At 36.2% G+C, this 57,671-nt stretch carries 57 protein-coding genes and 2 pseudogenes (2 of these 59 cut by a window edge); 40 read left to right on the top strand and 19 right to left on the bottom strand.

Features of this window, described 5'->3' with window-relative positions:
• From MHB75_RS01040 to MHB75_RS01060, 6 genes are all read left to right on the top strand, one after another.
• Positions 1-56, top strand: partial view of a phosphatidylglycerophosphatase A family protein gene (locus tag MHB75_RS01040; RefSeq protein WP_141274432.1) — the 3' portion only. The gene continues 475 nt to the left of window position 1, outside the view; the window shows 56 of its 531 coding nt (coding positions 476-531); its start codon lies off the left edge, out of view; its stop codon occupies positions 54-56.
• A 123-nt stretch (positions 57-179) separates the two neighbouring features.
• Positions 180-398 (top strand): thermonuclease family protein, encoded by a 219-nt coding sequence (locus MHB75_RS01045; RefSeq protein ID WP_141274431.1) that lies wholly within the window; start codon positions 180-182, stop codon positions 396-398.
• 12 nt (positions 399-410) lie between these two features.
• A complete protein-coding gene (locus MHB75_RS15055; RefSeq protein ID WP_445667014.1) occupies positions 411-542 on the top strand; it encodes a sunset domain-containing protein in 132 nt (43 codons plus the stop codon).
• Between the two features lie 28 nt (positions 543-570).
• Positions 571-1,152, top strand: a complete 582-nt coding sequence (locus MHB75_RS01050; protein ID WP_340995335.1) for a histidine phosphatase family protein — start codon at positions 571-573, stop codon at positions 1,150-1,152.
• Between the two features lie 299 nt (positions 1,153-1,451).
• On the top strand, positions 1,452-2,072 hold the full coding sequence (locus MHB75_RS01055; protein WP_141274429.1) for a DUF47 domain-containing protein: 621 nt from the start codon (positions 1,452-1,454) through the stop codon (positions 2,070-2,072).
• Positions 2,073-2,087: 15 nt separating this feature from the next.
• Positions 2,088-3,086, top strand: a complete 999-nt coding sequence (locus MHB75_RS01060; protein WP_141274428.1) for an inorganic phosphate transporter — start codon at positions 2,088-2,090, stop codon at positions 3,084-3,086.
• 294 nt (positions 3,087-3,380) lie between these two features.
• On the opposite strand, the gene MHB75_RS01065 is transcribed toward MHB75_RS01060, so the two are convergent.
• Positions 3,381-5,549, bottom strand: coding sequence for a YhgE/Pip domain-containing protein (locus tag MHB75_RS01065; protein ID WP_340995338.1), 2,169 nt, complete (start codon positions 5,547-5,549; stop codon positions 3,381-3,383).
• A 110-nt stretch (positions 5,550-5,659) separates the two neighbouring features.
• On the opposite strand from MHB75_RS01065, the gene MHB75_RS01070 reads away from it, so the two are divergent.
• Complete coding sequence (locus tag MHB75_RS01070) at positions 5,660-7,051, top strand: aldehyde dehydrogenase (protein ID WP_340995340.1); 1,392 nt, start codon at positions 5,660-5,662, stop codon at positions 7,049-7,051.
• Between the two features lie 42 nt (positions 7,052-7,093).
• Here MHB75_RS01070 and MHB75_RS01075 read toward each other — a convergent pair whose 3' ends face one another.
• The gene (locus tag MHB75_RS01075; protein WP_340995343.1) at positions 7,094-8,476 is read right to left on the bottom strand and encodes a two-component system sensor histidine kinase NtrB; all 1,383 of its coding nucleotides are present in this window, start codon (positions 8,474-8,476) and stop codon (positions 7,094-7,096) included.
• Positions 8,477-8,796: 320 nt separating this feature from the next.
• Here MHB75_RS01075 and MHB75_RS01080 point away from each other — a divergent pair, with 320 nt between their 5' ends.
• From MHB75_RS01080 to MHB75_RS01120, 9 genes and pseudogenes are all read left to right on the top strand, one after another.
• On the top strand, positions 8,797-9,861 hold the full coding sequence (locus tag MHB75_RS01080) for a M42 family metallopeptidase (RefSeq protein ID WP_141274424.1): 1,065 nt from the start codon (positions 8,797-8,799) through the stop codon (positions 9,859-9,861).
• Between the two features lies 1 nt (position 9,862).
• Complete coding sequence (locus MHB75_RS01085; protein WP_141274423.1) at positions 9,863-11,335, top strand: UDP-N-acetylmuramoyl-L-alanyl-D-glutamate--2,6-diaminopimelate ligase; 1,473 nt, start codon at positions 9,863-9,865, stop codon at positions 11,333-11,335.
• Positions 11,336-11,496: 161 nt separating this feature from the next.
• A complete protein-coding gene (gene tnpA / locus MHB75_RS01090; protein WP_141274422.1) occupies positions 11,497-11,895 on the top strand; it encodes an IS200/IS605 family transposase in 399 nt (132 codons plus the stop codon).
• The gene (gene tnpB, locus MHB75_RS01095) at positions 11,895-12,983 is read left to right on the top strand and encodes an IS200/IS605 family element RNA-guided endonuclease TnpB (RefSeq protein WP_141274421.1); all 1,089 of its coding nucleotides are present in this window, start codon (positions 11,895-11,897) and stop codon (positions 12,981-12,983) included. The genes tnpA and tnpB overlap by 1 nt, the downstream gene beginning before the upstream one ends.
• A 291-nt stretch (positions 12,984-13,274) precedes the next feature.
• Positions 13,275-14,849, top strand: coding sequence for a peptide chain release factor 3 (locus MHB75_RS01100; RefSeq protein ID WP_141274420.1), 1,575 nt, complete (start codon positions 13,275-13,277; stop codon positions 14,847-14,849).
• Positions 14,850-14,962: 113 nt separating this feature from the next.
• Complete coding sequence (locus MHB75_RS01105) at positions 14,963-15,259, top strand: ArsR/SmtB family transcription factor (RefSeq protein WP_340995348.1); 297 nt, start codon at positions 14,963-14,965, stop codon at positions 15,257-15,259.
• A 13-nt stretch (positions 15,260-15,272) separates the two neighbouring features.
• Positions 15,273-16,568 carry an arsenic transporter gene (locus MHB75_RS01110; protein WP_340995351.1) on the top strand — a complete coding sequence of 432 codons (1,296 nt, stop codon included), beginning with the start codon at positions 15,273-15,275 and terminating at the stop codon, positions 16,566-16,568.
• 317 nt (positions 16,569-16,885) lie between these two features.
• On the top strand, positions 16,886-17,134 hold the full coding sequence (locus MHB75_RS01115) for a hypothetical protein (RefSeq protein WP_340995353.1): 249 nt from the start codon (positions 16,886-16,888) through the stop codon (positions 17,132-17,134).
• A gap of 20 nt (positions 17,135-17,154) precedes the next feature.
• Positions 17,155-17,571: pseudogene (locus MHB75_RS01120) on the top strand (GGDEF domain-containing protein).
• A 60-nt stretch (positions 17,572-17,631) separates the two neighbouring features.
• Here MHB75_RS01120 and MHB75_RS01125 read toward each other — a convergent pair.
• The 4 genes from MHB75_RS01125 to MHB75_RS01140 are packed head-to-tail and all read right to left on the bottom strand — an operon-like array spanning position 17,632 to position 21,435.
• Entirely contained in the window at positions 17,632-18,702 is a 1,071-nt protein-coding gene (locus MHB75_RS01125) for a sulfate/molybdate ABC transporter ATP-binding protein (protein ID WP_340995355.1), read from the bottom strand.
• Positions 18,699-19,571 (bottom strand): sulfate ABC transporter permease subunit CysW, encoded by an 873-nt coding sequence (gene cysW / locus MHB75_RS01130; protein ID WP_340995358.1) that lies wholly within the window; start codon positions 19,569-19,571, stop codon positions 18,699-18,701. Before cysW ends, MHB75_RS01125 begins: the two co-directional genes overlap by 4 nt.
• A 1-nt stretch (position 19,572) precedes the next feature.
• The gene (gene cysT / locus MHB75_RS01135; RefSeq protein WP_121175787.1) at positions 19,573-20,418 is read right to left on the bottom strand and encodes a sulfate ABC transporter permease subunit CysT; all 846 of its coding nucleotides are present in this window, start codon (positions 20,416-20,418) and stop codon (positions 19,573-19,575) included.
• 15 nt (positions 20,419-20,433) lie between these two features.
• Positions 20,434-21,435 (bottom strand): sulfate ABC transporter substrate-binding protein, encoded by a 1,002-nt coding sequence (locus MHB75_RS01140; RefSeq protein ID WP_340995361.1) that lies wholly within the window; start codon positions 21,433-21,435, stop codon positions 20,434-20,436.
• A gap of 275 nt (positions 21,436-21,710) precedes the next feature.
• Between MHB75_RS01140 and MHB75_RS01145 the strand changes: the two genes are divergently transcribed.
• From MHB75_RS01145 to MHB75_RS01165, 5 genes are all read left to right on the top strand, one after another.
• Positions 21,711-22,403, top strand: coding sequence for a phosphoadenylyl-sulfate reductase (locus MHB75_RS01145; protein WP_340995364.1), 693 nt, complete (start codon positions 21,711-21,713; stop codon positions 22,401-22,403).
• A 12-nt stretch (positions 22,404-22,415) separates the two neighbouring features.
• A complete protein-coding gene (gene sat / locus MHB75_RS01150) occupies positions 22,416-23,534 on the top strand; it encodes a sulfate adenylyltransferase (RefSeq protein ID WP_141274509.1) in 1,119 nt (372 codons plus the stop codon).
• Positions 23,531-24,115: an adenylyl-sulfate kinase gene (gene cysC, locus MHB75_RS01155; protein ID WP_340995366.1), complete on the top strand. Its 585-nt coding sequence runs from the start codon at positions 23,531-23,533 to the stop codon at positions 24,113-24,115. Before sat ends, cysC begins: the two co-directional genes overlap by 4 nt.
• A 239-nt stretch (positions 24,116-24,354) precedes the next feature.
• Positions 24,355-25,122 carry a TerC family protein gene (locus MHB75_RS01160; protein ID WP_141274511.1) on the top strand — a complete coding sequence of 256 codons (768 nt, stop codon included), beginning with the start codon at positions 24,355-24,357 and terminating at the stop codon, positions 25,120-25,122.
• A 210-nt stretch (positions 25,123-25,332) separates the two neighbouring features.
• Positions 25,333-26,685: a TrkH family potassium uptake protein gene (locus MHB75_RS01165; RefSeq protein ID WP_087682385.1), complete on the top strand. Its 1,353-nt coding sequence runs from the start codon at positions 25,333-25,335 to the stop codon at positions 26,683-26,685.
• 56 nt (positions 26,686-26,741) lie between these two features.
• Here MHB75_RS01165 and MHB75_RS01170 read toward each other — a convergent pair whose 3' ends face one another.
• A complete protein-coding gene (locus MHB75_RS01170) occupies positions 26,742-28,499 on the bottom strand; it encodes a B12-binding domain-containing radical SAM protein (RefSeq protein ID WP_340995369.1) in 1,758 nt (585 codons plus the stop codon).
• 166 nt (positions 28,500-28,665) lie between these two features.
• Here MHB75_RS01170 and MHB75_RS01175 point away from each other — a divergent pair, with 166 nt between their 5' ends.
• Positions 28,666-29,112 carry a MarR family winged helix-turn-helix transcriptional regulator gene (locus MHB75_RS01175; RefSeq protein ID WP_141274513.1) on the top strand — a complete coding sequence of 149 codons (447 nt, stop codon included), beginning with the start codon at positions 28,666-28,668 and terminating at the stop codon, positions 29,110-29,112.
• A gap of 67 nt (positions 29,113-29,179) precedes the next feature.
• Here MHB75_RS01175 and MHB75_RS01180 read toward each other — a convergent pair whose 3' ends face one another.
• Together MHB75_RS01180 and MHB75_RS01185 are read right to left on the bottom strand one after the other, a co-directional pair.
• Positions 29,180-29,791, bottom strand: a complete 612-nt coding sequence (locus tag MHB75_RS01180; protein WP_141274514.1) for a CPBP family intramembrane glutamic endopeptidase — start codon at positions 29,789-29,791, stop codon at positions 29,180-29,182.
• Between the two features lie 70 nt (positions 29,792-29,861).
• Entirely contained in the window at positions 29,862-30,053 is a 192-nt protein-coding gene (locus MHB75_RS01185) for a YkvS family protein (RefSeq protein ID WP_068455291.1), read from the bottom strand.
• A gap of 108 nt (positions 30,054-30,161) precedes the next feature.
• Here MHB75_RS01185 and MHB75_RS01190 point away from each other — a divergent pair, with 108 nt between their 5' ends.
• The 5 genes from MHB75_RS01190 to MHB75_RS01210 all read left to right on the top strand — a co-directional run bounded on the left by MHB75_RS01190 (position 30,162) and on the right by MHB75_RS01210 (position 34,333).
• Positions 30,162-30,350: a hypothetical protein gene (locus MHB75_RS01190; protein WP_087682387.1), complete on the top strand. Its 189-nt coding sequence runs from the start codon at positions 30,162-30,164 to the stop codon at positions 30,348-30,350.
• A 90-nt stretch (positions 30,351-30,440) separates the two neighbouring features.
• Positions 30,441-30,638 carry an aspartyl-phosphate phosphatase Spo0E family protein gene (locus tag MHB75_RS01195; protein ID WP_068455285.1) on the top strand — a complete coding sequence of 66 codons (198 nt, stop codon included), beginning with the start codon at positions 30,441-30,443 and terminating at the stop codon, positions 30,636-30,638.
• Positions 30,639-30,808: 170 nt separating this feature from the next.
• On the top strand, positions 30,809-31,678 hold the full coding sequence (locus MHB75_RS01200; RefSeq protein WP_340995376.1) for an NAD(P)-dependent oxidoreductase: 870 nt from the start codon (positions 30,809-30,811) through the stop codon (positions 31,676-31,678).
• 359 nt (positions 31,679-32,037) lie between these two features.
• Positions 32,038-33,360 carry an MFS transporter gene (locus MHB75_RS01205; RefSeq protein ID WP_340995378.1) on the top strand — a complete coding sequence of 441 codons (1,323 nt, stop codon included), beginning with the start codon at positions 32,038-32,040 and terminating at the stop codon, positions 33,358-33,360.
• Positions 33,361-33,433: 73 nt separating this feature from the next.
• Entirely contained in the window at positions 33,434-34,333 is a 900-nt protein-coding gene (locus MHB75_RS01210) for a chemotaxis protein (protein WP_141274517.1), read from the top strand.
• A 73-nt stretch (positions 34,334-34,406) separates the two neighbouring features.
• On the opposite strand, the gene MHB75_RS01215 is transcribed toward MHB75_RS01210, so the two are convergent.
• A complete protein-coding gene (locus MHB75_RS01215) occupies positions 34,407-34,853 on the bottom strand; it encodes a YkyB family protein (RefSeq protein WP_340995381.1) in 447 nt (148 codons plus the stop codon).
• A 150-nt stretch (positions 34,854-35,003) separates the two neighbouring features.
• On the opposite strand from MHB75_RS01215, the gene MHB75_RS01220 reads away from it, so the two are divergent.
• The 8 genes from MHB75_RS01220 (at position 35,004) to MHB75_RS01255 (ending at position 43,637) form a co-directional block, all read left to right on the top strand.
• A complete protein-coding gene (locus tag MHB75_RS01220; RefSeq protein ID WP_340995383.1) occupies positions 35,004-36,539 on the top strand; it encodes a Ppx/GppA phosphatase family protein in 1,536 nt (511 codons plus the stop codon).
• A gap of 12 nt (positions 36,540-36,551) precedes the next feature.
• Complete coding sequence (locus tag MHB75_RS01225) at positions 36,552-38,657, top strand: RNA degradosome polyphosphate kinase (protein WP_340995385.1); 2,106 nt, start codon at positions 36,552-36,554, stop codon at positions 38,655-38,657.
• A gap of 127 nt (positions 38,658-38,784) precedes the next feature.
• Positions 38,785-39,555 carry a 2,4-dienoyl-CoA reductase gene (gene fadH, locus MHB75_RS01230; RefSeq protein WP_068455264.1) on the top strand — a complete coding sequence of 257 codons (771 nt, stop codon included), beginning with the start codon at positions 38,785-38,787 and terminating at the stop codon, positions 39,553-39,555.
• Between the two features lie 132 nt (positions 39,556-39,687).
• Positions 39,688-40,131, top strand: coding sequence for a cyclic-di-AMP-binding protein CbpB (gene cbpB / locus MHB75_RS01235; RefSeq protein ID WP_068455261.1), 444 nt, complete (start codon positions 39,688-39,690; stop codon positions 40,129-40,131).
• A 106-nt stretch (positions 40,132-40,237) separates the two neighbouring features.
• Positions 40,238-41,134 (top strand): LysR family transcriptional regulator, encoded by an 897-nt coding sequence (locus MHB75_RS01240; protein WP_340995389.1) that lies wholly within the window; start codon positions 40,238-40,240, stop codon positions 41,132-41,134.
• A 60-nt stretch (positions 41,135-41,194) separates the two neighbouring features.
• On the top strand, positions 41,195-41,908 hold the full coding sequence (dapD, locus tag MHB75_RS01245; protein ID WP_068455255.1) for a 2,3,4,5-tetrahydropyridine-2,6-dicarboxylate N-acetyltransferase: 714 nt from the start codon (positions 41,195-41,197) through the stop codon (positions 41,906-41,908).
• Positions 41,909-41,920: 12 nt separating this feature from the next.
• A complete protein-coding gene (locus MHB75_RS01250) occupies positions 41,921-43,048 on the top strand; it encodes an N-acetyldiaminopimelate deacetylase (protein ID WP_340995392.1) in 1,128 nt (375 codons plus the stop codon).
• Between the two features lie 70 nt (positions 43,049-43,118).
• The gene (locus tag MHB75_RS01255) at positions 43,119-43,637 is read left to right on the top strand and encodes a restriction endonuclease (RefSeq protein WP_340995394.1); all 519 of its coding nucleotides are present in this window, start codon (positions 43,119-43,121) and stop codon (positions 43,635-43,637) included.
• A 66-nt stretch (positions 43,638-43,703) separates the two neighbouring features.
• Here the strand turns inward: MHB75_RS01255 and MHB75_RS01260 are convergent, their stop codons facing one another.
• From MHB75_RS01260 to MHB75_RS01290, 7 genes are all read right to left on the bottom strand, one after another.
• On the bottom strand, positions 43,704-44,924 hold the full coding sequence (locus tag MHB75_RS01260; protein ID WP_340995396.1) for an MFS transporter: 1,221 nt from the start codon (positions 44,922-44,924) through the stop codon (positions 43,704-43,706).
• A gap of 187 nt (positions 44,925-45,111) precedes the next feature.
• Positions 45,112-46,191: an ABC transporter substrate-binding protein gene (locus tag MHB75_RS01265; protein WP_340995397.1), complete on the bottom strand. Its 1,080-nt coding sequence runs from the start codon at positions 46,189-46,191 to the stop codon at positions 45,112-45,114.
• Positions 46,191-46,982: an ABC transporter permease gene (locus MHB75_RS01270; RefSeq protein WP_340995399.1), complete on the bottom strand. Its 792-nt coding sequence runs from the start codon at positions 46,980-46,982 to the stop codon at positions 46,191-46,193. Before MHB75_RS01270 ends, MHB75_RS01265 begins: the two co-directional genes overlap by 1 nt.
• Positions 46,966-47,787 (bottom strand): ABC transporter permease, encoded by an 822-nt coding sequence (locus tag MHB75_RS01275; RefSeq protein WP_340998524.1) that lies wholly within the window; start codon positions 47,785-47,787, stop codon positions 46,966-46,968. Before MHB75_RS01275 ends, MHB75_RS01270 begins: the two co-directional genes overlap by 17 nt.
• Complete coding sequence (locus MHB75_RS01280; RefSeq protein ID WP_141275053.1) at positions 47,777-48,883, bottom strand: ABC transporter ATP-binding protein; 1,107 nt, start codon at positions 48,881-48,883, stop codon at positions 47,777-47,779. The genes MHB75_RS01275 and MHB75_RS01280 overlap by 11 nt, the downstream gene beginning before the upstream one ends.
• A 20-nt stretch (positions 48,884-48,903) precedes the next feature.
• Positions 48,904-49,446 (bottom strand): helix-turn-helix domain-containing protein, encoded by a 543-nt coding sequence (locus MHB75_RS01285; RefSeq protein ID WP_087682391.1) that lies wholly within the window; start codon positions 49,444-49,446, stop codon positions 48,904-48,906.
• A 253-nt stretch (positions 49,447-49,699) separates the two neighbouring features.
• Positions 49,700-50,365: a LytTR family DNA-binding domain-containing protein gene (locus MHB75_RS01290; protein ID WP_068455231.1), complete on the bottom strand. Its 666-nt coding sequence runs from the start codon at positions 50,363-50,365 to the stop codon at positions 49,700-49,702.
• Positions 50,366-50,595: 230 nt separating this feature from the next.
• Between MHB75_RS01290 and aceA the strand changes: the two genes are divergently transcribed.
• From aceA to MHB75_RS01310, 4 genes and pseudogenes are all read left to right on the top strand, one after another.
• Positions 50,596-51,876 (top strand): isocitrate lyase, encoded by a 1,281-nt coding sequence (gene aceA / locus MHB75_RS01295; RefSeq protein WP_141275055.1) that lies wholly within the window; start codon positions 50,596-50,598, stop codon positions 51,874-51,876.
• Positions 51,877-51,974: 98 nt separating this feature from the next.
• Positions 51,975-53,570, top strand: coding sequence for a malate synthase A (gene aceB / locus MHB75_RS01300; protein ID WP_340995405.1), 1,596 nt, complete (start codon positions 51,975-51,977; stop codon positions 53,568-53,570).
• Between the two features lie 309 nt (positions 53,571-53,879).
• Positions 53,880-54,539, top strand: a complete 660-nt coding sequence (locus tag MHB75_RS01305) for a potassium channel family protein (RefSeq protein ID WP_068455227.1) — start codon at positions 53,880-53,882, stop codon at positions 54,537-54,539.
• A 197-nt stretch (positions 54,540-54,736) separates the two neighbouring features.
• Positions 54,737-55,003: pseudogene (locus MHB75_RS01310) on the top strand (transposase); the annotation flags it as partial.
• A 178-nt stretch (positions 55,004-55,181) separates the two neighbouring features.
• Here the strand turns inward: MHB75_RS01310 and rnjA are convergent.
• Together rnjA and MHB75_RS01320 are read right to left on the bottom strand one after the other, a co-directional pair.
• A complete protein-coding gene (gene rnjA, locus MHB75_RS01315) occupies positions 55,182-56,849 on the bottom strand; it encodes a ribonuclease J1 (protein ID WP_141272651.1) in 1,668 nt (555 codons plus the stop codon).
• A 4-nt stretch (positions 56,850-56,853) separates the two neighbouring features.
• Entirely contained in the window at positions 56,854-57,063 is a 210-nt protein-coding gene (locus MHB75_RS01320) for a DNA-dependent RNA polymerase subunit epsilon (RefSeq protein ID WP_068455218.1), read from the bottom strand.
• 404 nt (positions 57,064-57,467) lie between these two features.
• Between MHB75_RS01320 and MHB75_RS01325 the strand changes: the two genes are divergently transcribed.
• Positions 57,468-57,671, top strand: partial view of a Cof-type HAD-IIB family hydrolase gene (locus MHB75_RS01325; protein ID WP_340995414.1) — the start only. The gene runs 582 nt beyond the window's last position; the window shows 204 of its 786 coding nt (coding positions 1-204); it begins with the start codon at positions 57,468-57,470; its stop codon lies beyond the right edge, outside the window.

Here is a 57,671-nt window from a genome sequence, read left to right on the forward strand (position 1 = left end):
GTTTAGCGCATCGTATTCGCGATGAAGAAGAAGCTACTCTTCTTATTACGGAGTAACGTTCGTGTTGTTCATTGTGATTAGTATTATTATTCTACTCATGATTGCTGTGGTGTATATGCGTAAGCTAGCACCACAGCAAGAACAATACATCATTGGTGAAAAAAGTAGAAGTCGTTAACGTGATGGATGGCGATACAATGAAAGTGCGTTATAACGGGCAAATAAAAAAAGTGCGTTTTTTATTAATTGATACACCAGAAATGTACCACAAGTGTATTGGAGAGCAGCCTTTTGCAAGAGAAGCACAACAATTAAGTAGTATGCTCATACAAAATGCACAAATCGTCTCTATTATGTTTGTTCAATTAGTAACAGAACCTAACTTATTAGTACATTAGATTAAAGGAAATATTAATCCGAATGGCGAAAAGCGATATTATAAACCAGGCGATCCAAATTATAATCAGGTGAACCCTGAACAATTATTTATGTCTGAAGAGGAGGCGAAGGTGGCAGGGTTTATACGCATCTTTCGTCCTTAATCAAGGGAATGGACAAAGGGGTGAAAGAATGACGAAAATTTATATTGTAAGACATGGCGAGACAGATTGGAATCGAGCTGGAAAATTACAGGGGGCAACCGATGTACCTTTAAATGAAGAGGGGCGTAAACAAGCAGTAGCATGTGGTAAGTTTTTTGAAGACATTGCCATTCAAGCAATTTTTACAAGCCCACTACAACGTGCAAGTGAAACAGCGAAAATCATTAATGAACAATTACATCTGCCATTAATCCAAATTGATGCTTTTCGTGAGCGAACATTTGGAACGGCAGAAGGGATGACTTATGAAGAGCGCTCTAAAGTGTACCCGCGAAAAAATTATCCGAATCAAGAAAGTTTTAAAGCGTTTCGAAAAAGATTAGTACGTGGATTACAAGAAATTTATGAAGCTTATCCAGATGAAGATGTCGCATTAATTGCACATGGTGCAGTCATTCATACATTATTTCAAATTGTTCAAAATGCGGATTTCTTTCCAAAACATGCGCGTTTATCGAATGGTGGCGTAAGTACGATTTATTCAAAAGGTGGCGAATGGTGGTTAGAAGCTTATAATGATACACATCATTTACCTAAAAACACTATATAGTTATAAAGAGTTCAAATGTTCTTGAAATATAATATTTGAACTCTTTTTTAACGGTATAAAGCCATTTTTTAATGTAAATTGTGAATATTTTGTAAATGTTAAAATTGATAAAACCATGTACTTAAAAAGAAAAAATGCTATTTTAATAGAAAAAAATCATTTTTGTGTACGCTTTTGTTACAGTAATGTAAATATTCCATTAAGTAATGTAAATTTCAGCGTTTTTTCTCTAAAAAATTGTTAATATGATGGAGAAATACAAGCAAGACTAAACACATATATGTTTTCAGGAGGAATTTATGTTTAATCGTAAAAAAGATGATCCGTTTTTCAATATTTTGTTAAAGATTGCTGAGAATGTGCAAGTAGCAATGCACTATGCAAATGATTTCCGTATCAACTCATTGGAAGATTTAGCTGAGATCAGTGTACAAATGAAAAAATATGAAACAGACGGAGATAAATTAATTCACGAATTAATCGTTATGTTAAATAAATCGTTCATGACACCAATTGAACGTGAAGATATTTTAGCTCTAGCTAATAGTATGGATGATGTACTAGATGGAATGGAAGAATGTATCGCACACTTTGATATGTTCTCGTTAGTAGACATTGACGATTCAATGAATACATTCATGAGTTATATTATGTTATCATCTGATGAAATCGTAAAAGCAATGCAAAAACTACAAATGAAAAAATTAGTAGATATGCGTGAAAATGCGATTCTAATTAAAGATTACGAAAGCAAATGTGATGATGTACTACGTGTATCAATCAAACAACTATTCTTACACGAACAAGATCCAATTCGAATTATTATGTTCAAAGATATTTACGAACAATTAGAAGATATCGCGGATGATTGCCAAAACGTTGCAAACACGATGGAAACAATCATTATGCGAAATGCATAGGTAGGACGGTAAATTATGGATACAATTGTTATTTTAACCATACTCGTTGTCGTCTTTGCATTAGCATTTGATTTTATTAATGGTTTCCATGATACAGCGAATGCGATTGCGACATCTGTCTCGACGCGTGCTTTAAAACCAAAAACAGCTGTATTAATGGCTGCAATTATGAACTTTGTTGGTGCGATTACTTTCGTAGGGGTAGCCAAAGCGATTACCAAAGATATTGTCGATCCATTTACTTTAGGGAATGGTACACTTGTCATTTTAGCTGCCTTAATTTCAGCGATTGCTTGGAACTTAATTACATGGTACTTCGGTATCCCATCAAGTTCTTCACATGCAATTATCGGTTCGATTGCAGGAGCAGCAGTTGCAGCTGGTGGTTGGGCAATTTTAAACTATGAAGGATTTATTAAAATCCTTCAAGCATTAATTTTATCACCATTCATTGCGATTACGGTCGGTTTCCTTGTGATGAGTCTATTTAAAATTTTGTTTAAAAACTTTAATCTGTATAAAACAAATAAAGGCTTCCGTTCTGTTCAAATTGGTACAGCAGCTTTACAAGCATTCACACATGGTACGAATGATGCGCAAAAAGCAATGGGTATTATCACAATGGCTTTAATTGCAGCTGGTTGGCAAACAACAGATGAAGTACAAGGTTGGGTTCGTTTTGCCTGTGCTTTAGCAATGGGTCTAGGTACATCAATTGGTGGTTATAAAATCATCAAAACAGTTGGTGGTAAGATCATGAAAATTCGTCCAGTTAACGGTGTAGCAGCTGACTTATCTTCTGCTTCGATTATCTTCGGTGCGACATTAATTCACTTACCAGTATCAACAACACATGTTATTTCTTCTGCAATCATGGGTGTTGGTGCAGCGCAACGTGTAAAAGGTGTTAAATGGGGTGTAGCACGTAAAATTGTTTTAACATGGATTATTACGTTACCAATTTCAGCACTATTTGCAGGCGTAGTTTATTTTATATTAGACATGTTCTTCTAAATTTATATGATATGAGGCTAGGAATTTCCCTAAGCCTCTTTTTTTATTTTAGATTTCTCCCAATCTAAATAAAAAAACGAATTGTACATTCAATTGTACAGTTCGTTTTTTCATGTAGACAAAATAAAAAGAGCGGGGGCTCATCAAACTTTCCCCGCTCATCTTGAAGTCTTTTTCCAGCAATCCGTGCTGTTATGAAAAAGACTTTTGTTATTCTACAAGAGAATAACGATAGGTTTGGCACCTAGTAATTCATTATACGTGTTTTTAATAAATTGTCTAGCATTCATTTTGCTAATGGAATAAACCAGATTCTTTTGACTTTTTGAGTAGATGTGCAGTTCCACGATTAACAGGATTTTTGAACAGAGCACCAATGATTAAGAATGCAACTGCAATCCCAATAAGAACAGTCATATCTAATGCGACCTTTGACCAAATAATACCTGCCACAGCTTCACGTACCATTTCAATTGCATAGGTGAAAGGAAGGAAAGGATTAATGATTTGGAAGAATTTTGGTAGTAACACAACTGGATATGTTCCGCCAGCACCTGCTAATTGTAGAACGAGTAATACAATGGAAAGTGCCTTTCCGACATTATTAAATAGTGATACAAGTGTATAAACAATTGTCATGAATACCATACTAATGAATACACAGAACAAGATAAAGAATAATGGTGAAACAGGTTGAACACCGATAATTAAAATTGTACCGCTCGACATAACGAGCGCTTGACAAATACCAATCACCCAGAAAATTAATAATTTACCGAAGTAAATCTCGCTATATTTATAGTTTTCTGGTTTTTTTACATTGACACTTAGGAGGGACATGAGTAAGAGTCCACCTACCCAAAGTGAAAGAACACCGTAGAATGGCGTCATACCAGTTCCATAATTCTTAACAGGGAATATAGCATTTTCTTTAAGCTTAATTGGTTCTTCAAAGAAAGATTTTTCTTTATTTGGATTGTTTAATAGTAGTTTAATTAATTTATTTATATCCACTTTGTCATCGAACTGACGAAGCTTCCCTGCGAGTTCATCCACTTTCGATTTTAAAAATGGATATTTTCCAAGTGCATCGTTTAAAGCAGTCTGTCCAGTATTAACATAACCACTTGTTTCATCTAAAACAGATTGTGCTTTTGGTAATGATACTTGTAATTCTGTCAACATATTTTGTGCTTGTGTTAATGTTTGCTTTGCATTTGCAAGTTCTTTTTTGATATCCGGAGAAATCGTATTTTGATAAGAACGAATAAATTGATTCATTTCGGAAGTAATACGTTGTGCTAAAGCATCTAATTCTTTTTGAGCAGTTTGAATGTTATTTTTAGCTGTGCTTACATCTGCATCAAGTGTACGAATATTACGTTGTGTACTTTGTAAACTTGCTTTTGTCGCGCGAATGTCCTTAATAGCAGGTGTTAAAGTAGCATTTGCTTCGTTTAAATTGTTCGCTTGGTTGAATCGTTTGATGGTCAAAAGTGCGCTCTCGATTGAAGTTAACCGATTAATGGATTGTGTTGTTTGTTCCATAATTGCATTTTGCTTTTGGACAAGTCCAGATGTATCAATAGACCTTTGTTCAATCGCCTTTCGAATATTACGTATTTCTTGCATGGCGCTTTGTAATGTTTTTAAATCCTGTTCAATACGAGGCTCTAAAGTATCCATCGCTTTTTGTGCAGTTGTTACATATGTCATGGCCGTAGTAACTGTATTTAAGCCCTCAGTTGTTGTTTGTGCAGCCTCAGGTATTTTCGCTTTGGCTTCTTTTAACATTTGATCAGCAGTATTGGCAGTCTTTTTAGCACCTAATAATTCTTTATGAATACCTGGTAAGTCTTTTTCAAGTTGAAAAATGAATTTTTCAAAGTTTTGAATATCAGGTAAGTTTTTTTGAATGTCAATTCCTAATTTGTTATAAAGTTCGAAAATAGTCCCATTAACTGTTCCAACGAATTTGCTACTCATGGTCGTAACAAGCATAGAAGCGCCACGATCTGTAATTTTAGGTGCGATGGAATTAATTTTTTCATTCACATAGTACTCCATTTGAGCTTTTTGTGGAGAGTCAGCTGTGATGGTACTTAACTTTTTCGAAAAGTCTTTAGGAACGACGATAACAGCAAATAAATCCCCATTTCTTAATTCGTCCATAGCTTTATCTTTATTTAAAAATTGCCAATCCATTTCTTTATTCTTCTTTAGGTTGGCTACAAGGTCATCCCCTGCTCTGACAGATTGATTTTCAATCTTACTTCCTTCATCTTCATTGACAATACCTACAGGGATATTCTTAGTATTGCCATAGGGATCCCAGGATGCAGCAATGTTTAACCATGCATATAGCGATGGAAGAACGATTAAACCGACAATAATAGCAGCTGAAACCCAATTAGTTAGCAAGTGATGCATATCTTTTTTAAAGATTCCCCAAATTTTTTTCATACGAATCCCCCTTTGTGAAAATTTACCCAAATTCGTGAACATTGAAGCAGTAACTTATACAATGATATACTAAAACCACATATTTTAGGAAATTAAAGGAGGAAATGAGAATGACCAATGTAACAGCAGAAGAAATCCATCAAATTATTCAAAAGCAAAATACTTATTATAATTCAGGAGAAACTAGGACGCTGGCTTTTCGAAAACAGCAATTAAGGGCATTAAAAGCAAGTATTTCGAAATACGAAAAAGAAATCAAACAAGCGTTGTATAAGGATTTACGTAAGAGTGAATTTGAAGCTTTTACAACAGAGATTGGCATTATTTATTCGAGTATTAGTCACGCTTTGAAGTATTTAGAAGAATGGATGCATCCAGTTAGTGTTCCAACACCTGTTCAATTTCAGCCAGGAAAAAGTATGATTGTTCATGATCCATATGGTGTTACATTAATTATTGGTCCATTCAACTATCCGTTCCAACTTGTAATGGAACCACTAATTGGTGCAATCATCGGCGGGAATACAGCTGTTGTGAAGCCATCGGAATCAGCAGTAGAGACATGCAAGATTATTCGCACGATTTTAGAAGAAACATTTAGACCAGAATATATCGCGGTTGTAGAAGGAGAAAAAGAGGAGACGAATGCACTGATTCATGCACCGTTTGATTTTATCTTCTTTACAGGAAGTGTAGCTGTTGGGAAAATTGTGGCGAAGGCGGCTGCGAATCGTTTAACACCACATGTTCTTGAACTTGGCGGTAAGAGCCCTGTAATTGTTGATCAAACAGCAAATTTAGAAGTGGCAGCAAAACGTGTCGTATGGGGTAAATTCGTCAATGCAGGTCAGACATGTATCGCACCAGATTATGTTTTTGTTCATGAGTCCGTAAAAGCGCCTTTCATTCGTCAAATTAAAAAAGTATTAAGTAAATTTTATGGTTCAAATCCACAACAAAGTAAAGATTTTGGTCGTATTATTAATACACGTCAGTTTGACCGATTAAATGGTTTATTACAACAACATCGTAGTGACATTTTATTCGGCGGTGAAACAGATCGCGAAGATTTATATATGGCACCAACAATTTTACAAGATATCACATGGGATTCGCCGATTATGCAAGACGAAATTTTCGGCCCAATCTTGCCGATTCTCGTATATACGGATTTAACCCATCTTATTCATCAAATTAATCGTCGTCCTAAACCACTAGCTGCTTATTTCTTCTCTGAAACTGAAAAAGCGATTCAATATTTCTTAGATGAATTAGCATTTGGTGGTGGCTGTATTAATGAAACAATTATGCACGTTGCATCGTGGCACCTTCCATTCGGTGGTGTTGGCGAATCAGGTGTTGGGAATTATCATGGTAAAGCTAGTTTTGAAGCATTCACCCATCAAAAATCAGTACTAAAACGTTCATCTAAATTAGCAAATAACTTGCTGTATCCACCATATAAACAAAAAGCAACACTCGTGAAAACTATTTTAAGATAAAAAAATCCCAGAAGACGCTATATAAAGTGTCTTCTGGTTTTTTTATACTTCGTTTTGTTGTGCGAGCGGTAATGTAATCGTAATGGTCGTTCCGAAATCTGGTTCACTGGTTACATGAATCTTTCCCTTATGTTCTTGAATAATATCATAAGTTACCATCATGCCAATACCATTCCCTTGATCTTTTGTTGTAAAGAAGGGTTCGAACATTTTTTCAACGGTTTCTTTGGACATACCACAACCGCTATCAGAGATGACAAGTTGTACAGATTGTTCTTCAATGATGCTGCTTGAAACGATTATATTCCCATTTGTACCAATAGCCTCTAAAGCATTTTTAAAAATATTAATAAATACTTGACGCAATTTATTTGGATAGCCATGGATAACAGCAGGTTGATTACTTAAGTGAGATTCTAAATCAATTTCATTCGCATGCATATTTGGTTTAAAGAATAATAGCATCGCTCTTAAAATTTCTTGTACGTCAAAAACTTCTTTTTCAGTATCTGTTTTTTCACGAGCTAAAATTAAGAATTCATTAATGATTAAATCAATTCGCTTAATTTCTTCGTCAATTAAGCCATAAAAGTAAGCATGTGGAGAATCTTTGTCTTGTTGCATCATCTGCGTAAAGCCTGAAATAACCGTTAATGGATTTCTGATTTCATGTGCTACAGTTGCAGCCATACCTTGAGCAAAGTCGAGCTTTTCAGATTGTACAAGTAATCTCTCAGCTTCTTTACGATAAGAAATATCACGTGTAATGACAGATGTAGCGATAATTTCACCATCATGGTTGAAAATCGGAGATAGTGTCACTTCCGCATCAAATAATGTACCATCTCGACGCATATCAACAGTTTCGAGTAAATCAAAACTTTCACCATTCAGCATGCGTGCCATTCGATCACGTGATTCTTCAAATTGTCCTGTTGGTACCATTGGCAGTTGTTTACCAATACACTCATTCATATCCCAACCGTATAACTTTTCAAAAGCAGGATTAACTGCAATAACGTCATTATTCAAATCAAATACAGCCATACTATCTTTTGCATTTTCAAAAAATAGTTTTAAATACCCTTCTTTTGATAAGAATTCTTGTTCTATTTGATCGTTTTTTGTTTCGATATTTCGGTAAGAAATACTAAAATAGTACCCTTGAATAAGGCTTGTCGCACATAAAAATGCGAGTATAATCAATAATACAACTAAATTCGTTTGTCCGAATGTTTCCATTAGTGTTGGATATTGTGCATATATCAACCAACCTATTTCAGCTGCAAAGACGACCATAATCGCCGCATTCAAGTAGGCTGATTGATAAATTGAGACAATAAAAAGTCCTAAAATTGGTAGAATACATGAGTAAATATTTTGAGATTCATAAATTGTATGTACGAGTAGAACATTAATTGTCATAACAATAAAGCCGCAAACGACTAAATCGTTCGCGCGAAGTCGATAAAGTAAATACGCTGTGGTGCAAAGCATGAGAGAGAGCCAAGGAAAGCTGTGAAGTCCCTTAGCAAACCCAGTTGCTATTAGAACCGTATATAGAAAAATACTTGTCATAATAATAAATAACACAATTTTATTCCGTTTACGTAAACTAGAAGTAGTGTGCTTCATAGGAAAAAACACCTCGAATCGATTAATACATCTATCATACAGTATTTGACGGTGTCGGAAAATGTCATATTCTGATATTATGGAATAAATATAAGAGGGGGCTTTCTAAATTGAGTATTTTTAATGAGACTGAAACAATTGCTTTACTAGAAAAACTAACGAACACACCGAGCCCTACTGGGTACACGAAAAAAATCATGCAAGTGATGGCGACAATTTTCGACGAAATCGGTGTTCCTTATACACGCACGAATAAAGGCGCATTAATTGTGACACTGAAAGGTGAGAACGATGAACGTCATCGTTTATTAACAGCACATACAGATACACTAGGTGCTATGGTAAAAGAAGTGAAGTCTTCAGGTCGCTTATCGTTATCGATGATTGGCGGATTTAATTGGAATGCAGTAGAAGGTGAGTATTGTACAATTCATACAGCGTCTGGCGAAGAAATTCGTGGAACGATTTTAATGCACGAAACATCTGTCCATGTTTATCGTGGTGCAGGTAGTTTGCCACGTGATGAAAAACATATCGAAGTGCGTGTAGATGCAAGAGTGAAAAATGCGGACGATACGCGCGCGCTTGGAATTGAAGTTGGGGACTTCATCTCATTTGATAATCGTTTTGAACAGACAGATACAGGCTTCATTAAAACACGTCATTTAGATGATAAGGCGAGTACGACATTATTAATTGAACTTGTAAAATATGTACATCAAAAACAAATCACATTACCTTATACAACACATATTTATATTTCAAATAATGAAGAAATTGGTTATGGCGGTAATTCAAATATTCCAGAAAAAACAGTCGAGTATATTGCAGTAGATATGGGGGCAATTGGTGATGGGCAACAAACAGATGAATACACAGTCTCAATTTGTGCAAAAGACTCAAGTGGTCCTTATCACTATGAATTAACCCAGCAACTTGTTCGACTTGCAAAAGCAAATCAAATTGATTATAAGCTAGACATTTACCCTTATTACGGATCAGATGCCTCGGCTGCGATTAAAGCAGGGGCAGATGTTCGCCATGCTTTATTTGGTGCAGGTATTGAATCTTCTCATGCCTATGAGCGAACGCATATAGATTCTTTGCGTCATACAGCAGATTTACTTTATGCATATGTAATGTCGCCAATGGTAGATGAAGAGGAGGAAGCATAGTATGCAAGCAACACAATTATTACAATGTTTACCGATTAAAAAAATTATCGGAACATTACCAGAAAATATTAAAGATATTGCTATCGATTCACGCAATGTACAAGATAAAACTATTTTTATCTGTATTAAAGGTTACACAGTCGATGCACATGATTTTGCACAGCAAGCAGTAGATCAAGGTGCAACAATTGTCGTAGTCGATCATGTACTTGATTTAACAGGAGATGTCGCACAAGTTGTTGTAGAAGATACAAGTCGTGCACTTGGCTTACTCGCAGCAAAATTCTTCGACTATCCTTCAAAAGATTTGACGATGTTTGGTGTAACAGGTACAAATGGTAAAACGTCTGTTGCGACAATGATTCAAAATGTTTTACAAGGACTGGGTGTACGTTCAGCGCTATCTGGCACAATCGGTTTTAACTTGAATGGTGTCATGTACGATTCAGCGAATACAACAAGTGATGCACTGACAACACAACAAATGATTTTCCGTGCCAAAGCAGAAGGTTGTCGCGGTATGGTCATGGAAGTATCTTCACATGGACTTGTACTAGGTCGTTTAGCAGGTGTTGAATTCGACGTTGCAATTTTCACGAACTTAACGCATGACCATTTAGACTTCCACGGCACAATGGAAAACTACGGTAACGCTAAAGGGATGTTATTCTCTCAACTGGGACAAGACCTTGAAAAAGATAAACATGCCGTATTAAATTCAGATGATCCATGGTCTAAAACATATGCGGGTTTAACACCTTATCCAATCTGGACATATGCGATTCATGATGACAACGCTGTATTCCAAGGTTTGAATATTAAATACCATGATGAACATACAGAGTTCGATATGAAAACACCAGAAGGTACAAAACACGTCGAATTAAAGTTACTTGGTGAATTCAATGTGTACAATATGTTAGCCGCAACAGCAGCTCTTTATTGTAAAGGTTATGCATTAGATGATATTATTCAACAATTTGAACATATGATGCCGATTAAAGGGCGTATGCAAAAAATTGAGACAGGTAAATTACCGATTTCAATTTTTGTTGATTATGCACATACACCAGATGCAATTGAAAAAGCAATTACAGCAGCTATGCCATACAAAGAGAAAAAATTAATTTTTGTCATCGGTACAGGTGGTAATCGTGATAAATCAAAACGTCCAGATATGGCACGCATGGCTTCAATGGCTGATTACGTTGTCTTAACAACAGACGATCCCCGCTATGAAGCATATGATTCAATTGTAGGCGATTTAGAAAAAGGTATGACACATGATAACTATGCATGTATTGGTGACCGCGCAGAAGCAGTTCGCCATGCAGTAGAAATTGCGGAACCAGGTGATTTAATCTTATTCGCTGGTAAAGGTCATGAAGATTATCAAATTATTGAAGATACAAAGTATCCACATAGCGATGCAGAAATTGCGCTGATTGCAGCAAAAGAAAAGTTCGGTATGTAAGATTCAAAAGAAGTTGTGGTTGAAATAAGCCACAACTTCTTTTTTAACCTAATTGTGCGAAATTCTCCCACTTCTAAAGTGGGAGATGGATAGCACTTGACGACAGTCAACGATAGAAGTACAGTATAATCAGTAGTAAAGGATAGAAAGTAGGAATATCAATGGATTTAGACACTAATAACCATTCAGTATTCAAGTTATCATATCACTTAGTATTGGTTATAAAATATCGTAGAAAAGTAATTGATGATGATATATCCAATAGATTAAAGGAAATATTTGAGTATATTTCACCTAAGTATAATGTAACTTTAGAAGAATGGAATCACGATAAAGACCATGTTCACTTACTATTCAGAGGTACACCAAATACAGAAATATCTAAATTCCTTAATGCTTATAAGTCTGCAAGTAGTAGACTTATAAAAAAGGAATATCCATCTATAAGAAAACAGTTATGGAAAGAATATTTTTGGAGTAGAAGTTATTGCTTACTAACTGCTGGTGGAGCACCTATTGAAGTAGTAAGAAAATATATTGAAAAACAGGGGGTGAGATAATGCTTAAAGCCTATAAGTATAGGATATATCCAACAAGTGAACAAAGATTATATCTTGCTAAAGTCTTTGGTTGTACTAGATTTATCTATAATAAAATGTTAGCAGATAGAATTAAATCTTATGAAGAAAATAAAGATTTAGATAATAAAGCTATGAAATACCCTACACCTGCTCAATACAAGAAAGAATATGAGTGGTTAAAAGAAGTAGATAGTTTAGCTTTAGCTAATGCACAAATGAATTTAGATAAAGCATATAAAAACTTCTTTAGAGATAAGTCCATAGGATTTCCTAAATTCAAGTCTAAAAAAACGAATAGATTTAGTTATACAACTAATAATCAAAAGGGAACTATTCGGATAGATGGGAGATATGTAAAAATACCTAAGTTAAAATCTAAGATAAAAATAGTTTTGCATAGGCAATTCAAAGGATTGATTAAATCTGCAACTATATCTAAAACACCAAGCAATCAATACTATATTTCAATATTAGTAGATACTGAAAATAGTCAACTACCAAAGAATGATAATAAAATAGGCATTGACCTTGGGTTAAAGGAATTTGCTATATGTTCCAATGGCGATAGATATGACAACCCTAAAAATCTTAGAAAATCTGAAAAGAAATTAGCTAAATTACAAAAGGATTTGAGCAGAAAAACTAAAGGAAGTAATAACAGATATAAAGCAAGATTAAAGGTTGCTAAACTACATCAAAAAATAGCCAATCAACGTAAAGACTTTCTACACAAATTATCAACTAAAATTATTAGCGATAACCAAGTAATAGTTTTAGAAGATTTGAGAGTTAAAAATATGCTAAAAAATCATAAATTAGCTAAGGCAATAAGTGAAGTTAGTTGGGCTGAATTTAGGATAATGTTAGAATATAAAGCATCTTGGCAAGGTAGAAAAATAGTTATTGCTCCATCTAACTATGCTAGTAGTCAACTTTGTTCAGAATGTGGTTATAAAAATAGTGATGTAAAAAATCTAGCACTTAGAAAATGGACTTGTCCCGAATGTGGCGCAATCCACGACAGAGATATAAATGCGAGCATAAATCTACTGAAATTAGCCCTATAATTTTGGTAATAACTTGAGGTAGGGACTACCTTATTAGCTTGGGTAAACTTGTACCATTGGGTATATTGACCAAGAAGCTCCCACTTCTATAAGTGGAGAGTAGTTCACTTCGATGTGCTTTTACTTTAGGGGTTTTTCTCATATGATAATTTTGATATAATTGTAAGGTTAGAAACGTAAATAATGAACGAATCATATACAAACTCATAGGTAAGGAACGGTGATACCCGATGTAGACAAACCTTCAACCAACCATTTATGAAAATATATGATAGTAGAAGGAGCAAAATAATGAGCACAACATTAGAACAAGAAATTTTATCACGTCGTACTTTTGCGATTATCTCCCACCCCGATGCTGGTAAAACAACAATTACAGAAAAACTTTTATACTTTGGTGGTGCGATTCGCGATGCCGGTACAGTAAAGGGTAAAAAATCAGGTAAATTCGCAACATCTGACTGGATGGAAATCGAAAAACAACGTGGTATTTCGGTTACATCATCTGTTATGCAATTCGATTATGCAGATTGCCGTATCAACATCTTAGATACACCAGGACACCAAGATTTCTCGGAAGACACATACCGTACATTAATGGCTGTAGATAGTGCAGTCATGGTTGTCGATGCCGCAAAAGGGATTGAGGAACAAACGAAGAAGTTATTCCAAGTATGTCGTATGCGTGGTATTCCAATCTTCACATTCATTAATAAATTAGACCGTCAAGGTAAAGAACCACTAGAATTAATGGAAGAATTAGAAGAAGTATTAGGCATTCAAACATATGCGATGAACTGGCCAATCGGTATGGGTAAAGAGTTCTTAGGGATTTATGACCGCTACAATAACCGTATTGAACAATTCCGTACAGAAGAAGAAGATCGATTCATTCCTTTAAATGCAGAAGGTGGAGTAGATGTTGAGAATGATATGACAAAAACATCTTACTACACACAGGCTTTAGACGATATTTTACTTTTAGATGAAGCTGGTAATGACTTCTCTGAAGATGCGATTGCAAAAGGTCAATTAACACCTGTATTCTTCGGTTCAGCTTTAACAAACTTCGGGGTACAAACATTCCTTGAAACATACTTGAAGTTTGCGCCAGGTCCACAACCACGTTTAACAGAACAAGAAACAATTGTGGAACCAACAGATGAAGAATTCTCAGGATTCGTATTCAAAATTCAAGCAAATATGAACCCAGCTCACCGCGACCGTATCGCATTCGTTCGTATCGTATCAGGTAAATTCACGCGTGGTATGAATGTAACGATGACACGTACAGCGAAATCATTCAAAGTAACACAGGCGACAACGTTCTTAGCAGATGACCGTGAAACAGCAGATGAAGCTGTAGCGGGTGATATTATCGGTTTATATGATACAGGTAACTACCAAATTGGTGATACAATTGTCGGCGGCAAAAAGAAATTCCAATTTGAAAAATTACCGCAATTCACACCTGAATTATTTGTGCGTGTAACAGCGAAAAACGTCATGAAGCAAAAGCACTTCCATAAAGGTATTGAGCAATTAGTACAAGAAGGTGCGATTCAATACTATAAAACATTACACACAGAAGATACAATTCTTGGAGCAGTTGGTCAATTACAGTTTGAAGTATTTGAAAACCGCATGAAGAATGAGTATAACGTAGATGTGGTTATGCAACCAATCGGTTCGAAAATTGCCCGTTGGATTGAAAATGAAGAAGACGTAAAAGACTCAATGACAGGACCACGTAGTATGCTTGTAAATGATCGTTTTGGTAATAAGGTATTCTTATTCGAAAATGAATTTGCAATGCGTTGGTTCAATGATAAATATCCAGAGATTCGTTTATATAGCTTACTATAAGACGAAAACACACCTTTCTAAATGAGAGAGGTGTGTTTTTTTATTTGAATCTCTTTTAAAAAGTAGATTTTTCATATAATATATAAGTTGATGCTTATATAAGGAGGGTTTAGATGAATCAAGAACAACTCATTCAACAGCTAAAGGCAGTAAGCGATGCCAATCGTTTAAAATTACTTGCCGCTTTAAAAAATGGAGAATGTTGTGTCTGTGATTTTGTACCATTACTACAAATTTCACAACCTGCTGTCAGTCAGCAATTGAAAAAACTAAAAGACGCATCTATTATTCAAGAGCGAAAAGAAGGGGCTTGGCGCTACTATCGTTTAGTAGATTCATTATCACCTGTCATACAAGCTGTACTAGATGAATTAGAACCTATTACGATTCAATCATCGTGTTCAAAATAGGTAGGAGGAAATTATGTTTGATTTTTGGATTGCTTTACTATTATTTATCGTGACATTATTTTTTGTCATTGTTCAACCACGTAATATAGGGATTGGCTGGTCAGCTTGTGCCGGTGCAGCAATTGCTTTTTTATTAGGTATTGTGAATATGGAGGACTTTAAGTCGGTTGTCGGTATTACGTGGAATGCAATACTTGCATTTATCGGTATTATTATGATTTCAATCATTCTTGACGAAATCGGTGTTTTTGAATGGTCAGCGCGTCATATGGCAAAGTTGGCTCGTGGTCATGGTATTCGCATGTATATCTACATTTGTTTACTTGGTGCAGTTGTTGCCGCATTTTTTGCGAATGACGGAGCAGCTCTTATTTTGACACCAATCGTTTTAGCGATGGTGCGTAATTTGAATTTTAAAGAAAAAATGATTTTCCCGTTTATTATCGCAAGTGGTTTTATTGCAGATATGACGTCATTACCCTTTGTTATTAGTAACTTAGTAAACATTGTTGCCGCAGATTATTTTTCAATTGGTTTTGCAGAATATGCACTTCATATGATTATTCCGAACCTTTTTTCACTACTTGCAACAATCATCATTTTACTATGGTATTTTAAAAAGGCGATTCCGCGTACATATGATGCAACGCAAATTTCAGAACCAAAAGATGCGATTCGTCATCAATCCCTTTTTAAACAATCATGGTGGATGTCACTATTATTATTAATTGGTTACTTCTCGAGTGAATGGACAGGTATTCCTGTATCATTTATCGTTTTAGCAGTTGCATTCATTCTGCTTATTCAAATGAAAGTATACCGTTTTTCAAGTCCAACAAAAATAATTAAAATGGCTCCTTGGAATATTGTATTCTTTTCGATTGGAATGTATTTAGTCGTGTACGGACTAGGAAGCGCAGGAATGACACATGGCGTTGCAACATGGATTCAGTGGTTAGCAGATCAAGGATTATTCGTCGCAACAATTGGTATGGGATTCTTATCGGCTATTTTATCAGCAATTATGAATAATTTACCAACTGTTATGATTCAGTCATTAGCAATTCAAGAAGTGAATACGACACCTGTTATTCGAGATACACTCATTTATGCGAATGTAATTGGCTCGGACTTAGGCCCAAAAATGACACCAATTGGTTCACTTGCAACATTGGTTTGGCTTCATGTATTGTCACTTAAAGGGATTCAAATCTCTTGGATTCGTTACATAAAGATTGGGTTTATTTGTACAATCCCAATTCTACTTGTAACATTACTAGGACTGTATATTACAATGAAATTATTTTAAAAATCATCCTTTCCAAGGGTGGTTTTTTTGTTGTGTTTTTCATACACAAAAAGGAAAATAATTACCGTATAATTGAAGAAAATAGTAATAAGATACTTAATAAATGAAAAAATTCAAAATGAACTGAAAAAATACACTTTTCAACCGATGTATGTTTCGTAAGGGATTATTAACATATTAATAAAAATAAATAGATATGAACTGGAGGGCACTGCATGAATTACAGATAGCTATATGCTATTTTTTTAATCTGTTTCATATTCTTGATTGATCCTTCAACTGCCAGTAGTTCTGAAAAAGAAGTACACGATGTAAATTTGAATACATATTTGGCACAACAAAATAAGGCATCTTTGGAAGGTGATTGGAGGTATATTGAAGGTATTCGTACGCCAAATGAGATGAAACAAGCGTATATAATATTGCCAACTACAAAAATTCCAATTGAATTCAGTCAATTATTTAATCGAGACGATGCTTCTGCAACATTTTCTACATATATCAAGATTCCAAGCTGTTTTGTAGGACAACTAATGGCAATCGACATTATTTTAATGAATATATAGAAAAAGCATTTGCGGAAGTAATCAAAGAACATGCTTCGCTCTCCATGTTAATCTTAGATGTGGATGATTTTAAAAAGTACAATGATTTTTAAGGACACATTGAAGGGGATTAATTATTGCAATATCTTGCAAGGGGTATGTCTAAAGTCGTACCAAAAGAAGGCGTTCTAGCACGCTATGGAGGAGAAGAATTCGCCATTGTGCTACCGAACTATTCAAACGAACAAGCTACAGCAATCGCTGAAAAAATAAAATCTCGTATTGCATATCAAAATTTACAACAAGCTGCGAGTGATTATGGCCTTATTACAGTGAGTATTGGAGTCGCAACACATGAATGTAAAACACAATATGCAACTGTGAATGAAAGAATTAACGCAGCTAATCAAAATTTATATATCTGTAAAAATACTGGTAAAAATAAAGTGGTTTATTAAAAAATCCAAATGTATGATGTGTCGGTATTTTACCGATTACTCAAACATTTGGATTTTTTATTAGATTGAAAAGTCTTCAGGCACAAATACTTTTAATTGTTTTGGATGGATGTAGACTGTATCACCTTTTTCAATGGCAAGTTGAGTGAAGAATTCTTTTGTAATTTCTGCTTCTAAATAGTCATTCGTATCAGGTCGATGTAATTCAATATGAATTGTCGCACCGATTGGATGAATATGTAGGACGGTTGCTTTTACTGTATTCGGTCTTACTTCTTTTTCAATTGCGACATCATGTGGACGAACATAACCAACTGTTTCTTGTTCGGAATCAAGGTTAGACCCTGGAACTTTGAATGAGAAGTCGCCATTAATGAGTTCGCCTTTTCGTAATCTTCCTTTAAAGAGGTTCACATTTCCCAGGAAATCATAAACGAACGGTGAAGCAGGATTTTCATATACTTCAACAGGGGAGCCGATTTGTTCAATACGACCTTCATTCATAATAACAATCCGATCGGCTACATCAAGTGCTTCCTCTTGGTCATGTGTTACAAAAATAGAGGTAATATGATAGTCATTGTGTAATTTTCGTAGCCATCTGCGCAAATCTTTTCTTACTTTCGCATCGAGTGCGCCAAATGGTTCGTCGAGTAGTAACACTTTTGGTTCAACGGCAAGTGCGCGTGCAAGAGCCACACGTTGACGCTGCCCTCCTGATAATTGTGAAGGGTAGCGTTTCGCAAAATGTTCTAATTTAACGAGCGCGAGTAACTCCATTACCTTATCTTCGATTTCTTTTTTAGATGGACGTAGTTTTTTCGGTCTTACTTTTAAACCATATGCGACATTATCAAAAACAGTCATATGGTTAAATAAAGCATAATGTTGAAACACAAAACCGATATTTCGCTCTTTAGCGCTAAGATGTACAACTTCTTTTTGGTCGAATAGAATCGTTCCTTCATCTAATGTTTCAAGTCCAGCAATAATTCGAAGAAGGCTTGTTTTCCCAGAACCGGATGGACCTAATAAAGCGACTAATTCACCAGGTTGAATCGATAGTGAAATTTTTTGTAGTGCATGGTACTGACCGAAATGTTTATCAATTTCTCTTAACTCAATACTCATTTAGAAACCTCCTTCGTACGCCATTCGATGATATTTTTTGCGATGATTGTTGCGAGTGCGAGTAGCGACATGAGTGATGCCACCGCAAATGCTGCTGTAAATTGGTATTCGTTATATAAAACTTCGATGTGTAGGGGCATCGTATTCGTTAAGCCGCGAATATGACCAGATACGACAGATACTGCACCGAATTCACCAATGACACGTGCGTTACATAGAATCACACCATATAATAAACCCCACTTAATTTTCGGAAGTGTAATGCGTATAAAGGTTTGAAAACCATTTGCACCAAGTGAATGTGAAGCTTCTTCTTCTGACTGCCCTTGTGCCTGCATAAGTGGAATGAGTTCACGCGCCACAAAAGGAACCGTCACAAACAATGTCGCTAAAATAATGCCAGGTAGTGCGAAAATAATAAAGATATCTCGCTCAAGTAACCATTCACCGAATAACCCTTGTGCGCCGAATAATAAGACGAAAATTAAACCGGCGATCACAGGTGATACAGCAAAGGGTAAATCGATGAGCGTTAAGAGTATATTTTTACCTTTAAAATGATATTTTGAAATAAGCCATGCACTCAGTACACCGAATAATGTATTCAATGGTACAACAATTAATACGACAAGGAATGTCAGTCGAATAGCAGAAAGCGCCTCGCTATTCGTAATGGATGCTAAATAGACATCTACACCTTTTTGAAAAGCTGTCATAAAAATCATGACAAGCGGTAATAATAAGAAAAGAGATAAAAAAAGTACACTAATCGTAATTAATGAGCGGCGAATCCACTTCGGTTCACTCGTAGGTGAATCTGTCTTCACTTTTGGTAAAGTATGTGGTTGTTCGAGTACGTTCTCTGTCATATTATGCACCTACTCTCTTTGTATATTTACGTTGAATGAGCCATTGAATGATATTCATCGTGAGTAAAAAGAAGAATGAACCAATTAGCATAACCGAAGCAATGGCAGTCGCTCCTACATAATCATATTGTTCTAATTTTGTCATGATGAATAATGGTGTAATCTCTGTCTTCATCGGCATATTACCAGCGATAAAAACAACCGAACCATATTCACCTAATGCACGCGCAAAAGCTAAAGTAAAGCCTGTCATAATTGCTGGAATGAGTGTAGGGAAGATGACGTGACGAATCGTCTGCATACGATTTGCACCAAGACTAGCTGAAGCTTCTTCTTCCTCAATACGAAAGCTTTCAAGTACAGGCTGAACTGTACGAACAACAAAAGGCAGTCCAATAAACGTAAGAGCAATCATAATACCAAGCGGTGTGAAAGCAATTTTGAAATCGAAAAATTGACCAATCCATCCATTGGGTGCATAAAGAGCTGTTAGCGCAATCCCCGCAACAGCTGTTGGTAATGCGAAAGGTAAATCAACAAGCCCGTCCATTAAAGACTTAAGCGGAAATGTATAGCGAACAAGAACCCATGCAATAATCGTACCGAAAACGACATTGATGAGCGCTGCCACAAGTGATGCACCAATCGTTAACTTATAGGAGGCGACGGCACGCGGATCTGAAATAATCGTCCAAAATTCTCCCCATGTCAATTGAAGCGAATGCAGAAGAATCATCGATAACGGTAATAAAATTAATAAACTAACATAAAAGATTGTGAAGCCGAATGAGAGTTTAAAACCCGGAAGTCGAAAAGCTTTTTGTTTTTTTGCTGTAAGTGAAGCCATTTAATCACCACTTTCTTATTGATAAATTTTGTCGAATAAACCACCGTCTTGGAAATGTGTTTTTTGTGCTTTTTGCCAACCACCAAAGTCTTCAATCGTAACAAGTTGAAGTGGTGGGAATTGTTTTTCATATTGCTTTAAAATTTCTGGGTCACGAGGTCGATAGAAATTTTTTGCTGCAATTTCTTGACCTTCTTTTGTATACAAGAATTTTAAATAAGCAGTTGCGACTTTTTCCGTACCACGCTTTTTCGCATTTTTTGTGACAACTGTAACAGGTGGTTCCGCCAAAATACTAAGAGAAGGAGTAATGATTTCGAATTCATCTGCACCTAACTCTTTTAATGACAAGTAGGCTTCATTTTCCCACGTGATGAGTACATCACCGATCCCACGCTCTACAAAAGTCGTAGTAGACCCGCGTGCTCCTGAATCAAGTACATCGACATTCCCATACAATTTTTGCATGAACTCAAATGGTGTTAGGTTTGTTTCTTGTTCATATTTTTCTGCGTATGCATAAGCTGCTAAGTAATTCCAACGCGCCCCACCTGATGTTTTAGGGTTCGGTGTGACAACTGAAACGTCTGGGCGAATTAAATCAGACCAGTCTTGAATTTTTTTCGGATTATCTTTTCGGACTAAGAAGACAATCGTCGATGTGTAAGGAGCCGAATGGTCAGGGAGCGCACTTTGCCAATTTGGTGAAATGAGTTCTCGATGTTTTGTCAGTTCATCAATATCATAAGCAAGTGCAAGCGTGACAACATCTGCTCGAATCCCGTCGATGACTGCCCGTCCTTGTTTACCAGAACCTCCGTGAGATTGCTGAATGGTTACAGTTTGTCCTGTTTTTTCTTTCCACTCTTTCGCAAATGCTGTATTGATTCCTTGATATAGTTCGCGTGTTGGATCGTAGGAAACGTTTAACAACTGAATTTCTTTCTCCGAAGCTTTTGACGAACAACCTGCTAATAAGAAGATAGTAAGAATCAAAAGCAAACTCTTTCTTTTCATGTATAAATCCCTCCTTCAAAAAAAACTGAAAACTGCACACGAATACTACCGTGTACAGCCTTCAGTTTGTCTGATCAGCTAACTTTGTTAGTTATACGATAAACACATATTCCCTACAAGTCAACTAAGAATTTACAAAAAACCTATTTTATTTATCGGAATTACATGATATACTCCATTTAAGAAAAGCTAACCAGAAAACTGGAGGCGATTCAACCTAACTAGCACATAGTAGGTTGAATCGCCTTTTCGTTTACTAGAAAGGAGTGTTCTACATGACACAAGCCGAAATAAAACCGCCCCTATTTTCAAAAGACACAGATACAAAAGGGGCATTGGAAGTTTTAAGATGGGCATATGAAACATATGGTGACAAATTAGTTTATGGATGTAGTTTTGGTATTGAAGGGATTGTCCTCATTCATTTAATTGCACAAGTAAAACCAGATGCAAAAATTGTTTTCCTTGATACAGACCTTCATTTCAAAGAGACATATGAAACGATTGAACGTACAAAAGAACGTTATCCAACATTACAAATTGAATTGAAAAAACCAACACTGACATTAGAACAACAAGCGAGTGAGTATGGGGATGAATTATGGAAAACAGCACCAAATCAATGCTGCAATATCCGTAAAATTGAACCATTACAAGAAGTACTACAAGCTTCTGATGCATGGATTTCAGGTTTGCGCCGCGAACAATCTGAAACGCGTGCTAAAACAGAGTTTGTAAATGATGATCCTCGTTTTAAATCAACCAAAATTTGCCCGCTTATTCATTGGACATGGAAAGATGTTTGGCGCTATGTATCCAAATATGATTTACCATACAACATACTGCATGACCAAGGTTATCCATCAATTGGTTGTGAAAAGTGTACAGTTCCAGCCTTTACAATGGATGATTTACGTTCAGGAAGATGGCAGGGTAAAGGAAAAACAGAGTGTGGATTACACGGATAGGGGAGAAAGAATATGACTTTAGTAAATCGTTATAATGAAAAATACCAAACAGCACATATTCAACATACGATTGAATTAGATGCGATTGCATTAAGTGATTTAGAATTAATCGGCATTGGTGGCTATAGTCCAATCGAAGGGTTTTTAAATGAAGAAGACTACCAATCGGTTGTGAAAAATATTCGTCTAGCAGATGGTACAGTATGGAGTATTCCAATTACATTACCAATTTCAGATGAGCAAGCGAAAACATTACAAGTGGGTGACGAGGCAAAGCTTGTGTATCAAGGTGAAACATATGGCGCGATTGAGATTGCGTCGATTTATGTACCGAATAAAGAAGAAGAAGCGCGTCATGTATATGGAACAGATGATCAAAACCACCCTGGTGTTCGTAAGTTATTTGAACGTCCAGCTGTATATGTAGGAGGACCTGTCGTTTTAACGAAGCGTCAGCAACCTGCTTTTGCAGATTATACGTTTACACCAGCTGAGACACGTGCAATTTTCGCGGAAAAAGGCTGGAAAACAGTCGTTGGATTCCAAACGCGTAATCCTGTCCACCGTGCGCATGAATATATTCAAAAAGCAGCTCTTGAAACGATTGACGGTCTATTTTTAAATCCACTTGTCGGCGAAACAAAATCAGATGATGTTTCAGCTACGATTCGTATGGAAAGTTATGAAGTATTATTAGAAAAATACTATCCAACAAATCGTGTGCAATTAGGTATTTTCCCAGCTGCGATGCGTTATGCTGGCCCACGTGAAGCAATTTTCCATGCGCTTGTACGTAAAAATTATGGTTGTACACATTTCATTGTAGGACGCGATCATGCCGGTGTAGGTGATTATTATGGTACGTATGATGCACAAATTATCTTTGAACAATTTACCAATGATGAATTAGGTATTACACCGCTGAAATTTGAACATAGCTTCTACTGCTCGGCATGTGAAGGAATGGCAACAACAAAAACATGTCCTCATGATGCAAAAGACCATATTATTTTGTCAGGAACAAAAGTACGTGAAATGTTGCGCAATGGTATTACACCACCACCGACATTTAGTCGTAAAGAAGTTGTCGAAGTGCTAATTCGTGGTATGAAGCAGGAGGTAGCAGAATGAGTACAAATTTAACATGGCATGAAGCCGCCATTCAAAAAGAAGAACGTCAACAGAAGAACGGATACGAAGGGAAAATTGTATGGTTTACAGGCTTATCAGCTTCAGGTAAATCAACGATTGCCAATGCCTTTTCTCGTCGTTTATTTGATTTGAATCGCCAAGTGTATGTTCTTGATGGTGATAATATCCGCCAAGGTTTAAATAGCGATTTAGGTTTTGGTGATGAAGCGCGAAAAGAGAATATTCGTCGTATTGGAGAAGTAGCAAAATTATTTATTGATAGCGGTCAATATGTATTAACTGCATTCATCTCACCATTTCGAGAAGATCGTCAAACTGTTCGCGACTTAGTAGGTGAGGGCGAATTTATCGAAGTATATGTCAAGTGTTCAATTGAAGCATGTGAAGAACGTGACCCGAAAGGATTGTATAAGAAGGCACGTAAACAAGAGATTCCATCATTTACAGGCATCTCATCTCCATATGAAGAACCATTGAATCCTGAGATTATTCTTAATTCTGAGAAGTATAGTGTAGAGGAATGTGTAGAACAATTATTAAAAGAGCTAAACATTCGTTAGAAGCAAAATAAGTTTACAGCAAACTTAAAATCCGTTATACTATTCCTATAAACAAACGAATAAGACTTTGACAGTTGTCAAAGGGGAGTAGCTATAGAACAATTTTTGTTCTACACTTGTAGTCGTCAATACATGGTCAAAAGCCATCGGTTACAAGAGCATTTAAATTTGCTAAGTGAGACCTTTGCCTATTTTTTAGGTATGGGTCTTTTTTGTTTGTAGCAAAAGGAGGAACCTATATGGAAATATTATTAGAGTATGGTTGGGTATTACTTGTACTTGTCGGTTTAGAAGGTTTACTTGCGGCTGATAACGCGGTTGTTATGGCGGTTATGGTAAAACACTTACCGTTAGCTCAGAGAAAGAAAGCTTTATTCTACGGATTACTTGGAGCATTCGTATTCCGTTTCTTAGCCTTATTCATGATTACATTAATTGTCGACTGGTGGTTCGTACAAGCAGCAGGTGCAGCTTACTTACTATTCATCTCAATTAAGCACATTTATGACTCGAAGAAGAAAAAAGATCCAGAAGATGAAGCGGTTAAGAAGCCGGAAAAACAATCTGGTTTCTGGATGACCGTCGTAAAAGTTGAAGCAGCAGATATCGCGTTCGCAATTGATTCGATGTTAGCAGCAGTTGCTTTAGCTGTTACATTACCAGCTTTAGGTGATTTCACAATTGGTGGAATCAACGGTGGTCAGTTCATTGTCATGTTCCTTGGTGGTGTAATCGGTCTTGTCATCATGCGATTTGCAGCACAATGGTTCGTTAAAATTCTTGAGAAGTATCCACAACTTGAAACAGCAGCGTTCGTCATCGTTGGTTGGGTTGGTGTAAAATTAACGGTTATGACACTTGCACATCCAAACGTACAAATTTTAGATGAGCACTTCCCACACTCTACTGCTTGGAAATTAATTTTCTGGACAGTATTAGTAGGAATCGCAGTGATTGGTTACATTACAGGTGTACGTGGTGCGAAAAAGCAAGACCACACATCGTAATACAGAAATACTGGATAAGAGGTTAGGTGTATTCCTAGCCTCTTTTCTTTTTGATAGGATATAAACGATATATAGAAGGGTATAAGATGTTAAAATACGAAAAAATAGGATAAATAAAAAAGTTTTCTAACCAAATAAAGTGCGTTACAATAGGTAGTTGTAAAATTGATTTAATGTATAGAGGATTATGAATAGAGAGGATCGATGAGAATGGGCACTGCGAAAGACATTAGTAAACGCTCAACACCGTTCCAAGCAATCGTGTCATATTATTTTATTGCTATTGCAATATCATTCGTATTACTTATTTTGCCTGGCGTACATAAAGAAGGCGTACATGTTTCCTTATTAGATAGCTTATTTACAGCGGTGAGTGCTGTAAGTGTAACAGGTCTGACAGTATTCAATATTAGTGAGACTTACACAACGTTTGGAATCGTCATGCTACTCGTCGTACTACAATTAGGCGCAATCGGTATTATGTCGCTTGGTACATTCGTTTGGTTAATTGTCGGTAAGAAAATTGGTCTGCGTGAACGTCAATTAATTATGGTTGACCACAACCAATATAATTTATCGGGCGTTGTTAATTTAATTAAAGAGATTATTAAAAACTTATTTGTCATTGAATTAGTAGGAGCGCTTATTTTAACACTGTATTTTTTACAGTATTACGATACATTTTTAAAAGCACTGTTACATGGCGTGTTTGCTGCCGTATCAGCGACAACGAACGGTGGTTTTGATATTACAGGAGAGTCACTAGCACCGTATGCAGATGACTATTTCGTACAAACGATTAATATGATTTTAATTACACTTGGTGCGATTGGTTTCCCTGTACTAATTGAAGTGAAATATTTCTTAATGAATAAAGACCCGAAAAAATTTCGTTTTTCTTTATTCACAAAAATTACAACAACAACATATGCGATTTTATTTTTAGTCGGTACATTTGTCATTTTAATTGTCGAGGCATTTAATTCGTTTAAAGATATGTCGTGGCATAAAATGCTGTTCTCAAGTATGTTCCATTCCGTATCCACGCGCTCGGCTGGTTTAACAACGCTCGATGTTGCGCAGTTTACGGATACAACGAATATCTTTTTAAGTTTTATGATGTTCATTGGTGCGTCCCCAAGCTCTGTTGGTGGGGGGATTCGAACAACGACCTTTGCCATCGCTGTACTATTCCTCATTAACTTTGCACGTGGAAAAGACGACATTCAAGTGTTTGGACGCGAAATTTATACAATTGATGTATTTCGCTCCTATGTTGTTATTATTTTAGCAACAACGATGGTGCTTGTATCTACAATGATTTTATTATTAACAGAGAAAAATGCGACATTATTGCAAATCATTTTTGAAATTACATCTGCGTTCGGTACGTGTGGTATGTCTCTAGGTATTACGAGCGACCTCTCTTCACCAGGTAAAGTCATTATTATGATTCTCATGTTCGTTGGACGTGTCGGCTTAATTTCATTCCTATACTCATTAGGTGGTAAGAGTGAAAAACCGAAATATCACTATCCGAAAGAGCGCGTTATTATCGGTTAATGAAAAAAGCATAAAAAAGACAGTCCACACATTAAACTGTGGATTGTCTTTTTTGGTTACATTGAATGGATAGCATCTTTCACAACTTTAGAAAATAGTGGTGTACCATCTTTTTGGAATGTTGTGACTAAGTAGCCTTCTTCTTTTGTTGCATGTGCTTGTTCAAGCGAATCGATTGAAATATTAAATGGCAAAATGAAGGTATGTTTAAACAATTCCTTTTCATTTAAACCAAGTGCAACAAAGGCATCTCCTGCAATTTCAGGGCGTTCTTTTAGTTGCGCATAAATCATTTTTAATTCATCTTTTTCAATCGCTTGTTCCCACCAAGGTTTACGAGGTTGGAATTTTTGTGTTGATAAATAATCATATTGCATAATTTGCTTCACAATCGGTAGTTTCGGCTCATTACATGATTCTAAGAACTGTAATAAACGTTTAAATAAATCTTCTAATTGATGACCTATTTTCGACCAGCCCTGTTCATCCCAATACGTACCGAATTGTTGGAAGAAGTCGAATGGTGTTTCGAATACATGTGTTACCAGATATTCGAGTGTACGGTCCATACGATGATCATTCCAATACTTCTCTAAAATATCCTCGGTCTGTTTGATTCGTAAAATATCATCGAAGTCGAGTACATTGTTCGCGAAGATTTCGTATGGAGCCATATCGACATATTCGTAGCCGTATTGTTCAGCTTGTAAACGAAGACCAGTCCCACGAAGTAACTTTAAGAAGCCTAGTTGTAATTCTTCAGGACGCATCGCAAATACATCATTGAATGTTTTACGGAAACTATTGTAATCTTCTTCAGGTAAGCCAGCGATTAAATCTAAATGTTGGTCGATTTTTCCGCCTTCTTTTACCATCGTGACAGTACGCGCTAACTTTTCAAAGTTTTGGCGACGTTTTACTAAATCATTCGTTTCATCATTCGTCGATTGTACACCAATCTCAAAACGGAATAATCCAGCTGGTGCATTTTCGTTTAAGAATTGAATGACTTCAGGGCGCATAATGTCCGCTGTAATCTCAAATTGGAATACAACACCTGGTTGATGTTCATCAATTAAGAACTGGAAAATATCCATTGCATAACTACGGCTAATGTTAAATGTACGGTCAACAAATTTAATCGTACGAACGCCTTGGTCCATTAAATAGCGAATATCGTCTTTGATTTTTTCGCGGTTAAAATAACGAACGCCCACTTCAATAGAAGAAAGACAAAATTGGCAACTAAAAGGACAGCCACGAGATGTCTCAACATAGGCAATTCGTTTTGGAATTTCTGCGTGGTCTTCTTCAAAGCGGAAAATACTTGGTAGCTCACGTAAATCAATCTTTGGAGGCTGTGCGTGGATTTTCATTTTATCATCTAGTAAATAACAAATACCTGGTACATCTTCTAACGGAATGTCACCGTTTAGATGATGTAGTAACTGTTTAAAGGAATGCTCACCTTCGCCCATAATAATGAAGTCCACAAGTCCATCTAAGCGATGTAACCAGTCATGAACATCATAGGATACTTCAGGTCCACCTAAAATAATTTTTGTATGTGGACTCACTTTACGCAACATACGGATGACACGAATTGTTTCTTCAATGTTCCAAATGTAACAACTGAATCCGACAACGTCAGGTTTTTTTTGAAAAATATCAGATACGATATTAAACGATGGATCTTTAATTGTAAATTCAGCAAGAGCAGGATCAAACTCAGGCTGTGCATACGCTTTTAAATAGCGGATTGCGGTGTTAGTATGAATGTACTTTGCATTCAATGTTGCTAATAGAATATTCAATTAGAACTCCCCTTCTAAAAAGAATATGTTAATTGTAACAGTGAAAAGGTCATACAACAAATGAATCTTTTAAGAAATAAATTGCGTGAAAATATCGTGTTTTGACAATCAAATCGCTAAACAGATATAATGAATGAAATGAAATGTAAGAAAAGGATGAGAGACGATGGCTTCTGAGGAAATAAAGCAGTCTTTAAAGTTATATATTGTGCTATCGCGCGCACATAAGGCAATTAACGAAGTAACGAATCAATTTTTTCAAGAGAATAAATTAAATCCGACAGAATTCGCAGTGTTAGAGCTATTATATCATAAAGGACGCCAACCACTACAAGTGATTGGACAGAAAATTTTGCTTGCGAGTGGCTCGATTACATATGTTGTCGACAAGTTAGAGAAGCGTGGCTATATTACACGAACGGCTTGTCCATCCGATCGTCGCATTACATATGCAGACATTACAAGTGAGGGCGAAGCATTCATGGCAGAATTATTCCCACGCCATGAACAGCAGCTGCATGAGTTGACGAATGGCTTATCAAGCGAGGAAAAAGAACAAGCGATTCAACTATTGAAAAAATTAGGATTGTCGATTAAAGATTTATCTTATTAATCATAAAAAGCTGATGAGTCATAAGAATAGACTCTCAGCTTTTTATTTTAAATAATGTTTAAAGAAATCAAGTGAGTGGGAATAAAAGGAAAAGGAAGATTACCATTGTTATATGTGCAATGAAAACTATCGGTAAACTTTTCAGCCATTCATATAATCCTCCGAAAATAATACCCGATAAGAATGCCGCAATGGCTCCTATATAAAAACCACAAATGAGTAAAGGTAATCCAAAATGAATTGCTGATATCAGAACAGCCCATTTTTTTGAGACCATCTTTTTTAATTCTTGCTGTAAATATACACGCCAAATCATTTCTTCCCCTAAAACAATAACAATAAGTAATGCAGCATATTGCCAGATGGCAGTAGGAGAATAGATTTCAAGTAGCTCCTTCACATTTTGAAAAGCAACTGGTGAAATGTATGCGAGTATGTTATAAATACTTATTGCAGTAAAATAGCCAATTACACCAATCGGAATCCCAATGAATAGTGAACGAGGTAAAGATTGTTTGTTCATCAGATTGCCAAAGAAAAAAGCGAAAATAATTCCAATTCCAAGCAAATTAGTATAACTAAACCAAAAAATGGGTGTATACTGAAAAGAAATAATCATAATGATTAATACAATAAGGGCAAAAAGCAAAAGTGTCGTTTTGTCTGCACGTTGTATCATCTAATCACCTCCAAATAAAAAAGCCATTCTTCATGTTAAAAAGAACGGCTTTAGTGTATCATGTAGTTCATTAAAGCGGAACACCTGAATTTACAATTTTGTAGCGTTTATGATTAATTACTGTTTTTTCTTCTAAATCAAGGTGGCGAAAGTTTTCCATAATCGTTAAATCTACTATAACAGAGTTCTCGTTTACTTTTTCAACTCGTCCTCTTAAACCGTCGTGGAATTCGATGATATTGCCGATATCTGCGATTTTCATTATGCAACATTCCCTTCAATTTCTAATTACTTACATTTTGCATGAAAAGGCTCGAAATGTAAAATAATTTACTAAGAAATAAAAAAATTAAAAAAGGAAGTTTTTACAATGGAAAATATACCAGAAATGATAAATAAATTAGTTAATGGTGAAATAAAGAAAATAGAAGTCAGTAAAAATGATTTTTATGAATTTAGAGAATTAATCGTAGAAAGAGAAGATTTTAAGCGTTTTCGAGGGATAGCGCAACAAGGTGGAAAAGTTGTCTATGAATATTTAGAAAAAGAAAGAAGTTAAAATGTCGAATGGTGTCGAAAATTTCATTTCCGAAAAGTTGGGAATACTAGTATAATAATGAACGTGGTTACGAGAGGTGGGGTGAAGATAATGTCGGAAGTAGTATTAAAAAAGTTAGAACAAACACGCGAAAAAATGATTCAATGTGGACTAGAAAAAGGTTTTTTGAATGCAGAAACAATTCGTTTAAGTCGAAAACTAGATGATCTACTTAATCTTTATCAGCTCCAACAAGTAGGCACAGAGTACGAAATGAAAATTAAATCAATTGATTATGATATCCATTAATGAAGAAATTTTAAAAATGTGGGTTTAAAATATTCAAAAGGGTGGAACTATATTTAAGAACACAGCAACAATCTCATTTCCCCCTTTCTTTAGCAGATAACTCTATCTGCTATTTTTTTTTGCTTAGATTCGGTATACTAAAGAAATCAAAGGTGAAAGGATGTTCAAATATGACAAAGAAAAATGTAGCTTTTATTGGTACAGGTGTAATGGGCGCAAGTATTGTACATCACTTATTACAAGCAGGTTATGCAGTCCACATCTTTACAAGAACGGCTTCAAAAGCACAAACTTTAATAGAAGAAGGTGCTGTTTGGCATAAAACAGCTGCAGATGCTACAAAAAATGCAGAAGTTGTCTTCACGATGGTTGGCGATCCGATTGATGTAGAAGAAGTTTACTTCGGTGAGACAGGAATTTTTAAAACAGCAAAAGAAGGGACACTCGTGATTGACTTAACTACTTCTCAACCAACACTTGCTAAAAAGATTGCAACATTTGCAGCAGAACGTCATATTGACGCACTTGATGCGCCCGTATCTGGTGGAGACGTCGGTGCGAAGAACGGTACATTATCTATTATGGTTGGTGGAAAAAAAGAAGCATTTGAACGTGCGCTCTCCATTTTCAAAGTATTCGGTCAAAATGTCGTCTATCAAGGTTTAGCAGGAGCAGGACAACATACGAAGATGTGTAATCAAATTGCCATTGCGACAAATATGATTGGTGTAGCAGAATCGCTTGTATATGGTAAACGTGCAGGATTAGATTTAGATACAGTGCTTCAATCTATTTCAGCAGGAGCAGCAGGTTCATGGTCTCTAAGTAACTTGGCACCGCGCATGATTAAAGGCGATTTAGAGCCAGGTTTTTATGTTAAGCACTTTTTAAAAGATATGCGTATTGCTTTAGAAGAAGCCGAGCAAATGGATTTACAACTACCAGGCTTACAACTAGCGAAGAAAATGTATGATGAATTGGCAGAGCAAGGACTTCAAGAAAAAGGAACACAGACTATTATCAAATACTACAAATCGTAGAAGAAAATGAAAAAAAGTAACTCAACACCATCTCTTATGGGATTTGCAGTGTTATTTATTGTAATCCCTATATTATATGTAGGAAGCTTTGTCATCTACACGCAATTTAATGAGCAATGGGTTCATGTAGAAATAGCGATGCTCTCCATGTTTTGTTACTATATAGCCTGTTCTGTATGGTGGTTCGTCTATTCATGGCGAAAGGAAAAAACGGATGAATAATTAAAGAATACTATATAGGAAGAAAATCAAAAAAATGAACTCCATTTGTTAGGTGTTCATTTTTTTGTAAATAAAATGTGAATATATTGTAAATAATAGCCATAAATAAACATTAATATGAAATATTATGAAATAATATGAAAGAGGAGGCGGAGAATATCGAAGCAAAACAACGTAAAAGAAGCTCTTCATGGGCGATTTATGCTTCATTACCCATTATTTCATGGGCTCTGTATGACTTTGCAAATACCATTTTTTCATCGAATATTAACACCGTATTTTTCCCTTTTTATATAGATGAAGTGTTAGGAACGAATGAAGAAAAACAGCAACTAGCAAGTACTTTTATCTCATATGCAAACGCAGTAGCGAGTTTATTACTCGTTATTTTTTCACCCCTGTTTGGCGTATGGATTGACCAAACGGGTTATAAGAAAAAAGTCATTGTCTGGTTCGCCTCTACATCCATCTTCTTTACATTTATGATGGGGGTTTTTGGTGAAATGAACTTACAATCGACGATGGGTGGCGTTCCGCTAAGCCTATTTATTGTCGTCATTTGTTTTGTCATTGCAAAATTCTTTTATAATTCGAGTCTTGTTTTTTATGATGCAATGATGCCCGACTTAGGAAAATCGGAAGATATGCCGCTTATCTCTGGTTTTGGTGTTGCAGTCGGTTATCTTGGCACCATCTTCGGTCTACTCGTGTACTTACTTGTGAATGATGGCAACTATGCACGTGCCTTTATTCCAACAGCTATTTTATACTTATTATTTTCATTACCGCTATTCTTTATTAATCGTGATCAACCGATACCAAAGGAAAATAGAAAAAAAGTTCGTTTTTTAACAGGATATAAAGAAATCATTCAAACATTTAAAGAAATGCGCCAACATCGTACAATCTTTAAATTTATGATTGCATACTTTTTCATTAATGATGCACTTGCTACAACGATTGCAATGATGGCAGTATATGCTGCAGCAGTTTTAGCATTCACATCAGGGCAGTTTATTCTACTTTATTTAGTTTCCACAGTCGCAGCGATTATCGGTTCATTTGCCTTTGGATATATTACAAAAAAATCAGGTGCTAATCGAGCAGTGACGTATGTTGCTCTCTTAATGGTTATTGCATTAATCATCGCAGCCGCCGCAACAGAACAATGGATGTTTTGGATTGCAGGTAGTTTTTTTGGTATCTCTCTCGGTGCGATTTGGGTGACGTCACGAACGTATATTATTGAACTATCACCAAAAGAAAAACAAGGTCAATTTTTCGGCTTATTTGCATTCTCAGGAAAAATTTCTGCTATTATTGGGCCAGCCATTTATGGTTCCATTACCTTTATGCTACGTTCTCAAGGTGCTGTTGCCAGTAGGATTGCTTTATTATCATTAGTGGTTATGACACTTATTGGTCTAATTATCCATATGAAAAAACTTAAAACTATCTAACTCAAGTCTATTTGACTATCGTTCGATATGGTACAATGGTTTTAATATTAACGTATATGGAGGACGACAAAGCATGAAATCAAAAGGAATTTTATTAGAAAGTGGTACAAATGAACTGGAAATTGTTGAGTTTGAGGTCGGTTCAAATAAATTTGGAATCAATGTAATTAAAGTAAAAGAGATTATTCAGCCAATACCTGTCACATTCATTCCACATGCACATGAATATGTAGAAGGAATTATTCAATTGCGTGGCGAAGTACTACCCGTTGTTGATATGAAGCGTGTACTGGGTCTAACACACTCTGAGCGCAGCAATCAGCATAAATATATCGTCGCTGAATTTAATAAACAGCGTGTAGTATTCCATGTCGACAATGTTTCAATGATTCACCGTATTTCATGGGAACAGATCGAGAAGCCATCAGATATGTATCAAAATGGTACCTCACAAGTCATTGGTGTGATCAAACGTGATGATGCAATGCTACTACTACTCGACTTTGAACGAATCATTTTAGAAATTAATCCTGAAACAGGTATTAATGTGAATTCGGTTAAAAAGTTGGGTGAGCGTAATCGCTCAGAAAAACGCATTCTAATTGCGGAAGATTCACCATTACTTCGTAAACTATTAAATGATACGATGCATGAAGCGGGATACGTAAATTTAGAATTCTTTGAAAATGGTAAAGATGCCTATGCATTTTTAGAAGCAACATCTGAAGCAGGGAATATTGAAGATACAATTCAGCTCGTTGTAACAGATATTGAAATGCCTCAAATGGATGGTCACCATTTAACGAAGAAAATCAAAGAAAATGCTAAATTAGCGCATGTACCTGTTATTATTTTCTCAAGTTTAATTACAGACGACTTGAAGCATAAAGGGGAACGAGTAGGTGCGAATGCACAAATTAGTAAACCTGAAATTGCAGAACTAATTCAATTTGTTGATCAATTTGTACTTTAATTAAAGAAAAGCGGACAATTCTTACGAAACATACATCTCAGTAGATGAATAAACGTAGGAACAGTCTGCTTTTTTAATGACCATAAAAGTAACTTGTACGATGCACATGTAAATTATTTTTCTTTTTAGCTGGTATGATCGGCTTTGGATTTTCTATTTTCATATCCGTAAAAAGAATCAATATACTTTTTGCCTGCTTTAAACTCATACGGCAAGGTGGATTTCGGTATGTACGATCTAAATGTCCTAAATGAGGAAGTTCTTTAAAGTCATCTTTTTCGGGTAAAGTATGGAAGTAGTATTCCCCACATGCAATTAATACAGAAGATTGTTGTTGGCTATTGCGTGGACGTTCCACAAAGTGAAGTCCAATCTTCTTTGCTTGTTTTTGTTCGATTAGTTTTTGAATTGCATGTTTTTTTAGCATATATAAAAAACGATTATCGGGTGCTGTTTTAGCATGTTTATTAATGGTGAAAATGGCCTGAGCAATTTGCATTGTATTATATTTTTCAACCATATATTGTCACCTTTCTTTCAAATAAAATGAATTCATCATGATATTTGTGGAATATTCTGACCATTCGAATTTATAATAAATATAAGTTATCATACCAACTATTAATCTATAAGTATAGAGGAAACGAAAAAATAAAAGGATGTGCTTCATATGACAAAACGAAAAAGAGCTGTAATTGATATTGGATCGAACACCATTCGCCTTGTTATTTATCAATATACCAAAATAAGTGGTTTAAAAGAATTAATGAACATCAAATCTGTAGCGCGATTACGAAATGACATTACAGAAGAAGGTTATTTGAATGAACAAGGAATTCAAAAGTTACTGAATTTACTACATTCTTTTAAAGAAATGCTTATAGATTACGGGATTGAACATTATCGCGCGGTTGCTACTGCTTCTTTGCGTCAGTCTAAAAATAATCAAGAAATTATAAAAAAGATGTACGAGGAAACAGGGATACAAGTCGAGTTACTATCTGAACGAGATGAAGCGTATTATGGCTATTTTGCAGTTGCAAACACGATTTCTACACCATCAGCAGTTACGATTGATATAGGTGGAGGTAGTACAGAAATTACGTACTATGAACAAAAAGAATTAAAACATGCGATTAGTTTACCATTCGGTTCGGTTTCGTTAAAAAGACAGTTTATGCAAAGCGATACAATGACGAAAAAAGAACATGATGAAGTGTATCATTTTGCAAAACAACAATTCAAAGAAGTGACATGGTTGAACGATTTAAAAGTACCTGTTGTCGGCATTAGTGGAAGTGCGAGAAGTATGGCGAAAATGGATCAAAGTCGTAAGAACTATCCCTTAACAGGTGTTCACCAATATCGTATGTCGTTAGCTGATTTTAATGAGATTAATGATGAAATTTCATCGTTAACATATAACGAGTTAAAAAAGATGGATGAATTATCGGCAGATCGAGCGGATATTATTGGACCAATAGCAGAAGTATTCCGTGCGCTTATGCATGTTGTCGATAGTCAAAAATTCCAACTAAGTCGAAAAGGTTTACGAGAAGGAATTGTTATTTCAGACATTTTAAAAGAATACCCTTTAGCATTTGACCGTACAGATGTCTTTCGTTCGAATGCTCGATACTTAGCATCAGAGTTTGGAAAGTCAGAGAATCAAATTTTACATCATGCGCGTATTGCTGAACTTATGTATCGAGAATTATGTCGCCATGAATTATGGGATTATTCTGAAGAAGAAATTTATATCTTAAATCAAGGTGCGAAAGTTTATATGATTGGTGAATATTTAGAACAAGATGCAGCAAGTCAGCATACCTTCTATTTATTATCAAACCGCTCAATTAACGGACTTAATCATAAAGAACGAGTTCGTTTAGCATTGCTTGCATCATATAAAAATAAAGACTCTTTTTATACGTATTTAAAACCGTTTGAAGCCTGGTTTACAAAAGAAGAAGTGCAAATGCTCATTCGTTTAGGCGCTTTATTAAAGTTAATTTATGCACTCGATGCCTCTAAAAGAAGTATTGTTACAGATATTGTTATTGAAATTAATGAAGAAACACCTGAGGTATTAGATTTAGAAATTCAAACTAGAGGTTATCCATTAGCAGAAAAATATCAAGGAAATAAGCAAAAAAAACATTTTGAGCGTATCGTTAAAAAAGATGTTGTTTTACATTTTGTGTAGGAGGGATTTTAGATGACAGAAGAACAGTATAAAAAAATTGCTTCACCAGAATATTATAATAATCGTGAATTAAGCTGGCTTGCATTTAACGAGCGGGTACTACAAGAGGCGGAAGATGAACGCAATCCGTTACTTGAACGTTTACGTTTTATCGCTATTTTCAGTTCAAATCTCGATGAATTCTATATGGTGCGTGTAGCGGGATTACAAGATCAAGTACGCGCAGGTTTTAATAAACCAGAAAACAAGGCTGGATTGACACCGAAAGAACAGTTAGCAGCAATTGAGCAAAAAACAAAAGAGTTAGTCAATCGTCAAATGGAAGTCTATCATCAACTAACAAAAGAACTATTACCAAAAGAGAAAGTTTTTATTCATGAGATGAAAGATTTAGATGAAGAACAATTGAGCTATGTAAAAGAATATTTTGAAGAAATTGTTTTCCCAGTATTAACACCCATTGCGGTAGATGCATATCGACCATTCCCAACTTTACTAAGCAAAACACATAATTTACTTGTTATGTTAGAAGATCAACATGGCGGAAAAGAACAGCAGAAAAAAGTAGCAATTGTTCAGGTGCCTGCAGTGCTGGATCGTTTTATCTGTTTACCAAAACGCAATGGTAAAATAGAGGTGATCTTAATTGAAGAAGTGATTATGCACAATATTGATATTTTATTTAAAGGGTTTAAAGTACAATCTGTGCAATCATTCCGGTTAACACGTAATGCTGATTTGACGATTCACGAAGAAGGAGCACGCGACCTATTGACGGAAATCGAAAAAGAATTAAAAAAGCGTAAGTGGGGGAGTGTTTCTCGTGTTGAAGTGCGCAAAGGAGAAATGCAAGAGAATGTATTACAATTCTTAATACGCGAATTGGATGACTGGGATGCACAAGTTTTTAATATTAAGGGACCTTTAGATTTAACGTATCTATTTTCGTTTTGTAAAGTAGTGGGTGATTTAAGAGAAGATTTACAATATGAAAGTTTTATCCCACAACCACCACAAGATGTAAGTTCAGACGATAATATTTTTGAAAAAGCACTAAAGCAAGATTTATTTTTCCATCATCCATACGAATCGTTTTCACCAATCGTTGATTTCGTAACAGAGGCAGCAAAAGACCCAAATGTGTTAGCTATTAAACAAACATTGTATCGTGTAAGTGGCAATTCACCTGTCATCCAAGCATTAAAGTTAGCAGCAGAGAATGGTAAGCAAGTGACTGTATTAGTTGAGTTAAAAGCGCGCTTTGATGAAGAAAATAACGTACTTTGGGCGAAACAACTAGAACAAGCAGGATGTTTAGTTATTTATGGTATGCATAATTTAAAAACACATTCGAAAATAACACTCGTTGTTCGAAAACGTCAAGGACGAATTGAACGTTTTATTCATTTAGGTACAGGTAATTACAATGATGCAACAGCTAAAATCTACACGGATATGGGAATTATTACGACGAAGAAAAAACTTGGTATTGATGCGACAAACTTCTTTAACTATTTAAGTGGTTATACAGAAAAACCACATTATCATCATTTGGTCGTATCACCATTCGATATTCGAGAAGAATTCATTCGTTTGATTGATTTAGAAATTGAATATCATAAAAAACATGGAAATGGACGCATCTACGCAAAGATGAATTCATTAACCGATAAAGATTTAATTATGAAAATGTATGAAGCGTCAATTGCAGGTGTTCAAGTACATCTCATCATTCGCGGTATTTGCTGCTTACAACCAGGAATTAAAGGTGTAAGTGAAAATATTACAGTGATTAGTATTGTAGGACGTTTCTTAGAACATTCTCGTATTTATTGGTTCCATCATAATGGTGAAAATAAAATCTATTTATCTTCAGCAGATATGATGACACGTAATATGATTAAGCGTGTTGAAATTCTGTTCCCAATATTTGATACAGGGATTAAAAAGCGGATTATGCACGTGGTAAAACTCCAATTACAAGATAATAGTAAGGCACGTGTATTAGAAGCTGATGGACAATATCGTTACAAAAAGGTAGATGAAAAAACGGAAATTATTGACAGTCAGTTAATTCAAGAGCGAGATGCTAATAAAGTATTAAGTGATGAAGAATAGAAAAAAGCGTATGAAAGAAGGAGATTCCTCTTATCATACGCTTTTTCTTTGTATGAAAAGTATATGATATGTTAAAATAAGTAAAAATGAATAATGATTCACTTTCAAATTAGAAGGGGGAAATAATATGTTAGCAGGTCAGGTAATTATTGTTACAGGCGGATCAAATGGGATGGGGAAATACATGGCGAAGAATTTTGCCGAGCAAGGTGCACATGTAGTGATTACAGGACGTGATCAAGAAAGATTATATGCAGCACAGCGCGAACTACAGCAAACAGCAATGGGAGAAATTGCGGTATTTCAAATGGACGTTCGTGTAGTAGAGCATGTAGATGCAATGGTGAAATATGTTCATGATAAATTTGGTACCATCACACGACTTGTAAATAATGCAGCTGGAAATTTTATTGTACGTGCAGAAGACCTATCTCCAAATGGTTGGAAATCTGTCATTGATATTGTTTTAAATGGAACTTTTTATTGTTCTCAAGCTGTAGGGAAGTATTGGATTGAACACCAAATTAAAGGAGCCATTTTAAATATGGTGGCAACTTACGCTTGGCAAGCAGGAGCTGGTGTTGTCCATTCAGCAGCTGCAAAAGCAGGTGTACTGTCTTTAACACGCACATTAGCAGTTGAATGGGGAAGTGCTTATGGGATTCGTGTGAATGCTATTGCACCTGGTCCGATCGACAGAACAGGAGGAGCAGAAAAATTATGGGAATCGGAAGAAGCAGCTAAACGTACATTACAGTCTGTACCACTTCATCGCTTAGGGCAACCAGAGGAAATTGCAGATTTAGCGGCATTTATTTTATCGGACAAAGCCGCGTATATGAATGGCGAATGTGTGACACTTGATGGTGGACAGTGGTTAAACTCACATCCATTTTAAAAGGTTGATACCGCTTACATCCTTGTCATGTTGAGTATTTTCGAGTTATGCATAGTATTCTCAATTCATTTTATGTTATGATAAAAAGAAGTGAAGTACTCTATTTTTTAAATAGAAAAGGAGTAGAATTCTATGATTTCCACGAACAGCAAAGAATTGCTCGAAATGCCAATTCATGATTTTATTATACCAGCTGAGAAAGTAGCGCACGTTCAAATTGGTAATAATGCAGAGCATGCTTTATTAGTATTAACAAAAACAGGATATTCTTCGATTCCTGTACTCGACTCAAGCTATCGTTTTCATGGTCTAATTAGTATTCGTATGATCATGGATTCAGTCTTAGGCTTAGAACGAATTGAATATGAAAATTTAGAAGTGTCGAATGTCACAGAGATTATGGATCGAGACATTGCTACATTGAATATTAATGATAATTTTAAGCGAGCTTTAGATTTAGTAATTAATCATGCCTTCTTGTGTGTAATTGATGATGAAGGTACATTTGTTGGGATTATGACACGTCGTGTAATTTTAAAACAGTTAAAAAAATATGTATATCAACCAAAATCATAATTATTTTGGCTGAATTAAAAGGAACTGTCTTAAGAGAACGGATGAGACAGGTCCTTTTATTATTTTGAACTACATACATTTTGAATACGTATATGGAGGTGTTCGCATGACAACATCTGAAGCACAAATTTTAAAGATTTTAGCTGAAGAAGGAAATATGAGAAAAGCAGCAGAACGCCTATTTTTATCGCAACCAGCACTTTCACAACGCTTACAATCAATTGAAAAAGATTGGGGAACGCAGCTTTTTTTACGTTCACAAAAAGGTTTAACACCTACCCCGTCTGGTGAACTTGTTATTCAATATGCGAATGAGATGGCTACTAGACGAGAAGAAGTGTATGAACAACTACAGTCGTTAACACAAAAAGTACATGGAACATTGAAAATTGCATGTGCTTCAATTGTTGGGCACACATGGTTGCCACAAGTATTAAAAGAGTTCGTACAAAAATATCCAGATGCGAAAATTTCGCTCATGACAGGCTGGTCATCTGAAATTGTCAAAGCGCTATATGATGGTGAAGCACATATTGGGATTGTACGTGGGCATTCCGATTGGAAAGGTCGAAAAACACATTTATTTAGAGATACAATGTACTTAGTAGATAAAGAAATTAAATCACTGGATGAAGTATTTGAGACTGAACGACCCTTTATTCAATTCAAAAGTGATTCGAATTATTATCAAGAAATTCAACAATGGTGGCAACGACAATTTTCTTCAAGTCCAAAGCATCAAATCACAGTTGACCAAATCGAAACGTGTAAGCAGATGGCACTGAATGGTATTGGCTATGCGATTTTACCATCTATTACATTGACAGGTGAAGAAGATGTCAATCGAATCAACCTCGTCAGTGATGATGAAAAATTTGCACTAACACGTGATACATGGTTGATTGGATATGATTCGAGTTTTGAGCTCCGTCAAGTAGAAGCTTTTGTTGAAATTGTGCAACAACATGCAGAATGTTTGTATGATTATTCAAAAAATAAGTGAAATTTTTTGAATAATCGGTTACAATTAGTGCATCTTTTTTTCAATAGGAGGAAATGCACAATGAAAAAGTTAAACGCACAAGAAATTATCGCTTACTTAGCAAATGCTAAAAAAACAACACCAGTTAAAGTTTATGTAAAAGGTACAAATGTGTCTTCATTAGACTTTGGTACAGATAGTAAAGTATTTGGTGAAGGTAATTCCGTAGTTGTATTTGGTGACTGGTCACAAATTGAACAAGCAATCAACGCACATGAAGCACAGATTGAAGATTACGTAATCGAGCAAGATCGACGTAACTCAGCTGTGCCTTTATTAGATACAAAAGCGATTAATGCACGTATCGAACCAGGTGCACTTATTCGAGATCAAGTTACAATTGGTGATAATGCAGTAATCATGATGGGTAGTGTTATTAATATTGGAGCGGAAATTGGCGCACGTACGATGATTGATATGAATGTTGTACTGGGTGGTCGTGCAACAGTGGGAGAAGATTGCCATATTGGAGCAGGTGCTGTTTTAGCAGGTGTGATTGAACCTCCAAGTGCTGACCCTGTAGTAGTTGAAAATAATGTGATGATTGGTGCAAATGCAGTTCTTCTAGAAGGAGTACGAGTAGGAGAAGGTGCAGTAATTGCAGCTGGTGCTGTCGTAACAAAAGATGTTGAGCCTTATACAGTAGTTGCAGGTATTCCAGCACGTGAAATTAAAAAAATTGATGAAAAAACAAAATCAAAAACAGAAATTATGCAAGATTTAAGAAAAATATAAGAGGTGAATGGTGTGAAGTCTTTTATTGAAGTTCGAAGGGATTTACATAGAATTCCGGAGATTGGTTTTCAAGAGTTTAAGACGCAACAATATTTACTCGATATAATTACATCGTTTATAAAGCCCTATATGCGTATCATAAAATGGCGAACGGGTTTTATTTTAGTTATTGAAGGGATTAATCCTCGTTTGCAATTAGGATGGAGAACAGATTTAGATGGTTTGCCTGTTCAAGAACAAACTAATTTATCATACGCTTCTGAACATGAGGGTTTTATGCATGCATGTGGACATGACTTCCATATGACGATTGCGCTAGGGCTTGCGAAACGATTTGCGGATGTTCAACCAGAGCATACGATTTTATTGTACTTCCAACCTGCTGAAGAAGGCCCTGGAGGCGCAGAGCCTATGTTAGAGTGGGTGAAGGCAGAACATCCAGAACTACTTCCGGATTATATGTTTGCATGTCACATCGCACCAGAGTATCCTGTTGGAACTGTTGCAACACGACCTGGTATGTTATTTGCAAATACATCTGAACTTTTTATTGATTTAAAAGGACTAGGTGGACACGCAGCATTTCCGCACCATACAAAAGATATGACTGTTGCAGCTGCATCGCTTATTATGCAACTACAGACGATTGTCAGTCGTAATATCAATCCATTAGAAGGTTCTGTTATTACAGTTGGTAAAATGACTTCTGGCACCGTACAAAACGTTATTTCAGATGCTGCACGTTTGGAAGGAACAATCCGTACAGTAACAGCTGAGAGTATGGCACAAATAAAAAAACGTATTCAAACATTGTGTGAGGCGACTGCTCTTGCATTCGAATGTGATGTGACGATTGACTATGGTTCAATGTATTATCAAGTGTACAATGATGCACACTGTGCGACATCGCTTCTTCAATATGCAGATTCTGTAGAAGGTATGACAGCGTACGAATGCCCACCAGCAATGACTGGTGAGGACTTTGGTTTCTTTTTAAAAGAGATTCCAGGCGCGATGTTTTGGGCTGGGGCGAATACCCCTTATGGATTACACCATGCGAAAATATCACCCGATGAAAATCTCATCGAACAAAATATTTTATTTGTAGAAGGATTTCTTCGACAATTCCATTTGAAATAAATAAAACACTTGTTCTCTTTTGCTGCTTTCTGTATGATAAAACAGATTACGTAAATAAAGGAGTACACAGATGAACCAATTAATTGAATATATCGTATGGGGTGCCATCGCGGTTGGGATTCTCTTATTCCTTTCGATGTTGATTCGCTTTATTCAAGAAAGAAAAAGAAGAAAATCCTATGAACGATTAATGCAGACGACACAAATTCGCGATGTCGATGAAATGGATGGCTATGTATTTGAGGACTTTTTAGCACATGTATTTGAAGACTTAGGTTACGAAGCAGTTGCAACGCAGCGCTCTAATGATTTTGGAGCAGATGTCATGTTACAACATGATGAAGGGAAAATTGTGATTCAAGCGAAGCGTTATCAAGATAAAGTTGGTTTAAAAGCAGTACAAGAAATTTATGCAGCGCAGGCTTTTTATGAAGCAGATGAAGCGTGGGTAATTACGAATAACTACTATACACAAGCAGCGAAACAATTAGCTACAGCTTGTCAGGTGACACTCATGAATCGAGAAGATCTCATTGATTTATTAAAAGAACGTAAAAAAGTTATGAAGTCTTCAAGGCGTGCATCTTGATTTACACAACACAATATAAGTACGAAAAAAAGAATCGCGTGATAAGTTACGCGATTCTTTTTTTGTTTATGCTTTTGTATCCAAGTCGACATTCGGTTGTTGATGTACAGGTCTTTGAATGGGATTTCGCTTTTGCCATACATAGGTGATGACGAAGCAAATCATGAGAACGGCACCACCTACGATGAATGGAATCGACATATTAATATCGAATAATGTACCTGCAATTGCGGGTCCAATCATATTCCCAAGAGACATATAGGAGTTGTTCATACCAGAAGCAAAACCTTGTTCTTTCCCAGCGGCATACGAAATAAGTGTATTGACTGCTGGACGAATAAGAATAGCCGCTGTTTGGAAAATCGTTGCAACAACTAGGATAAGGAAGAATCCACTAATGTAAATCATACAAACTGTAAAGATTGATGCGATGACTAGACTGAACAAGATAATACGCATCTCGCCAAAACGTTTAAATAACTTGTCTAACAATAGTCCCTGAACAATAACACCGATAAAGCCACCAACAGTTAAGACAATGGCAATTTGATTCGGTGTGAAGTCGAATTTATACGTTAAAAATAGTGACATAGAAGATTGGAAGTTGGCGATACCAAATGTGAAGATGAAAACAACTAATAGTAAAACAAAATAGGGTGTAGTGAAAGAAGTTTTCATATCTTTTAAAATATTACCACTACCTGTACTTTTCGCACCTTTAGCTATAACAGGTTTTGTTGCAGGAAGCAAAAACATCGTTAAAATACCTGCTAAAATAGCGGCTGCACCGGCGAAATAGAATGGGAAGTGTAAATTAATATTGGATAATAAACCACCTAAACCAGGCCCAATGGTAAAGCCAAGTGAAATCGAAGCGCCGATTAAGCCCATCGCTTTCCCACGTTGTTTTCCTGTTGTAATATCTGCCACATACGCCATAATGGGTGGCGTGATGAAGGCAGAACCCACACCTGTTAAAAAGCGGAAGATATAGAGTTCATAAAGATGGCTCGCGACACCGAATAAAGTCATGGACGTACCATTAATCAGTAGCCCAATTACGATGAGTTTTTTTCGACCAAAACGGTCAGAGAGAGAGCCAGCGAGTGGAGAAAAGATGAATTGTGCCAGTGCGATACTGGCGATTAAAAAACCAAGTACAGCGCCCTGTCCTCCAAAGCCTTGTAAATAATGTGGCATGATGGGAATAATTAAGCCGATACCACTCATGGAAATAAACATGTTGAACATTAAGAGTGCGAGTGCTAATTTTACTTTCTTTTCCATAGAAGGCTCCTTTGTTGAGTATTTCGTATAGCTAAATAATAACGGCTATAGTATAGAATCGCAATGAAAAAAATCTACTTCTTTTGACTGAAACAACCTTACTTGTAGTATTCCTTTTTATAAAGGAGAACAACCCTGTTGAAACATCAAAAAAACTGTAGATGAAACGAATTCATCTACAGTCCATTTATTCATTAATCGCCATTTTAAATTTCAGGAATAATTCATTGTATTCCCCGATTTTTTCAAGGCCAAGGTTTTTATAAACATGTAAGTTTTCGCGTGTTTCTTTCGAAGGGTAGTAACGTTCATCGTTTACTACTTCTTCATCTAGTAGAGAAAGAGCCGCTTTATTTGGTGTTGAGTAACCGACATAATCTGCATTTTGAGCTGCATTTTCAGGTTCTAACATGAAGTTAATGAATTTATGTGCGCCCTCTACGTTTTTAGACGTTTTTGGAATGACCATATTATCAAACCATAAGTTTGAACCTTCGCTTGGCACTGTGTATGTTAAATCTTCGTTCTCATACATCATATCTGCTGCTTGTCCAGACCATGTTAGAGCGACCATCGCATCTTCATTAATCATCAGCTGTGTTACTTCATCACCGATAATTGCTTTGACATTCGGTCCCATCTTAATTAGCTTGTCTGTTGCAGCACTTAACTCTTTTGGGTCCGTTGAGTTCAGTGACTTACCCATACTGTTCAATCCCATACCAAGCACTTCACGCGCACTATCTACTAAGACTACTTTACCTTTTAAAGAAGGATCCCATAAATCATCCCAACGCTCAAATTTATATTTGTCGCCTAATAATTTAGGGTTATAAACAATCCCAACTGTTCCCCAGAAATAAGGAATTGAATATTGATTTTTTGGATCAAATGGTAAATCTAAAAAGTCTTCATCAATATTTTTTAAATTCGGAATGTCTTTATGATTAACAGGTAATAATAGATTTTTTTCTTTCATTTGTTCGATTGTGTATTCAGATGGCACGGCGATATCATAGTTTGTTCCGCCTTGTTCAATCTTTGTCATCATCGCTTCATTTGAATCGAATGTTTCATAAACGACGTGAATACCTGTCTCTTTTTCAAACTTTTTAAGTAGGGCAGGGTCGATATATTCGCCCCAGTTATAAACTGTTAAAACTTTTTTGCCTGATACACCAGATGATTGGCTCAGCGAATGTATCGCATAGAATAAGATACCACAAACAGCGAGTAGGGCAATACTAATGCGTATAAGTGATTTCATTAATTACGCACCCCCATTTTTTTACGTGTCGTAATAAAGTGATAGCCAAGTACAAGAATAATCGTGACAAAGAATACTAAACCTGAAATCGCATTAACTGTTAGTGATACCCCAGCACGCGCCATTGAATAAATCTCAACAGATAATGTACTGAAACCATTCCCTGTAACGAAGAACGTAACAGCGAAATCATCTAATGAGTAAGTTAAAGCCATGAAGAAACCAGCAAAAATCCCTGGTTTAATAAATGGAATGATAACACGTGTTAAAATATCGCGTTGTGAAGCACCTAAATCACGTGCAGCATCAATTAATGAACTGCTCATTTCTTGTAGTTTTGGTAATACCATAATAACAACGATTGGAATACTAAAGGCAATATGACTTAATACTACCGACATAAAGCCGAGTTTCACACCCACAATTGTAAATAGAATTAAGAATGAAGCACCGATAATAACGTCAGGGCTTACGATTAATACATTGTTCATCGATAAGACTGTATTGCGTAATTTACGATTACGCATGGATGAAATACCGATTGCACCAAGTGTTCCGATGAATGTCGAAATGAGTGCAGAGAGTAGGGCTACAATAATTGTATTCATTAAAATAATGAGTAGACGATCATCTTCAAAAACCGCTTTATAATGTTCCAATGTAAATGATTTGAAGTTTACCATCGAATCACCACTGTTGAAAGAATAGAAGATTAGGAAAAAGATTGGTGCGTATAAAACGACCATAACAAGTGCTAAATAGAATTTAGAACCTTTACTTAGTCTTTCCATTTTGTGTCTCTCCTTTCTCTTTAGAACCTGTTAGGAACATGATGATAAACATAACGATGATTAGGAATACGGCAATGGTAGAACCCATTCCCCAGTTTTGCGCAACTAAGAATTGTTGTTCAATCGCTGTACCTAGTGTAATGACTTTGTTACCTGCGATTAAGCGAGTAATCATGAATAATGATAGCGCTGGGATAAATACAGCTTGCACACCGGCTTTAATTCCATTCATTGTCAATGGAATAATGACACGACGGAATGTTGTAATGCGTGAAGCACCTAAGTCACGTGCAGCATCAATTAATGCAGGATTTAATTTATCCAGTGCATTGAAAATTGGTAAAATCATAAATGGAATAAAGATATAAACAGATACAAAGATGAAACTGAAATTCGTGAATAGAATTTGTTGTTCACCAATACCAATTGTAGCTAAGAAAGCATTAATCGGACCTTTGTTACCGAAAATACCAATGAATGCGTATGTTTTTAATAATAAGTTTACCCATGAAGGGATAATAATTAAGATTAACCATAGCTGTTTATGTTTTAATTTTGTAATTAAATAAGCAGCAGGGTATGAAACGAGTAAAGAGAATAGCGTAATTAAGAACGCATACCAGAACGAACTTAATGTCATCTCAAAATAGACACTCGTAAAGAAGTTTTTATAGTTTTCAAGTGTAAAATGACCATCTAAATCGAGCATTGAGTAGTACAGTACGAGTAAGATTGGTGCGACAACGAATAGTACAACCCATGCGTAGTAAGGGATAAGAGAGAAAACTCCGCCCTTATTTTTCATCATGGTCATCTCCGTATGATTCTAAACGTTTATCAAAATCTTCTTCAGATTCATTTAAACGCATGATGTGAATTGATTCTGGATCGAAATCTAAACCGATTTTTGCACCAACATCGGCTTTTTTCAGTGAATGAACAAGCCATTCATTACCAGCTTCATCAAAGGTAGAAAGTTCATAGTGTACGCCGCGGAATAATTGCGAATCGACTGTTACAACAAGTTTTCCTTGTTGGACAGTTGTTAATTCTAAATCTTCTGGACGAATAACCACATCTACTTTTTCATTTGGATTTAAACCTTGGTCAACACATTCAAATTCTTGACCATTCATATTAACAACAAAATCGCGTACCATGATGCCAGAAATAATATTTGATTCGCCGATAAAGTCAGCTACAAAGCGATTAATTGGTTCATCATAAATATCAACTGGTGTCCCGCTTTGTTGAATATTTCCTTCATTTAAAACAAAGATTTCATCGCTCATCGCAAGTGCTTCCTCTTGGTCATGTGTTACAAAGATGAATGTCTTGCCTAAACGTTGTTGTAATTCGCGTAATTCGTATTGCATCTCAGTACGAAGCTTTAAATCAAGAGCAGATAGTGGTTCATCTAATAAGATAATTTCAGGATCATTAACAATCGCGCGCGCAATCGCAACACGTTGACGTTGACCGCCTGACATCTCTTGAATTTCGCGTTTACCGTACCCTGCAAGATTGACGAATTTTAATGCTTCTTCAACGCGGCGTGTAATTTCAGCGTTATTTACTTTTTGAATACGTAAACCAAAAGCAACGTTCTCAAAAACATTTAAATGTGGAAATAGTGCATAGTCTTGAAAGACCGTATTTACTTGGCGTTCATTAGCAGGTACTTTATTAATGTTCTTTCCATTAAATAAAATTTCACCTTGTGATGGTTCCATAAAACCAGCGATTAAACGTAAAATCGTCGTTTTACCACAACCTGATGGTCCAAGTAAAGTGTAGAATTTTCCTCTTTCAAGTTCAAAGTTGACGCCCTTTAACACCTGTGTACCGTCGCTGTACGACTTTGACACGTTGTTAAACGAGATAATAATATTTTCTGACATGATGTACTAGGCCTCCTAAGCTACAAATAAGATTCTGTTGCGACTAACAGTAGTTGAGTTCTCCCTGCAAATGCATTTAAGATTTGATGTGAGTCAATTGCTTCATAATAAACAGAATCACCTGCAGTAGCAATAAATTCCTCTGCTCCTAATACGATACGGACACGTCCCTCTAATACATAGATAAAGGTTTCAGACGGGGAAGGTTCAAATTGTTTGAACTCCCCTTTTTCCTCGAAGGTTAGGATGACAGGTTCAATTTCTTTTTCATTTGATGTGGGGATTAACCACTGAAGTTTGTATTTTTTTTCTTCGTCTGTATAGACGGTTTGGTCTTCAGTTGTATAAACAACTTTTTGATCATCGGTTTCATCGTCGAAAAATTCTTTTGGTGTAGAACCAAGAACTTCTAATAAATTGAATAAAGTTTCAATGGAAGGGGAATTGAGGTCACGCTCTAATTGTGAGATATAGCCTTTTGTTAAATCGGTACGTTCACCTAGTTCCTCTTGTGTGAGTTCCTTCCTTAAACGTAATCGTTTAATTTTTTTGCCGATTTGCATAAATATTCTCCTCGAATAAGTTTACTTTTGGTAAACTTGCAGATTTGAAAGTATCGTTAAAGTAAACTTCAAGTTTACTCAAACGATATCCATTATTACAAAAATACGTTGATATTTCAAGTCATTTTTATAAAAAAGTATCTTCTTTCTATATAAATTAGAAAAGCTAGTCACAACGCTATTTCAAATACAATTAGCGTTATGGCTAGCTCTTTTTATTCAAGTTCATTTAAATAACTTCCTATTAATATATTTAAAATTCTAAAGCCTTTCTTAAATCCGTTACATAAGACTGTGATACAGGTAATTGTTTTCCATCTTTCATAACAATTAATAAGTTCGAGGCAAAGTCACGTGTGATTTTTGAGATATTTCGAATATTGATAATGTACGATCGATGAATACGAATAAAATATTCAGGTAGGCGATTCGCTAAATCTTTCATCGTTAATGAAATTTGAAATAGTTCATTTTGCTGGTAACACCAATTTTTCTTATTTAAGCTTTCAAAGAATGAAACGTCTTCGATTGGAATTGGCTGCCATTCGTCTTCATTTCGACCTGTAATAAAGTAAAGTGGTTTTTCTTTCTTTCGACTTGGTAGAACGATGAGAAGGACGCCCTTTTTCTCGCGCACGGTAATAGGATAACCAATGCCATGATAGCTTCCACTTCCATAAGGATTATCAATTGTTTGTTCCACTTTGCGACCGCTTTCATAAACGAGTTGTGCAATACTCGTTGGTGCAATGGATTGTCCGATTGAAATTTGAATATCGACTTGTTGAGGTGCATAATAAACATAGTTATTTTCTACTGCAATAGCAATTGTTGCCTCTTGCGGGGTCCAATCTTGTAATAAGGATGTGTACTGTACTATAACATCCTCTGCTAAATCCCTGTAAATTGACTCAATCATTCAAATCATCCTCCTAGTTTAAAATTTCTTTATCCAGTTATATCTTATTCTATCCTAGAAAAACCATCTTTCATCTGAAAATCAATACAAGTAAATCATGTTGTTATATAGTAGTCTATAACAACGGTAGCTGTTATGCAACAAATAAATTGGAAAAAACAGGGGTGTATTTTCTGATAGCGTCAAATGTTATCGTTTTACTACTACTTAAATAAAGGGAGATGGATGAAATGACACAACAAGAACAAATTAAAACTTTAGAAGAAAAATGGGCACAAGATGGACGCTGGTTAGGAATCGAACGTCCTTATTCAGCAGAAGAAGTTTTAAAGTTACGTGGATCAATTGAAATCGAATATACACTTGCTAAACGTGGTGCTGCTCGCCTTTGGAAATCTTTACACGAAGAAGATTTCATTAACGCACTAGGTGCTTTAACAGGTAACCAAGCAATGCAACAAGTAAAAGCAGGTTTAAAAGCAATCTACTTAAGTGGTTGGCAAGTAGCGGCAGACGCAAACATCGCTGGACAAATGTACCCAGACCAATCTTTATACCCAGCAAACTCTGTACCGCAAGTAGTAAAACGTATTAACCAAGCACTACAACGTGCTGATCAAATCGATCATGCAGAAGGTCGTAACGACGGTTTTGACTGGTTCGCACCAATCGTAGCTGACGCTGAAGCAGGTTTCGGTGGTCCGTTAAACGTATTCGAATTAATCAAAGGCATGATTGAAGCTGGTGCTGCAGGCGTTCACTTAGAAGACCAATTAGCTTCTGAGAAAAAATGTGGTCACTTAGGTGGTAAAGTATTACTTCCAACTCAAAATGCAATCCGTAACTTAATCGCAGCTCGTTTAGCGGCAGACGTACAAGGTGTTGATACAATCATCATCGCTCGTACAGATGCAGACGCAGCAGATATGGTAACAAGCGATATCGACCCACGTGATGCAGACTTCATCACTGGCGAACGTACACCAGAAGGTTTCTTCCGTACAAAACCAGGTATCGACCAAGCTATCGCTCGTGGTTTAGCTTACGCACCGTATGCTGATCTTGTATGGTGTGAAACATCTAAACCAGACCTAGAGGAAGCGCGTAAATTCGCAGATGCAATTCACGCAAAATTCCCTGGTAAAATGCTTGCTTATAACTGTTCACCATCATTCAACTGGGAAGCGAACCTTGATGAAGAAACAATCGCTCAATACCAAGTTGAATTAGGTAAAATGGGTTACAAATTCCAATTCGTAACATTAGCTGGATTCCATGCATTAAACCACAGCATGTTCAAATTAGCGCATGACTACCGCGATAACGGTATGGCTGCATACTCTAAGTTACAACAAGCTGAGTTCGCTGATGAAACTTTAGGCTACACAGCTACAAAACACCAACGTGAAGTAGGTACAGGTTACTTCGACGAGGTATCACAAGTAATCTCTGGTGGTACATCTTCTACAACAGCTATGAAGGGATCAACTGAAACAGCTCAATTCATTTAATACACAACTCAAAAGAGCTATGGGATTTATGACAATAGTAAATCGCTTACAACCATAGCTCTTTTCTAAAATTAATGAAAGACTGGGAGGAAGAGAATATGCAGCAGACATCCGCAAACATTCGTGTTTTAGGACCGCAAGACGAAGTAACGAAAGAAATTTTAACACCTGAAGCACTACAGTTCATTGCATCACTTCAAGTGAAATTCAATGACCGTCGTTTAGCTTTATTAGAAGCACGCCAAGAGCGTCAACGTGAGTTAGATAACGGTGGAACACTGGATTTCTTAGAAGAAACAAAAGAAATTCGTGAATCGGATTGGACGATTGCACCTTTACCAGCTGATTTACAAGACCGTCGTGTTGAAATTACAGGCCCTGTTGATCGTAAAATGGTCATCAATGCTTTAAATTCAGGCGCAAAAATGTTCATGGCTTGTTTTGAAGATGCTACTTCACCAACATGGGAGAACATGATTCATGGACAAAAGAATATGAAAGATGCCATCGCTAAAACAATCTCATTTGAGAATCCAGCGAATGGTAAAAAATATGCTTTAAAAGAAGAAACAGCTACATTACTTGTACGTCCACGTGGTTTACACATGAACGAAAAGCATGTAGAAGTGGATGGTTCACCAATGTCTGCTAGCTTCTTTGACTTCGGTCTATATTTCTTCCACAATGCAAAAGCTGCATTAGAGCGTGGAACAGGTCCATATTTTTACTTACCAAAGTTAGAAAGTTACTTAGAAGCACGATTATGGAATGATGTATTTAATTATGCAGAAGAAACATTTGATTTACCGCATGGCACAATCAAAGCAACTGTATTAATTGAAACAATTACAGCTGCATTCCAAATGGATGAAATTCTTTATGAACTACGTGATCACTCTGCTGGTTTAAACTGTGGACGTTGGGATTACATCTTTAGTTATATCAAGCGTCTACGCAATAAAGGTGAAGTGATTTTACCAGACCGCGGTCAGGTAACGATGACATCACCATTTATGAGAGCGTATTCAACGCTATGTATTAAAACATGTCATAAGCGTAATGCACCTGCAATGGGCGGTATGGCTGCACAAATTCCAATTAAAAATGATCCTGAAGCTAACGAAGCTGCATTCCAAAAAGTGCGTGAAGATAAGCGTCGTGAAGCAACAGATGGTCATGATGGTACATGGGTAGCGCATCCAGACTTAGTGGCTGTAGCAATGGAACAATTTGATGAGCATATGCCGACACCGAATCAAATCGACCGTAAACGTGACGACGTTCATGTAACAGCAGCTGATTTATTAGAAGTGCCAATTGGTACGATTACTGAAGAAGGTCTACGCATGAACTGTAGCGTAGGTGTTCAGTACATCGCTTCTTGGTTACGAGGAAATGGTGCTGCACCAATCAACCACCTGATGGAAGATGCAGCGACAGCAGAAATTTCACGTACACAAATTTGGCAATGGATTCGCCATGCAGACGGTAAGCTTGTAACAGGCGAAGATATTACAGCTGAATTATTCAAACAGATCTTAGCTGAAGAGCTAGATGTTTTAAAAGAGCAATTTGGCGAAGAACAATATAATGCTGGTAAATTTAATGAAGCAGCAGAAATCTTTACAGACTTAATCTTACAAGATGAGTTTGAAGAGTTCCTAACAACTTCAAGTTATAAAAAATTAGCTTAATTCATACATTAATCTAACACTAAAAAAAACAGCTGACCCTGAAATGATTCTTATATAGCGTGTTCTTTTAGATTAATGTCACCCTAACAACACGCTATATGTATATAATGATTGCGATGAAAAAAACTACGAATTTTTTTGGCTACGCCTCACCAACGTGGCCCATAACAAACAAACTCCTATAAAGATAAAGAGAGAGACTGCTACAGACATGGCAGTCTCTTTTCATATGGCTATTGTATTGTGGTTTTAAAGATTTTTGATAGAATAAGGTGAGATAGGAAGTTTCGAGAAATCGGAGGAATAAATATGAAAAAAGAGTTCGTAGTCATTGGACTAGGACGTTTTGGTGGTAGTATCGTAAATGAACTAGTGAACCAGGGCGCAGATGTGATGGCGATTGATAAGTTTGCAGAGCGTGTAAATGAATTCTCAAAAATTGCGACGCAAGCTGTCATGGCAGATACAACAGATGAAACGGTACTAAAACAACTCGGTATTCGAAATTTCGAGCATGTGATTGTGGCAATTGGTGATGATATTCAATCAAGTATTTTAACGACTTTAATGTTAAAAGAAATCGGTGTGCAGAAAATTACGGTTAAAGCACAAAATGACTATCATGAAAAAGTGTTACGAAAAATTGGTGCAGACCATGTCGTACATCCAGAACGCGATATGGGTATTCGAATCGCGAATAATATGATGTCAAATAATGTTTTAGATTATCTAGAACTATCAGACGAACACTCGATTATGGAGATTAAGGCCAATCGTTTATTAGCTGGACATACGATTATCGGATTAGATATTCGTGTGCGCTATGGTATTAACATTGTAGCGATTAAGCGCGACCAAGATATTATTGTGTCACCTGCAGCAGATGAAAAAATCATTGAAGGCGATATTTTAATCGTCATTGGTGCAGATGCGGATATTAGCCGCTTCGAGAAAAAGATGTTGAACTAAAGGAGAAGCTAGGACAAAGCCCTAGTTAAAAGCAAGACAGGCTGGGACATAAGGGCAAAAAACACATCCTATATGAGCATAAGAAAAACTGGAATCGCGCTGTAGCACGGTTCCGGTTTTTCGTTGCGAACGCTAAAAAAGGAAAATGACATGTTTTGTCCCAGCCTGTTTTTGGTCTGTCTGCGAATATTCTGCTCGTGCTGTTCCCACAGAAGTCACACCCACACGCCCAGCCAAAACAACGTACCAATACGATTCAACACGTACGGATAAGACAGGATTTACACGCCATTTTAAAATATATACATGTGAATACGCATTGGGAAGAACAGAAGAAAATGATTCAAGCGATGCTTTCAGAAACAAAAACAGGCGCCATTTATCGAAAACGAAAAATCGATGTGGAACCAGTTTTTGGATTTTTGAAGGCGAATTTAGGTTTCACTCGATTTTCACTTCGTGGAAAATAGAAGGTCTGAAATGAAATTGAACTTACCTTAATGACGACCAATCTAAGAAAGTATGCGATGAGAGGGTAAAACACCACATCACGTATGAAAAAATCACACAAAAAAGGAGATTGTGTAGGCAATCTCCTTTTTGTGTGACTGAAAGCGATTTATGTCCCAGCCTCTTTTCTATTTAGACTTCCATAATGATTGGTAAGACCATTGGACGACGTTTTGTTTTTTCGTATAGATAAGGTGTTAACACATCGGTAATTTCATTTTTCAAATCTGACCACTGTGTTGTTTTTTCCTTAACTGATTCTTGTAGATGACGATTTAGCATTTGTTGTGCTTCATTAATCATCATACCTGACTCACGCATGTAAACGAAGCCACGTGAAATGATATCTGGACCTGATACGATACGTTGGTTTTCCATATCAACACTTACAACAACAATCACAAGACCTTCTTCTGAAAGAATACGACGATCGCGTAATACGATGTTACCGATATCACCGATTCCGTTACCATCGATGTACACATCACCAGAAGGAATGCGACCAGCAACATGTGCCTCATCAGAACTTAATGCAAGAACATCACCGTTTTCCATGATGAAGATATTCTCTTCAGGTACGTCACAATCAACAGCAAGACTTGCATGCATACGAAGCATACGGTATTCACCGTGAATTGGCATGAAAAATTTAGGCTTCATTAAACGTAACATTAATTTTTGTTCTTGCTGAGAACCATGACCAGATGTGTGAATGTTATTCAATGAACCGTGAATAACATCTGCACCTGCACGATATAATAAGTTGATAATCTTATTCACGCTCGCTGTGTTACCTGGAATTGGTGAAGAAGAGAAAATCACTGTATCGTCAGGTTGAATTTGAATTTGACGATGTGTACCATTTGCAATACGAGAAAGTGCTGCCATTGGTTCACCTTGAGAACCCGTACATAAAATCATCACTTCATTCGCTGGAAGGCGATTTAAAGTTTGTGTGTCAACAAATGTTTCTTTTGGAGCTGTAATGTAGCCGAGTTCACGACCAATCGTGATGGCATTATCCATACTGCGTCCGAATACAGCTACTTTACGACCGAATTTAGCCGCAGCATCTGTTACTTGTTGTAAACGGTGAATATTTGATGCAAATGTTGCAAAAATAATACGACCATCTACTTTACGCATGATTTCGTCAATGCTTTCGCCGACTTTACGTTCAGACATTGTAAAGTTAGGAACCTCAGCATTTGTACTATCAGATAGTAGGCATAGTACGCCTTCTTTACCGATTTCAGCCATTTTCGTTAAGTTGGCTGGTTCTCCAACAGGTGTGAAATCAAATTTGAAGTCACCTGTATGCACGATATTACCAGGAGGTGTTTTAACGACTACACCTAAAGCATCTGGAATACTGTGAGTTGTTCTAAAGAAACTAACAGATGTTTTTCTGAATTTGATAACATCTTCTTCTTTAATTTCGATTAATTTTGTTGTGCGTAGTAAACCATGTTCGTCTAATTTATTACGTAATAAACCAAGTGCTAGTTTACCACCATAGACAGGAACATTAATTTGGCGTAATAAGTAAGGAATACCGCCAATATGATCTTCGTGACCATGCGTAATAAAGAGACCTTTAATTTTATCAACATTTCTAACAAGATAAGTGTAATCAGGGATTACATAGTCGATGCCTAGTAGGTCATCTTCTGGAAACTTAATTCCTGCGTCAATCAGAATGATTTCATCCTGAAATTGAACCGCATACGTATTTTTGCCGATTTCGCCCAGTCCGCCAAGTGCGAAAACAGCTGTTTGGTCATTTTTGACGAATTTCATCTACTTAGAATTGCTCCAAGTGGAAGTTTTCGCTTGCTTGTTCATACTCTAGGTAATTACCCTCAAGCAATTGAATTAATTCGATGTTGTAGCCACGATCAGCTAGCAGTGCACGTACTTCACGTGGATCTGCTGCTTCAAGATATAGGCTTTTAGTATTTTCGCGAACTGGAACTTGAAGCTGGCTTTCTTGATAATAAACTTTGTAAATCATTTTATTTGCTCTCCTTTAACACGTTCAAAATATGTTGCATTTCTTATATATTATCATGACACCAATATAAAATAAAGAAAACCCCGATAAAAATTGCATTTCAGGTTTGGATGTCAAAAGGAAGAGAGATCAGACTCGAAGTACATCAAGTCCCATCTCTCTTCATCACTAAGCTACCGTTTTCTTTTCGAGTAAGCCACGAAGCCTTTTCAACAGTCGTTTTTTAAGACGTTTAAACATGGCGTATCACTCCCTAGTTATAGTATAAGTGATAACGACATGAGAGTAAAGTTATTTAACTTGACATATAATAAGGAAGAAAGAGTGAGAGCAACAAAAAAGCTTAGAGTGTGTTAGAATTAAGAACATATAAAAGTATGAGCAGTTAGGGAGGAGTTTAGGAATTGAAGAAAAAGTTATTATTTTTTGATATAGACGGTACACTCTATAACACATCAAAAAAAATTCCTGAAGCAACAAAGAAAGCAATTGAAGAGGCGAGAGCAAATGGTCATGAAGTAGCCATCGCAACAGGGCGCTCTCCGTTCTTTTTAAAAGAAGTAAGTGAAGAGCTAGACATTGACAGCTACGTTAGTTTTAATGGTCAA

Origin of the sequence: Kurthia sp. FSL E2-0154 (assembly GCF_038003625.1) — a bacterium.
Taxonomy (GTDB): Bacteria; Bacillota; Bacilli; order Bacillales_A; family Planococcaceae; genus Kurthia; species Kurthia gibsonii.

What these genes read in the sequence shown, in the direction of transcription:
- MHB75_RS01050 (WP_340995335.1), top strand. Translation starts at nt 571, where the DNA reads ATGACGAAAATTTATATTGTAAGACATGGCGAGACAGATTGGAATCGA.
- MHB75_RS01055 (WP_141274429.1), top strand. Translation starts at nt 1,452, where the DNA reads ATGTTTAATCGTAAAAAAGATGATCCGTTTTTCAATATTTTGTTAAAG.
- MHB75_RS01060 (WP_141274428.1), top strand. Translation starts at nt 2,088, where the DNA reads ATGGATACAATTGTTATTTTAACCATACTCGTTGTCGTCTTTGCATTA.
- MHB75_RS01065 (WP_340995338.1), bottom strand. Translation starts at nt 5,549, where the DNA reads ATGAAAAAAATTTGGGGAATCTTTAAAAAAGATATGCATCACTTGCTA.
- MHB75_RS01070 (WP_340995340.1), top strand. Translation starts at nt 5,660, where the DNA reads ATGACCAATGTAACAGCAGAAGAAATCCATCAAATTATTCAAAAGCAA.
- MHB75_RS01075 (WP_340995343.1), bottom strand. Translation starts at nt 8,476, where the DNA reads ATGACAATTAATGTTCTACTCGTACATACAATTTATGAATCTCAAAAT.
- MHB75_RS01085 (WP_141274423.1), top strand. Translation starts at nt 9,863, where the DNA reads ATGCAAGCAACACAATTATTACAATGTTTACCGATTAAAAAAATTATC.
- tnpA (WP_141274422.1), top strand. Translation starts at nt 11,497, where the DNA reads ATGGATTTAGACACTAATAACCATTCAGTATTCAAGTTATCATATCAC.
- tnpB (WP_141274421.1), top strand. Translation starts at nt 11,895, where the DNA reads ATGCTTAAAGCCTATAAGTATAGGATATATCCAACAAGTGAACAAAGA.
- MHB75_RS01100 (WP_141274420.1), top strand. Translation starts at nt 13,275, where the DNA reads ATGAGCACAACATTAGAACAAGAAATTTTATCACGTCGTACTTTTGCG.
- MHB75_RS01105 (WP_340995348.1), top strand. Translation starts at nt 14,963, where the DNA reads ATGAATCAAGAACAACTCATTCAACAGCTAAAGGCAGTAAGCGATGCC.
- MHB75_RS01110 (WP_340995351.1), top strand. Translation starts at nt 15,273, where the DNA reads ATGTTTGATTTTTGGATTGCTTTACTATTATTTATCGTGACATTATTT.
- MHB75_RS01125 (WP_340995355.1), bottom strand. Translation starts at nt 18,702, where the DNA reads ATGAGTATTGAGTTAAGAGAAATTGATAAACATTTCGGTCAGTACCAT.
- cysW (WP_340995358.1), bottom strand. Translation starts at nt 19,571, where the DNA reads ATGACAGAGAACGTACTCGAACAACCACATACTTTACCAAAAGTGAAG.
- cysT (WP_121175787.1), bottom strand. Translation starts at nt 20,418, where the DNA reads ATGGCTTCACTTACAGCAAAAAAACAAAAAGCTTTTCGACTTCCGGGT.
- MHB75_RS01140 (WP_340995361.1), bottom strand. Translation starts at nt 21,435, where the DNA reads ATGAAAAGAAAGAGTTTGCTTTTGATTCTTACTATCTTCTTATTAGCA.
- MHB75_RS01145 (WP_340995364.1), top strand. Translation starts at nt 21,711, where the DNA reads ATGACACAAGCCGAAATAAAACCGCCCCTATTTTCAAAAGACACAGAT.
- sat (WP_141274509.1), top strand. Translation starts at nt 22,416, where the DNA reads ATGACTTTAGTAAATCGTTATAATGAAAAATACCAAACAGCACATATT.
- cysC (WP_340995366.1), top strand. Translation starts at nt 23,531, where the DNA reads ATGAGTACAAATTTAACATGGCATGAAGCCGCCATTCAAAAAGAAGAA.
- MHB75_RS01160 (WP_141274511.1), top strand. Translation starts at nt 24,355, where the DNA reads ATGGAAATATTATTAGAGTATGGTTGGGTATTACTTGTACTTGTCGGT.
- MHB75_RS01165 (WP_087682385.1), top strand. Translation starts at nt 25,333, where the DNA reads ATGGGCACTGCGAAAGACATTAGTAAACGCTCAACACCGTTCCAAGCA.
- MHB75_RS01175 (WP_141274513.1), top strand. Translation starts at nt 28,666, where the DNA reads ATGGCTTCTGAGGAAATAAAGCAGTCTTTAAAGTTATATATTGTGCTA.
- MHB75_RS01180 (WP_141274514.1), bottom strand. Translation starts at nt 29,791, where the DNA reads ATGATACAACGTGCAGACAAAACGACACTTTTGCTTTTTGCCCTTATT.
- MHB75_RS01185 (WP_068455291.1), bottom strand. Translation starts at nt 30,053, where the DNA reads ATGAAAATCGCAGATATCGGCAATATCATCGAATTCCACGACGGTTTA.
- MHB75_RS01190 (WP_087682387.1), top strand. Translation starts at nt 30,162, where the DNA reads ATGGAAAATATACCAGAAATGATAAATAAATTAGTTAATGGTGAAATA.
- MHB75_RS01195 (WP_068455285.1), top strand. Translation starts at nt 30,441, where the DNA reads ATGTCGGAAGTAGTATTAAAAAAGTTAGAACAAACACGCGAAAAAATG.
- MHB75_RS01200 (WP_340995376.1), top strand. Translation starts at nt 30,809, where the DNA reads ATGACAAAGAAAAATGTAGCTTTTATTGGTACAGGTGTAATGGGCGCA.
- MHB75_RS01205 (WP_340995378.1), top strand. Translation starts at nt 32,038, where the DNA reads ATGAAAGAGGAGGCGGAGAATATCGAAGCAAAACAACGTAAAAGAAGC.
- MHB75_RS01210 (WP_141274517.1), top strand. Translation starts at nt 33,434, where the DNA reads ATGAAATCAAAAGGAATTTTATTAGAAAGTGGTACAAATGAACTGGAA.
- MHB75_RS01215 (WP_340995381.1), bottom strand. Translation starts at nt 34,853, where the DNA reads ATGGTTGAAAAATATAATACAATGCAAATTGCTCAGGCCATTTTCACC.
- MHB75_RS01220 (WP_340995383.1), top strand. Translation starts at nt 35,004, where the DNA reads ATGACAAAACGAAAAAGAGCTGTAATTGATATTGGATCGAACACCATT.
- MHB75_RS01225 (WP_340995385.1), top strand. Translation starts at nt 36,552, where the DNA reads ATGACAGAAGAACAGTATAAAAAAATTGCTTCACCAGAATATTATAAT.
- fadH (WP_068455264.1), top strand. Translation starts at nt 38,785, where the DNA reads ATGTTAGCAGGTCAGGTAATTATTGTTACAGGCGGATCAAATGGGATG.
- cbpB (WP_068455261.1), top strand. Translation starts at nt 39,688, where the DNA reads ATGATTTCCACGAACAGCAAAGAATTGCTCGAAATGCCAATTCATGAT.
- MHB75_RS01240 (WP_340995389.1), top strand. Translation starts at nt 40,238, where the DNA reads ATGACAACATCTGAAGCACAAATTTTAAAGATTTTAGCTGAAGAAGGA.
- dapD (WP_068455255.1), top strand. Translation starts at nt 41,195, where the DNA reads ATGAAAAAGTTAAACGCACAAGAAATTATCGCTTACTTAGCAAATGCT.
- MHB75_RS01255 (WP_340995394.1), top strand. Translation starts at nt 43,119, where the DNA reads ATGAACCAATTAATTGAATATATCGTATGGGGTGCCATCGCGGTTGGG.
- MHB75_RS01260 (WP_340995396.1), bottom strand. Translation starts at nt 44,924, where the DNA reads ATGGAAAAGAAAGTAAAATTAGCACTCGCACTCTTAATGTTCAACATG.
- MHB75_RS01265 (WP_340995397.1), bottom strand. Translation starts at nt 46,191, where the DNA reads ATGAAATCACTTATACGCATTAGTATTGCCCTACTCGCTGTTTGTGGT.
- MHB75_RS01270 (WP_340995399.1), bottom strand. Translation starts at nt 46,982, where the DNA reads ATGGAAAGACTAAGTAAAGGTTCTAAATTCTATTTAGCACTTGTTATG.
- MHB75_RS01275 (WP_340998524.1), bottom strand. Translation starts at nt 47,787, where the DNA reads ATGAAAAATAAGGGCGGAGTTTTCTCTCTTATCCCTTACTACGCATGG.
- MHB75_RS01280 (WP_141275053.1), bottom strand. Translation starts at nt 48,883, where the DNA reads ATGTCAGAAAATATTATTATCTCGTTTAACAACGTGTCAAAGTCGTAC.
- MHB75_RS01285 (WP_087682391.1), bottom strand. Translation starts at nt 49,446, where the DNA reads ATGCAAATCGGCAAAAAAATTAAACGATTACGTTTAAGGAAGGAACTC.
- MHB75_RS01290 (WP_068455231.1), bottom strand. Translation starts at nt 50,365, where the DNA reads ATGATTGAGTCAATTTACAGGGATTTAGCAGAGGATGTTATAGTACAG.
- aceA (WP_141275055.1), top strand. Translation starts at nt 50,596, where the DNA reads ATGACACAACAAGAACAAATTAAAACTTTAGAAGAAAAATGGGCACAA.
- aceB (WP_340995405.1), top strand. Translation starts at nt 51,975, where the DNA reads ATGCAGCAGACATCCGCAAACATTCGTGTTTTAGGACCGCAAGACGAA.
- MHB75_RS01305 (WP_068455227.1), top strand. Translation starts at nt 53,880, where the DNA reads ATGAAAAAAGAGTTCGTAGTCATTGGACTAGGACGTTTTGGTGGTAGT.
- rnjA (WP_141272651.1), bottom strand. Translation starts at nt 56,849, where the DNA reads ATGAAATTCGTCAAAAATGACCAAACAGCTGTTTTCGCACTTGGCGGA.
- MHB75_RS01320 (WP_068455218.1), bottom strand. Translation starts at nt 57,063, where the DNA reads ATGATTTACAAAGTTTATTATCAAGAAAGCCAGCTTCAAGTTCCAGTT.